Genomic DNA, 55,780 nt, shown 5'->3' on the forward strand with positions numbered 1-55,780 from the left:
GATAGATGCGCTTCAGCTGGCGCTCGGCTTCCGCCATCGCGCCCTTCGCATCCTTGGTGCCGGTGCAGTAATTGGCGAACATGTCGACGACGATGAAGTCGGCGATGGCCGTTGCCGCCTTTTCGCCGACCGTGCCGATGCCGGAGGCCGGCAGCGTGCGCTTGGAGGCCTGCGAGAACACCTCGTTCTTGGGATCGGCCTTCCAGATCGGCGCCGCCTCGTAGGCGTTCAGGGTCTGGGTCAGATAGCCCTGCGCGCCGTCCAGCCACTTCTCGTAGTTCTCCTTCTCCAGCATGAAGGCGACGAAGGCCTTCGCCGCGTTCGGATATTTGGTGAAGTTGAAGGCGAGAATCGGCAGCGCCAGTTGCAGCTCGGTCGGCTTGCCGACCGGCCCGACCGGCCAGAGCGCGTGATAGGTGTCCTGGGTGAGCTCCTTCTTGCTCGCATCGGTCTTGGCGGCGACGTAGATCGAGATGCCGTTGGCCGTGCAATAGAGCTCGCCGGCGAGGAACGCCTTGTTGTTGGAGGAATCGTTCCAGGACGCCGTGCCCGGGATGAAGTTGTCATACAGCGCCTTGCAGTACTCCAGCGCCTTCGCCGTCTCCGGCGAGTTGATGACGATCTTGTCGTTCTGGTCGACCGTGTAGGCGCCGTGGCCCCACAGCACCCAGTGCAGCCACGAATTGCCGTCGCCCGACGCATGCCCGAGCGCGAAGCCGGCCGGCGTGTTGTTGGCCTTCAGCGCCTTGCACATCTCGAGGAAGCCGGGGAAGTCCTTCGGGAACTCCTTGAAGCCGGCCTTGTCGAGCGCCGACTTGCGGTACGTCATGTAACCGCCGTTGGTCGCGACAGGGATGCCGAGCCAGTCGTTGCCCTGCATGCAGGTCTTGGCGGCCGCATCGGTCCAGCCGCCGTATTTCTTGCCGAGATAATCGGCAACGTCGTTCATCTTCAGCACTTTGGTCGGGAACAGCTGCGGCAGCGTGTGCAGGCCCCAGGCAAGGTCGAGCCCCGAGCCGGTATTGGCCGCAACCGAGGCCTTCGGCTGCACGTCCTCGAAGGATTCGCTGAACACGTTCATCTCGGTGCCGGTCGCAGCCTTGAACGCTGCCACCATCTGGTTGAACGCATCGTCTTCCGCAGGCACGAAGCGCTTCCAGCGCATCACGGTCAGCTTGGCGCCCGCCTCCGGCTTCCAGGGCGCGCTCTGCGCCCAGGCCTTGGCGAAGTCGAACAGCGCCGGCCCGGTGAGCATGCCGGTCGCAGCCAGTGCCGTTCCGCCTTGAAGCAGCGTCCGGCGGGTAAAGTCTTGCATGTCGTCCTCCCTGTGATGCTTTTTATTGTCTTAAGTAAAACTCACACTACGCGTTCAGGCGTTTTCCCGTCGCCTCGTCGAACAAGTGCACCAGTGACGGATCGGGCTTCAGCCGGATCTTGTCGCCCGGATTGAACTGGTGACGCTCGCGGAAGACCGCGACGACCTGCTCGCCGCCGATCTTGGCGAACACCTGCGTCTCCGAGCCGGTCGGCTCGACCACGATGATCTCCGCTTCGGCGCCGTCGTCGGCGATGGTGAAATGCTCGGGCCGCACGCCGTACACCGCAGGACGGCCGTCGGACGCCGCGGGCGCGGTCTTGAGCGGCAGCTTGACGCCGTTCGGCCCCTCGAAGGTCGCGACACCGTTGGCGCGCACATGCCCCTTCAGGAAGTTCATCGCGGGCGAGCCGATGAAGCCGGCGACGAACTGGTTGTCGGGCTTGTCGTACAGCTCGAGCGGCGTACCCATCTGCTCGACGATACCGTCATGCATGACGACGATCTTGTCGGCCATGGTCATGGCCTCGATCTGGTCGTGGGTGACGTAGACGGTCGTCGTCTTCAGCCGCTGGTGCAGCTCCTTGATCTCCGTGCGCATGGCGACGCGCAGCTTGGCGTCGAGGTTCGACAAGGGCTCGTCGAACAGGAAGACCTGCGGGTCGCGCACGATGGCGCGGCCCATCGCGACGCGCTGGCGCTGGCCGCCGGAGAGCTGGCGTGGGTAGCGATCGAGCAGCGGCGCCAGAGCGAGGATCTCGGCGGCGCGCTTGACGCGCTTGTTGATCTCGTCGGCGCTCGCATTCCGCAGCTTGAGCGAGAAGCCCATGTTGTCGGCAACGGTCATGTGCGGATAGAGCGCGTAGTTCTGGAACACCATCGCAATGTCCCGCTCCTTGGGCTGGACATTGTTGACGACGCGGTCGCCGATCGAGATCGTGCCGGAGGTGATGTTCTCGAGACCGGCGAGCATGCGCAGAAGCGTCGACTTGCCGCAGCCGGAGGGGCCGACCAGGACGACGAACTGTCCATCCTCGATCGGTACGGTCACGCCGTGCAGGACTTCAAAATTGCCGAACGATTTCCGCACGTCGCGGATGTGCACAGACGACATCTAGCTCCCTCCTCGATAGTCCACGACGCCCCTGGCGCCGCGACCGTCTTGTTTTTCAGACTTCGCCGAACGAAGCCCGACCGTAGCGGGCAACATTGTCGGCAGTTTGTGCGGTTTTGGCAATTTGTCTTTGGTTAGTCGCTGCTGGTAGCGCTGTCAACGTTCCTTTGTTTGCGGGACTGACTGTGTTAAGAGCAGCAAATGGGTCGAAAACGCACCAAGTCAGGCAAAATCCGGCTGGCGGAAGTCGCCGAGCTTGCCGGCGTCAGCCCGATTACGGCGTCCCGCTTCTTTCGTAATCCGGAAGCCCTCTCGGTCGCCAAGCGGACGCGGGTGGAGAGCGCGGCCAAGGAGCTCGGCTACGTCCCGAACCTTGCGGCACGCGCGCTGGCCTCGCAACGCACCGAGGTCATCGGTGTCTTGATCCCCTCTCTTACAAATAACGTGTTCTCGGACGTGCTGCGCGGCATCTACGATGCGTCCGAAGGCAGCCGCTACTCGATCCAGCTGTCCAACACGCGCTACAGCATTCTCCAGGAAGAGAAGCTGCTGCGCCTGTTTCTCGCGCAGAAGCCGGCCGGGCTGATCGTCACCGGAATCGACCAGACCGCCGAATCGCGCGCGATGCTGGAGGCCGCCGACTGCCCGATCGTGCAGATCATGGAGATCGGCCCCGATCCGGTCGACATGATGATCGGCTTTTCGCACTATGATGCGGCCCGCGCAGCGGTTGCGCACCTGTTCGACCAAGCCCGCCGCAAGATCGGCTTCATCGGTGCGCGCATGGATCCCAGGGTGCAGCGGCGGCTGGACGGATATGTCTCGGCCATGAAGGACGCCGCATTGTTCGAGCAGCGCCTCGTCGTCACCACTGCGACACCGACCTCGGTGACGCTCGGCTGCGCCCTGTTCGCCGATCTCCTGGCGCGGGAGCCCGACCTCGACGCGGTGTTCTGCGCCAATGACGACCTCGCGCTCGGCGTGCTGTTCGAATGCCGCCGCCGCGAGATCGCGGTCCCCGACCAGATCGCAATCGTCGGCTTCAACGACCTCGAATTCATGGCGTCCGCCGTCCCCACCCTCACGAGCGTGCGCACCAACCGCTACGAGATGGGCAACACGGCCGCCACCATGCTGATCGAGGCGATCGACGGACGCCGCCCAGCGCAGCCGGTGCTCGATCTCGGCTTCAAGGTGATCGAGCGGCAAAGCTCGTCGTCGCGTCATTCGGACAGCAGGCCGGCCGTATCCGGCGCGGCTGCGGCGAACAAAATGGTAGCGTTACCAAGCGCTCATGACTAGTATCGGATTTGTGAGGAAACGACCCGCCAGCGGGCCAGCGATCCATCATTCGCGCCGCTGGGCATCGCACAAGCCGAGACCCCGGGACGGACGCTGGTGCGTTTGCATTGCAGGAGAAACCAATGACAAAGAAACCAACCAATGGGCACGCGCCCGCCGGCAACGGCTCGCGACGCCATCTTCGCTCGCAGGAATGGTTCAACAACCCGCATAATCCGGGCATGACCGCGCTCTACATGGAGCGCTACCTCAATTACGGCCTCACGCGCGCCGAGCTGCAATCCGGCAAGCCGATCATCGGCATCGCCCAGACCGGCAACGACCTCTCGCCCTGCAACCGCCACCATATCGAGCTGGCCCATCGGGTCCGCGAGGGCATCCGCGAGGCCGGCGGCATTGCGATGGAATTCCCGACCCATCCGATCCAGGAGACCGGCAAGCGCCCGACCGCGGCGCTCGACCGCAACCTCGCCTATCTCGGCCTGGTCGAGATCCTCTACGGCTATCCGCTCGACGGCGTCGTGCTCACCACCGGCTGCGACAAGACCACGCCGGCCTGCATGATGGCGGCGGCGACCGTGAACCTGCCCGCGATCGTGCTGTCGGGCGGCCCGATGCTGAACGGCTGGCATGCCGGCGAGCGCACCGGCTCCGGCACCATCGTCTGGAAGTCGCGCGAGCGGCTCGCCGCGGGCGAGATCGACTATGAAGAGTTCATGGAGATCGTGGCCTCCTCCGCGCCCTCGGTCGGGCATTGCAACACCATGGGCACCGCCTCGACCATGAACGGGCTCGCCGAAGCGCTCGGCTTCTCGCTGCCGGGCTGCGCGGCGATCCCCGCCCCCTATCGCGAGCGCGGCCAGATCGCCTACGAGACGGGAAAACGCATCGTCGAGATGGTCTGGGAAGACCTCAAGCCTTCGGACATCCTGACCCGCAAGGCGTTCGAGAACTGCATCGTGATCAATTCGGCGATCGGCGGCTCGACCAACGCGCCGATCCACATCAATGCGCTGGCCCGCCACATCGGCGTCGAGCTCACGATCGAGGACTGGCAGAAGGTCGGCCACGACGTGCCGCTCCTGGTCAACATGCAGCCGGCCGGCTTCTATCTCGGCGAGGAATTCCACCGCGCCGGCGGCGTGCCGGCCGTGGTGCGCGAATTGATGAAGCACAAGCGCATCCATGAGGACGCCGTCACGGTCAACGGCCGCGGCATCGGCGAGAACTGCGCCAATGCGCCAAAGCCCGACAACGACGTGATCTGGGCCTACGACAAGCCGCTGGTGAAGGACGCCGGCTTCCTGGTGCTGAAGGGCAATCTGTTCGATTCCGCGATCATGAAGACCTCCGTGATCTCCAAGGAATTCCGCGACCGCTATCTCAACAACCCGAAGGACCTCAACGCCTTCGAGGGCCGCGCCATCGTGTTCGAAGGTCCGGAGGACTATCACGCGCGGATCGATGATCCCTCGCTCGACATCGACGAGCGCTGCGTGCTGTTCATCCGCGGCACCGGCCCGATCGGCTATCCCGGCGGCGCCGAAGTCGTGAACATGCAGCCGCCGGCGGCGCTGATCAAACGCGGCATCCTGTCCCTGCCCTGCATCGGCGACGGCCGCCAGTCCGGCACCTCGGGCTCGCCCTCGATCCTGAACGCCTCGCCGGAAGCCGCGGCCAATGGCGGCCTTGCGATCCTCAGGACCGGCGACAAGGTCCGCATCGACCTCAACAAGGGCAGCGCCAACATCCTGATCTCGGACGAGGAGCTGAAGAAGCGCCACGCCGAGCTGAAGGCCAGCGGCGGCTTCAAGCATCCGCCGAACCAGACGCCGTGGCAGGAGATCTATCGCAACACCGTCGGCCAGCAATCGACCGGCGCCTGCATGGAGCTCGCCACGCGCTACCAGAACGTCGCCGGCACATTTGGCGTGGCGCGGGATAATCACTGACGGCCACACGTCATTGCGAGCGAAGCGAAGCAATCCAGAGATTTGTCCACGGAGACAGCCTGGATTGCTTCGTCGCAAGTGCTCCTCGCAATGACGGCGGATCGATGACAATTAAAAAGGAGTGAACAACATGGCAGACCGCCTCAAGGGCAAACGCGCCGTCGTCACGGCTGCAGCCGCCGGCATCGGCCGCGCCTGCGCCGTCGCATTCGCGCGTGAAGGCGCCACCGTCATCGCCACCGACATCAACGAGGCCGGCATCGCTGGCCTGACCAAGGAAGGCATCGCCGAGGTCGCAAAGCTCGACGTCCGCAACACCGCCGACGTCAATGCCTTTGCCAAGCGTGTCGGCAAGATCGACATCCTGCTCAACGCGGCGGGCTTCGTGCACCACGGCACCATCCTGGAGTGCTCGGAAGAGGATTTCGATTTCTCGTTCGACCTCAACGTCAAGTCGATGCACCGGACCATCAAGGCGTTCCTGCCCGACATGATCGCGGGCGGCGGCGGCAGCATCGTCAACATCTCGTCCTGCGCGGCGCTGCGGCCGCCGGCGAACCGTTACGTCTACAGCTCGTCGAAGGCCGCGGTGTCGCTGCTGTCGCGTGCGGTGGCGCTCGACTTCATCACCAAGGGTATCCGCTGCAATTCGATCTGCCCCGGCACCGTCGAAACGCCCTCGATGCTCGACCGCGCCGCCGCGCAGGGACCGCAGGGCAAGGAGATGTTCATCTCCCGCCAGAAGATGGGCCGGCTCGGCACCGCCGAGGAGATCGCGTCCATGGCGGTCTATCTCGGCAGCGACGAGAGCGCCTTCACCACCGGCGTCGACCTCGTCGTCGACGGCGGCTACATGCTCTGACGCCAGAGGCCTGCGGCATGAACAAGATCGATCTCAACGGGCGCGTTGCCGTCGTCACCGGTGGCGCGCAGGGCTTTGGCCGCGCCATCACCGAGCGTTTCGTCGCCTCCGGCGCCAAGGTCGCGATCTGGGATTTCGATGCGGCGCTGGCTGAGAAGACCGCAAAGGAGATCGGCGACAACGCCCGCGTGTTCAAGGTCGACGTCACCGACACCGCGGCCGTCGAGCAGGCCCGCGATGCGACGCTCAAGGCCTTCGGCAAGATCGACATCCTCGTCAACAATGCCGGCATCGCCGGAATCAACAGGCCGGTCTGGGAGACCGACCTCGAGGAATGGCGCAAGGTTCTGCGCATCAACCTCGACGGCCCCTTCATCGTCTGCAAGGCGATCGTGCCCGCGATGCTCAAGCAGAAATACGGGCGCATCGTCAACATCGCCTCCATCGCCGGCAAGGAAGGCAATCCGAACGCGGCGCATTATTCGGCGTCCAAGGCCGGTCTGATCGCGCTGACGAAGTCGCTCGGCAAGGAGCTCGCGGCGCACGACATTCTCGTCAACGCGGTGACCCCGGCGGCGGCAAAGACCGCGATCTTCGACCAGATGACGCAGCAGCATATCGACTTCATGCTGTCGAAGATCCCGAAGGGGCGCTTCGTGCTGGTGGAAGAGCTGGCTGCGATGGTGAGCTGGCTGGCCTCGGAGGACTGCGCTTTCTCAACCGGGGCGGTGTTCGACATTTCGGGCGGGCGCGCAACCTATTGAGGATATCATGATCCGGGAAGGCGGTTGCCTGTGCGGCGCGGTGCGGTTCAAGGCGGAGGGCGAGCCGCTCAACGTTCGCGTCTGCCATTGCCGCACCTGTCAGAAGGCAATGGGATCGCCCTTCTTCGCCCGCGCGCAGTTCGATCAGCGCGCGCTGTCCGTCGAAGGCGATACGGAGCGCTACGCGTCCTCGGAGAACATCGACCGTGTGTTCTGCAAGCGCTGCGGTACCCGCCTGTTCGCCTGGCGACGCAACGGCACGCTCGCGGGCGTGTCCCTCTCCGTCTTCGACGATCGCAACGCCTTCGCGCCGACCGAGCACATCTGGATGTCGGAAAAGCCCGGCTGGCTGAAGCTCGATGACGGTCTAGTGCAATATCCGGGGACGATACCTGCGTAAGTCCGCACGGACGGCGTGGCGACCTCGGGCCGCCGATCATCAGCGGCGTGGCATTTCTGAATCGGCCACCCTATGTTGCGCTGAAGCGCTGCTGCACCGCCGGTTCGGCCGGGTCATCTGCAAGGCCGCAGGCTAACCGGGATCAACGAGCCGTGAACATTTCCCTTTATGACCTTTCCGTCTGGGTGCTGCCGCTGGTGCTCGCCATCACCTTTCATGAGGCTGCACACGCCTTTGTCGCGGACCGGCTCGGGGACAACACGGCCTCGCAGCTCGGCCGCGTCAGCTTCAACCCGCTCCGGCATATCGATCCGTTCGGAACCGTGATCCTGCCGGCGATGCTGCTGTTCGCACATTCGCCGTTCCTGTTCGGCTATGCCAAGCCGGTGCCGGTCAACTTCCGCAAGCTGAACAACCCCAGGCTCGACATGGTCTGGGTGGCGCTGGCGGGACCTGCCACCAACATCCTGCTGGCGCTTGCCGCCGCCTTGGCTTTTCATGCCCTGCCTCTGGTGCCGGCGAGCGCGGCGAAATGGGTGGCCGACAACCTCAAGAACGCTCTGATCATCAACGCGATCCTGGCGGTCTTCAACATGATGCCGATCCCGCCGCTGGATGGCGGGCGCGTCGCGGTCGGGCTGTTGCCCCGCCCGCTCGCCTTGCCCCTCGCCCGTCTCGAGCCGTTCGGTATGCTGATCCTGATCGGGCTGTTGATTTTGCTGCCCCTTGCAGGTTCCCAGTTCGGTCTAAATCTTGATGTTATTTCAGCAATACTGCGGACGTTGACCGGTTATGTGATTCAGGCTGTTCTCTTCCTGACCGGCAATGCGTAGTTGAAGTGCGACACCGAACACAGGCCGAAGGGCCAGAGGCCGACTTGGTCAAAGCTGCCGATATGCTGATCGCGCGACGCGCCGACACCCGCGCCCGCGCCGATTTCGCCACCTGGAAGATGATGGCCAAGCTCAACGGGGCGTCCGCATTGCCCCCGGAGGCCCAAGAATTCCTGGCGAGCTACCAGAACCTGCTGGCGCAGATGAGCGAGGACGAGGCCACCGAGGCCACCATCGGCGCGATCTACAAAGCCTATTATGCCGAGATGGGCGGCGCTGGAACTGCGCCCGACGTCCGCCCTCGCGCGGCTAAACCGGCAGCGGACAATGTTACCGCCTTCCGCCGCCCCGCACCGGCGCCGAAGAAGTCCGCCTCCGTCGGGGCGGCAGCATTCGCTGGACCCCAGAAACGACCGCTCCCGGTAGCCCTGATCTTCGCGTGCCTGGTCGTGGTCTATGTCGGGATCCGGCTCTATTGGCGCTGAGCGGTCTTCTTCTTTTTCGCCTCCGGCGGCGTGAAGATGATGTCGACGGTGCGTTCGAACCGGTCCTCGGTCAGGCCGGCAGGCGGTTGCGGGATCGGATCGGACTTGCGGACGATCGAGACCGCGGCCGCATCGTAGGCGGCGTCCCCGGACGATTCCACGACATCCACCGACAGCACGTTGCCCTTCCGGTTGATCGCGAAGCTCACCTTGACCTTCTGATTGTTGGGCTGTTTGCCCTCCGGATTGATCTTATGCAGCGACAGATGCGCGCTGATCTTGCGGTTCCAGTCGGCCGTCAGCTTCAGGATGTCCTTGCCGATGCCGATGACGGGCGCCAGCGCCTTCTCGGCCTCGCGCGCATCCTCCTCGAGCGTCTGCCGTGCCGTCGCAACCGATTTGGGCGAGGCTTCGGCGGCCGGCGTTTCGACCGCCTGAATCTTCGGATCGTCTTCCGTCGGCTTCTTCGCGTTGTTCTCGGTCACGACGCGGTCGGGATCCTCGACCTCCTGCGACTGATCCCTTGGAAGCTCCGTCTCCTTGGTCTCGGCCTTTTGCTCGGGCAGCGCCTGCTGCTCCTGCATCGCTTCGCTGTCCGGCCCGGGCGGCAGATCGGTTTCGGGCGCCTTCGGCGATGCCATCTCCACGGCGAACTCGGCACCGTTCGCACCCAGGCCGTCGCCATCGTCGTCGGCGCGCAAATGAGCCAGCGCGAGCGCAGCGCCCCCCAGATGAAGCGCGAGCGCCGCCACCGCCGCCAGGATCCAGAGCTTTCGGGATGGTCTGAGTTCGTCCGACATAGCGTGTCTTCTTAAGGCTGCGCCGCGCCGGCCGCAGGCGCGCCCGGAGCGCCTTCCAGCGCCACCAGCTTCACCCGCGTATAGCCGCCTGAGCGCAACAGCTCCATGACCCCCATCAGCTCCCCATACGGTACCGATTTGTCGGCACGCAGGAACACGTACTTGTCCTTGCTCATGTCGGACAGGCCGTCGAGCGTCCCGATCAACTCGGCCCGGTGCACCGGGTTCTCTCCGATCGCAAGCGTCAGATCGGGCTTGATGCTGAGATAGGTCGGCTTGTCCGGCTTCTTCTGCGGCGTCGCGCTCGACGTCGGCAGATCGATCGGCAGATCGACCGTGGAGAGCGGGGCTGCGACCATGAAGATGATCAGCAGCACCAGGATGACGTCGATGAACGGCGTGACGTTGATGTCATGCGTTTCCGAGAAGTCGTCGTCGTCATCGTTGTCTGCGAGCGAAACGGCCATGGTTCACTCCGCTGCGCGCGAATGCACGCTGCCGTGGCTGCGATCGAGATCGCGCGAGAGCAGCCGTCCTGCCGCCCCCGAGGCGCGGTTGACGAGCTCGAGATAGCCCTTCGTCACGCGCGAGAAGTGGTTGTAGATGATGACGGCGGGGATCGCCGCGACGAGGCCGATCGCGGTGGCGAGCAGCGCCTCGGCGATGCCGGGCGCGACGACGGCGAGGTTCGTGGTCTGCGACTTCGAGATGCCGATGAAGCTGTTCATGATGCCCCAGACCGTGCCGAACAGTCCGACGAAGGGCGACGTGGAGCCGATGGTCGCAAGCACGCCCATGCCGATCCGGATACGCCGCGCCTCGGCGCGCACGATCTCGGAAAAGCTGGAGGCCGCGCGCTCCTTGATGCCGGCATCGCTGGACAGGCCGGCCGACATCCGCGCTTCGCGCAGGGCGGCCGCCAGGAAGGACGACAGGATGCCCTCCTTGGCGCCGACCGCCATCTGCGCTTCGGCAAGGGAGCGCGTCTCCGCGATCTTCTTCAGGGCCGAGCGAAGCCTGGTGGAGGCGACCGACAGCTCGATCGACTTGGCGATGAAGACGGTCCAGGTCATCAGCGATGCGAAGGCGAGCCCGACCATCACCGCCTTCACGATGACGTCGGCCGACATGAACATGACCCAGGGCGACAATTCCTTCATGGCCGGCGCGATACCGGATGCCGCCTCGGGCTTTGCGGGCGCCGGAGCGGTCGCGGTCGAAGCCGCAGGTGCGGTTGCCGAAGGTGCCGCCGCCGGGGCCGGGCTGGCCACGGGCGGCTGGGCCGCCTGCTGCGTCGCCGCCGAGGGCGGGGTCTGTGTCTGGGCGGAAACAGGGGTCGCGAGCCAGGCGGCCGCCAGCATGACGGCTGCGGCAAGGCTTGCTTGGAAGGTCATGGTCTTCATACTTCAGCCCAGTAGCGAATGAGGTTGTGATAGATACCCGTCAATTTGACCGTTTCGGGATCGTCACGCCCGAGCCGTTCCACCAGCGCCTGTATCGCGGTGTCGAGGTCAAAGATCATGCTCCGGGCTTGATCGTCCCGTATCATGCTCTGAAGCCAGAAGAAAGACGCAACCCGCGTTTCGTGATCTCGATGTCGTTGGCCGGGGTGAACTTGGTCGAGATGAATCTGCCCCGGCGATCGTCGGTCACGTCGTCGCGGCCGGCGACGTTGGCGTCCTGGAACAAGCCGCCGGCGCGCTTGGTCTGGTTGGATTGCTGCGCTTGCGCGCCGCGCGACACCGATGCCAGCGCGATCATGCCTGCAACCGCCGAAGCCTTCTTGCCGGAAACGCCCGCGAATTTCTCATCCACCGGATCGAATGCTGCGACCGAACGCAACGACCTCGGTGCGAGCACCTGCTCCATTGCCAAACGCCCCATCTTGTTCGCTCATTCACTTCGACGAACGATGAGTGTTGGTATCGGCCGCAAAATTGCGGGTCAATGCGAGCGCCTTGCAAGACCCCTTGAATCAATCCAGATCAAAACAATTCTAAACCACAGTTTGAAACCGTTCTAAACTGCGATCGGACTCGTCGTAAAAAACAGCGCCGCCCGCCGCGCAATCGCAGCCTCCCTCACGGCATCAATCGCTGCTTGGAGGCTTCATCAGCGGAAACAATTCGTCGACGGTTTTCTGCGCGACGACGCGCGCGATCGGTGCCGTCCATGCCCCGCGATGTCGACGCCGTTCAGTCGGTGAGGAAGCGCAAGGGATCGCGCTGATCAGAATCTGACACGCGATCAGCTTGCGTTCAATTCGTCCATGCTGCGCGTCATTGGCGGCGCCGATATGGACGATGCCGAAATTGCCGACAACGAAACGGCGCCCGCGAAAATGCAGCACTGCACAGCGGCGCGCCAGAGCACTGCCCACACGGTGCAAAGCTTTCCAATTGTTTAGGATTATCAACGGATAGTGCTGTTTACACTGGAACTTGGCGTGTATTATACACCGCGTTGGAACCCTGCGATTGCCCTATCCATTCTTAGCTGAGGGCATACGAGCCGACACGAGACGACATGAAAAAGTCCCGGCCGATCCTCTGGCTTCTGATCATCGCGGCCGTGGCCTCCGCGGGTTACTATGGTTGGCAGAAGTTCGGAGCCGGGGCCGGAAGAACCCAGACCGCGCAGAAGGGTCCACCCCGCCCGCCCGCCGTCCCCGTAAGCGTTGCGCCGGTCCAGAAGATCGACTTTCCCGTCTACCTGACCGGTCTCGGCACGGTTCAGGGTTTCAACACCGTCCAGGTCCGCAGCCGGGTGGATGGTCAGATCGACAAGCTCACCTTCAGGGAAGGCCAGATCGTCCAGCAGGGCGAGCTTCTGGTCTCGATCGATCCCCGTCCCTACCAGGCCGCGCTCGACCAGGCCAAGGCCAAGAAGGCGCAGGACGAGGCGAGCCTCGCCAACGCCAATCTCGAACTTCAGCGCGCCACGAAGCTCGGCGAATTCGCGACCGCGCAGCGGGTCGACAGCCAGCGCTCGACCGTGGCCCAGCTCACCGCGCAGATCGCCGCCGACGAAGCCGCGATCGCCAACGCCCAGACCCAGCTCGACTACACCCAGGTCAAGGCGCCGATCACCGGCGTCGCCGGCCTGCGCCAGGTCGACGTCGGCAACATCGTCAACGCCTCGACGCAGACCGGCATCGTCACGATCTCGCAGGTCGAGCCGATCTCCGTGATCTTCACCGCGCCGGAAGACCAGCTTCCCTATATCAGCGAGGGCCAGAAGAGTGGCGCGCTCAAGGTGATTGCCTTCACCACCGACGGCAAGAAGACGTTGGCCGAGGGCAAGCTTGCGGTCATCAACAACCAGGTCGATACGAGCAGCGGGACGATCCGGCTCAAGGCCGTGTTCGAAAACAAGGACCACGCGCTGTGGCCGGGCCAATCGGTCTCGACGCGGCTTCTGGTGCGGACGCTGAAGGACGCGACCGTGGTTCCGGATGACGCGGTCCAGCACTCCACCAACGGCCTCTATGCCTACACCGTCAGTCAGGACAACAAGGCCGAGCTGCATAAGGTCAAGGTCAGTTATGCCATCGATGGACGTTCGGTCATCGAAGAAGGCTTGAGCCCCGGCCAGCAGGTGATCACCGGCGGCCAGTTCAAGGTGCAGCCCGGAAGCCTCGTCTCGACGGCGGTGGCGAGCTCGAACCCGGCCCAGAACAAGGTACGACAGGAATGACCGAGGGCGGGATTTCGGCACCTTTCATCCGTTATCCCATCGGCACCTCGCTGCTGATGGCCGGCATCCTCTTTGTCGGTCTCGTCGCCTATCCCCTGCTTCCGGTCGCACCGCTGCCGCAGGTCGACTTCCCGACCATCCAGATCACCGCCAATTTGCCGGGCGGCAGCCCCGAGACGATGGCCTCGTCCGTGGCCCAGCCGCTGGAGCGCCAGTTCGCCCAGATCCCCGGCATCGCCCAGATGACCTCGACGAGCTATCTCGGCACCGCCTCGATCACCATCCAGTTCGACCTCAACCGCAGCATCGACGGCGCCGCCAACGACGTGCAGGGCGCCATCAATGCCGCCAGCGGCCAGTTGCCGAAGAACCTGCCCTCGCCGCCGACCTACCGCAAGGTCAACCCGGCCGACGCGCCGATCCTGCTATTGTCGGCGACGTCGGAGACACTGCCTCTGACCAGCGTCAGCGACGCGGTCGATGCCCAGCTCGCCCAGCAGATCAGTCAGCTGTCGGGCGTGGCGCAGGTCTTCATCGGCGGCCAGCAGAAGCCCTCCATCCGCATCCAGGTCGATCCGGCCAAGCTGGTCGCCAAGGGCCTGTCGCTGGAGGACGTCCGCAGCCAGATCGCGATCACCACGGTCGACAGTCCCAAGGGCAATATCGACGGCGAGAAGCGCGCCTACACGATCTACGCCAACGACCAGCTCACGCAGGCGAAGGACTGGAACGACGTCATCATCGCCTATCGCAACGGCGGCCCGTTGCGCATCCGCGACATCGGCCAGGCGGTCAGCGCCGCCGAAGACGCCAAGCAGGCGGCCTGGGCGAACGGCAAGCGCGGCGTGTTCCTGGTGATCTTCAAGCAGCCCGGCGCCAACGTCATCGAGACCGTCGACAGGATCAAGGCGACCCTGCCTCGCCTCGTGGCGGCGATCCCGCCCGCGATCAAGATCGAGCTCATCAGCGACCGTACCACGACCATCCGCGCGGCGGTCGAGGACGTCCAGTTCACGCTGCTGCTGACCATCGCCCTCGTGGTCATGGTGATCTTCATCTTCCTGCGCAGCTTCTGGGCCACCGTCATTCCCGCCGTCACGGTTCCGCTGGCGCTGCTCGGCGCCTGCGCCCTGATGTGGGTCGCCGGCTATTCGCTCGACAATCTGTCGCTGATGGCGCTCACCATCGCGGTCGGATTCGTCGTCGACGATGCCATCGTGATGCTCGAGAATATCACGCGCTACATCGAGGAAGGCGAACAGCCGATGGCGGCGGCCTTCCGGGGCGCGAAGGAAATCGGCTTCACCATCGTGTCGATCAGCATCTCGCTGGTGGCGGTGCTGATCCCGCTGCTGTTGATGGGCGGCATCATCGGGCGCCTGTTCCGCGAATTCGCCGTCGTGCTGGCGATGACCATCTTCGTCTCGATGTTCGTGTCGCTGACCCTGACGCCGATGATGGCCTCGCGCTTCCTGCGTGCCCATGGCGAGGTGCAGCACGGCCGCTTCTATCAGTGGAGCGAGCGCGCCTTCGACGCGATGCTGCGCGGCTACGAATCCGTTCTGGATCACGCCCTGGCCTGGCGGCGCACCACGCTTGCGATCTTCTTCGTCACGCTCGGCCTGTCGATCTACCTGTTCGTCCTGATCCCGAAGGGCTTCTTCCCGCAGCAGGACGTCGGCCTGATCACCGCCACCTCGGAAGCCTCGCAGGACATCTCGTTCAAGGAGATGACCCGGCGCCAGGAACAGCTCGGCAAGATCATCCTGGCCGATCCGGACGTCGCCAGCGTCGCCATGTCGATCGGCGGCAGCGGCCGCGCCGGCAACAACGGCAACATCTTCATCACGCTGAAGCCTCGCGACCAGCGCGAGGCCTCGGCCCAGCAGATCATCGCGCGACTGCGTCCCCAGTTCGACAAGGTCGAGGGCGCCCGCCTCTATATGCAGGCGGCCCAGGACGTGCGGCTCGGCGGCCGGCCGACGCGCACGCAGTTCGAATTCACGCTGCAGGACGCCAATCTGGACGAGCTCAACGAATGGGCGCCCAAGATCCTCGCCAAGATGCAGACGCTGCCGGAGCTGCGTGACGTCGCGACCGATCAGCAGACGCAGGGCACCACCGTCCAGCTCAAGATCAACCGCGATACCGCCTCACGCTACGGCATCCAGCCGCAGCTGATCGACGACACGCTGTATGACGCCTTCGGACAGCGGCAGGTCACGCAATATTTCACCCAGCTCAACACCTACAAGGTGATCCTGGAGATCCTGCCGGAGATGCAGGGCAATCTCGACAGCCTCAACAAGCTTTATCTCAAATCGCCGCTGACCGGCGACCAGGTGCCGCTGTCGACGTTCGCGACCTGGACCACCGATCCGGTCCGCCCGCTCTCGATCAGCCATCAGGGCCAATTCCCGTCAATCACCATCAGCTTCAACCTCGCGCAAGGCGTCGCGCTCGGCCAGGCGACCGAGGCGGTGCAGAAGGCGATGGCCGATCTCGGCGCGCCGCCGACGCTCAATTCCAGCTTCCAGGGCACCGCGCAGGCGTTCCAGCAGTCGCTCGGCACCGTGCCGCTGCTGATCCTCGCCGCGCTCGTCGTGGTCTACCTGATCCTCGGCATCCTCTACGAGAGCTACATCCATCCGATCACGATTCTGTCGACGCTGCCCTCGGCCGGTGTCGGCGCGCTCGCGATCCTGATGGCGGCCGGCTTCGACTTCAGCCTGATCGCGTTGATCGGCATCATCCTGCTGATCGGCATCGTGAAGAAGAACGGCATCATGATGGTCGATTTTGCGATCGCCGCCGAACGCGACGAGCACAAGACGCCGGAGGAATCGATCCGCCAGGCCGCGCTGCTGCGCTTCCGCCCCATCATGATGACGACGATGGCCGCTCTGCTCGGCGGCGTGCCCCTGATGCTCGGCCACGGCACCGGCGCCGAGATCCGCCAGCCGCTCGGCTACGCCATGGTCGGCGGCCTGATCGTCAGCCAAGCGCTGACGCTGTTCACCACGCCCGTGGTCTATCTCTATCTCGACAAGCTCAACAACTGGTTCTCCACCTGGGGCCGTTCGGGTGACGACGAAGGCGACGAGGCGCCCGCGCCCGGCACTGTCAAGGAAGCCGCCGAGTAAGCTTGCGCCGCGGCCGCCGCGACGCTACAGCGAGACCCTCGATTAACGCCAAAATGGTCTCGTCATGCCCATGCAATCCAGACTTGCCGCCCTCGCCGCCGCTGCCCTGTTGCCCTTGGCCGCCGCGCACGCCCAGCAGAGCGCGAAGAAGAACGCAGCGCCTGCCCCGGCCGCGCAGCCCTCGCCCGCGCCGACGCAAACACAGGCCGACGGTGCTCCCGGGCAGCCCGGCTGGATCGTCCGTTGCACCAGCGCCAGCCGCGAGGCCCCGCTCGAATGCGCGATGGAGCAGAACGCGGTGCTGACCAAGACCGGCCAGACCGTCGTCCTGATCAACATCCGCATCGCGCCCGACACCCGCACGCCGATCGCGCTGTTGCAATTGCCGCTCGGCCTCAACCTTCCCGTCGGCGCCAAGCTCCAGGTCGACGAAGGCAAGACGTTCGACCTCCAGATCCAGACCTGCGAGAACCGCGGCTGCTACGCCTCGACCCCGATCGCGGCGGACCTGCTCGCCGCTTTGAGGTCGGGCAAGCAGTTGAAGGTCTCCTTCCAGAACATGGCCAAGGAGACGATCGCGATTCCGATGCCGCTCGGCGATTTCGCGGCCGCCTACGACAAGATCAAGTAGCACGCCTCTCGTCAGCCGATCACGTCGCTCGCCCGCAGCAGCGTGGTGAAGCCGCCGTAGATCATGCGCTTGCCGTCAAACGGCATGCCCTCCATCTTCAGGCGCGGGTCTGCCATCACCTTCTTGTTGACGGCATCGCGGGTCTCCCGGTCGCGGTAGACGATCCAGGAGAACACCACCACCTCGTCCTCCTTCGCCATCACTGCGCGCGGAAACGAGGTCAGCTCGCCATAGGGAACGTCGTCGCCGATGCATTCGACATAATCGAGCGCGCCGTGCTCCATCCAGAGCGCACAGGCGGTGGTCGCCAGCGTCTTGTAGGCATCGATCTTGTCCTTGGGCACGGCCAGAACGAAACCATCGACATAGGGCATCACGGATCTCCTTGGGTTGTATGGCCCAAGGACGATGGAGCGCGCCGCGATCCGACGTCGAGATGCGATTTCAGGATGAGGCAAACCGTCGCGAGCGGCAGCGCGGTCATGGCCCGAACGTCCCTGCCGACGGCCTGCAAAGAGTTGGACGCTGGGGAAAAGTGCCCGGAACTGGCTGGGGAACCTGGATTCGAACCAAGACAAACAGAGTCAGAGTCTGTTGTGCTACCGTTACACCATTCCCCAACGGAATAGTCGAACAAATTCAATTACTTGCTGACTTGCTCGACTGTCGCCGGCAGCGCGTTTGGCGCAAATCACGGCTCAGGCGTGGCAGGGTTCTACCCGCTCGTCCCCGGACTGGCAAGCGCTGCGGTGGATGGATCACGCCTACTCCAGCTTGATGTTCGCGGCCTCGATCACCTTCTTCCAGCGCGCCGTCTCGGCGGCGATGTAGGCCGCAAACGGCTCGGAATCCACGGCGACCGCGGTGGCGCCGAGCTCGGACAATTTCTGCACCGTCTCCGGCTGCTGCATGAAGGCGCGGATCTCGGCGGAGAGCTTCTCGACGATCGGCTTCGGCGTCCCGGCAGGAGCGAAGAAGCCGTGCCAGGCCACCGCCTCGAAGCCGGGCAGGAATTCGGCAACGGCCGGCGCCTGCGGGTCGAAGTCGGCGCGCTTGGGCGTTGCGGTCGCGAGCAGCGCGAGCTGGCCCGTCTTCACCTGCGGCAGCAGCAGCGGCACGTTGTCGAAGGCGAGGTCGATCTGTCCGCTCAGCAGGTCCGTCAGCATCTGGCTCGAGCCCTTGTAGGGCACGTGCACCATCTTGGTGCCGGTCATCTGCTGGAACAGCTCGCCGGCCAGATGCTGCGAGGTGCCGACACCGGCCGAGCCGAACGAGATCTTGTCCGGATTTGCCTTCAGATAGGCGATCAGCTCCGGCACGGTGCGCGCCTTGATCTTGTTGGGATTGACGACGAGCACGTTGGGCACGACGCTGATCTGCGCGACCGGCACCAGATCCCTGTCCGGCTGGTAGCTGAGCTTGGGTCCGTAGAGCGACGGGTTGATCGCAAGCGCGGACGTGCTGGCAACGCCGAGCGTGATGCCGTCCGGCGCCGATTTCGCCAGCCGCGTCACCCCGAGGATCGAGCCGGCACCGCCGACATTCTCGACCACGAAAGGCTTGCCGAACTTCGCCTGCAAATGGTTGGAGACCATGCGCGCGAAGATGTCCGCCGTGCCGCCGGCGGCGAAGGGAACGATCACCGTCACCTGCTTGGACGGATAAGCCTCCTGCGCCTTCGCCGGCGACATCGCCAGCACCATTGCCGACACAAGACCAAACCACATCGATCTCATCGAAGTTTCCTCTGCATCACTGTGTTGTTGATTGACTGCCGCGAGCGGCAGATGGGCTAGAACGCGGCCTCGTACATGTTCAGGATCGCATCCCGACCGAGGTCGCGCGGATTGTTGTCGAGCAGGCGGCGAATGGCATGCGCCTCGTCGGCCATCACGCCGAGATCGTTCCTGGGCACGCCGAGCGCGGAGAGCCGCATCTCGATGCCGAGATCCTTGCAGAAGGCGTAGGTGGCGTCGAATGCGATCTGCGGATCGGTGCGCTCCGGCAAGCCGAGCGCACCCAGCACCGCGACCGTCTTCGCCTCCACGGCGGGCATGTTGAAGGCCAGCGTGTGCGGGAAGATCATTGCGCAGGCCAATCCATGCGCCACATGGTGACGCGTGCCGAGCGGATAGGCCACCGCATGGCCGGCTGTCGTATTGACCGGTCCCAGGCAATAGCCGCCGTAGAGCGAGGCCAGCGCCAGGCCGGCACGCGCCTCGCGGTCGTCGCCGTCGGCCACCGCGCGCTTGAGATAACGTCCGACCAAGCGGGCGCCTTCGAGCGCGTAGAGATCGATCGCCGGATGCGCCTTGCGGCTGGTAAAGGCCTCGACGCAATGCGCCAGCGCGTCGACCCCGGTCGCCGCGGTGACCTCCTTCGGCACGGTCATCGTCAGGTCCGGATCGACGATGGCGATGTCGGCCAGCATGAAGCGGCTCTGCACCGCCTGCTTGTTCTGGCTGACGGGATCGGTGACGAGCGCGCGGGTGCCGGCCTCGCTGCCGGTGCCGGACGTCGTCGGGATCTGCATCAGCGCGACGCTGCGGCCGGCCACCTTTTCCGGCCCGACGATGTCGGCAAAGGGCACGTCACCCCTGCACATCACCGCAACCAGCTTGGCGAGGTCCATCGCGCTGCCGCCGCCGAAGCCGACCACGAGATCGGGCTTGACGTCCTTTGCCATCGCCACCGCCTTCTCGAGATTGGGCAGGTCCGGCTCGGGCTTGACCTCGCCGAACACATTGACGGCGCCTGGCAGCGCCAGCATGTCGACGCGACTCGCGTTGAACGGGTCGGAGATCACCAGCGGCCGCTGGGCGCCGATCCGCTCGGCAAAGCGCGCCGCGCCGACGATCGTGCCGTTGCCGAACTCGAGGATGGTGGGACGCTGGATTTCAATGGGCGTGAAGGCGTTGGTCATCGTGCGTTCGATCTCATGATTTGGATGCGGAGGCGCCGGCGGCCAGCCGTTCGGCATAGTCGATGGCCTCGATCAGGCTGTGCTCGTTGGCGATGCCCTTGCCGGCGATGTCGAAGGCGGTGCCGTGATCGACGGAGGTGCGGATGATCGGCAGGCCCAGCGTGATGTTGACGCCGGAGAGCTCCTGCCAGCGGCCGGTCGCGGGATCGACCTGGAAGCCGAGTAGCTTGACCGGAATGTGCCCCTGGTCGTGATACATCGCGACCGCTGCATCGTACTGGCCGGCGCGCAGCTTGACGAAGATGGTGTCCCCGGGCACGGGGCCGACGACGTCGAGACCATCCGCAACTGCCTTGGCGATCGTCGGCGCGGACACGTCGATATCCTGCCGGCCGAACAGGCCGCCCTCGCCGGCATGCGGATTGAGCGCGGCGATGGCGATCTTCGGCTTGGCGATGCCGAGCCGCAGCAAGGCATCGTTGGTGAGTTCGATCACCATGCGCAGCCGCTCCGGCGTCAGACGCTTCGGCACATCCTCCAGCGCCACGTGGGTCGAGACGTGGCTGACACGCATGTTGCCATGGGCGAGCAGCATCACCGAGCCGCGCACGCCGGTGAGATGCGCCAGCATCTCGGTATGGCCGGGGAAATGATAGCCGGCCTTGTTGAGCGCTTCCTTGTTGAGCGGCGCGGTGACGATCGCCGCGGTCCGCCCCGCCTGCGTCAGGCGCACGCCCTGCTCGATCGCCTTGTAGGCGAAGCGGCCGCCATCGGCGCTGAGCACGCCGGGCTGGATCGGGTCGCCCTCGGCGTCGGCTTGCAGGTAGCAGAGGTTGGGCCAGTCGCGGTCCTCCGCGGAGACCTGGGGGATCGCGATGTCGGTGCCGAGCGCGGCCTTGGCGCCATCGAGCGCCGCGCCGCTGCCGATGACCAGCAGGCGCAGATCTCCGCTCGCGATCCTGTCCCTCAGCCCCACACAGGCCTTGACGATGATCTCCGGCCCGATCCCCGCCGGATCGCCCATGGTGACGGCAAGATGACGAGAGGTCATGTCGGACTCTCCATTCTGAGCAGATGATTGTCCCGCAGCAGGTCGCGCCACAGCGCGCTCGGGCCGAATGCGCCTGATTTCGAGATGACATCGACACCGGCCCAGCGGCCGCCCTGCAGGATCGAGCGCGGCAACCCCGGCACGATACGTCCTGTCACCTGCAGCGCATGCGCGCCGAGGGCGACGCAGGCGGCCTTCAGGGTTTCTCCACCGGCCACGATCAGCGTGCCCGGCGGTTCGAGGGACGCGATCAGCCCGGTCATCTCGCGCACGATTCGCCGCGCCGCCTCGACGCGCGACAGCCCGTCGGCGAGAGAGAATTTGACCAGCGCCACGCCCTCGTCAGCCAGCTTGCGTCGAACGCCGGCACCGCCCGCGCCCTCGGTCAGCGCGATGGTGGCTTCGCCGCATGCCGCGAGCTGCGATGCGGTGGCCGCCTGGTCGGAGCCGAACAAGCCCAGCACCGGCAGCTTCAATTGGCTCGGTGCATCGGCACGATGGCTCCGGGCAAGCGCACCGGCGAGGCCGCCGCTACCACACCACAGCACGGGCCCCGGCATGCGCCGCGCCATCTCGACGACGCGATCGAGGTCGAGATCGCTCTCGGCATCGAACACCTGAACGCCGCCTTGCGAGAGCGTGTCGGGCGTGCCCTGTCGTGCCTCGATGCCGTCTTGCCTCAATTGATCCAGCAGATTGTCGCCGACCTTATGCCAATCGCCATGCACGGTGCGGGCGAATTGCTGGCCGCCGACGGTGCAGCGCCCCTGATAGTCGAACGCGGGCGCGACCACGCAGGAGGCCCAATACCCATTGCGCAGGCAGGCGCCCAGCTCGGCCGCCCAAGCGCCCCGCAGGAGGCTGTCGACTTTCTTGTAGGCGATCGTCCCGCCCTGAAGGTATGGCACCAGCCGCTCGACGATCTCGACGCTCTCGGCCTTCGAGCGCTCACGGGTGCCGCTATCGATGGCAAGGCTGCCGGAGTCCCGCGGCGCAAACGCTGCCGACCAGACGACGTCGAACGGTCCGCCCAGCCCGACGAACTCCGCCGCGGTGTCGAGCGCACCGGTGAGATCGTCGGCCAGCAGGCGGATGCTCGTCATGGTCATGCCGCTCCCGCGCCGAAGATCTTGCCCGGATTCATCAGGCCATTCGGATCGAACAGCCGCTTGATATCGCGCATCAGGTCGATGTCGAGCGGGTCGGTGACGCGGGCGAGCCGGCCGCGATTGGTGATGCCGATGCCGTGCTCGGCACTGATCGCCCCGCCCTGCGCCGCGGTCTCGTCGTCGACGATCTCGTTGATCTCGGCGACCAGAGCGGCCGTCGCGGCCGGGTCCTGGCAACGGGCGCGATCGATCAGTGCAACGACGTGGATGTTGCCGTCGCCGATATGGCCGTGCATCACCACGTTCGCATGGGGAACGGCGGCCTTGATCCGGGCCTCGACGTTGGCGACGAAGGCCGCCTGCCGCTCCAGCGGCACCACGCTGTCATGCGACACGACGTAGCCGCTGCGCTTGTTGCCTTCGGAGACGCTGTGCCTGACCGCCCAGATCGCCTTGGCCTGCGCGAGATTGGACGCGAGGATCACGTCTTCGGCGAGCTTCGCCTCCATCGCCTCCGCCAGCACCGTGGCGAGCGGCTCGTCGAGGTCGACGCCGGGAAGCGTGTCGGTCAGCTCGACGATCAGATACCACGGCGTCGTCAGCTCGAACGGGATCGTGACATGCGGCACCGTCGCTGCGATCGCCTCGATCTGCGACCGCGACATGATTTCGAGGCTGCCGAGCCGGTCGCCGACCGTGCCGCGCAGAAGCTGCATGATTTCGAGCGCCTGCTCCACGCCCTGCAATTTCAGCAGCGCCAGCGCCGAGCTGCGCGGCGGCGCGAACAGCTTCAGCACGGTTGCGGTGACGATGCCGAGCGTCCCCTCTGCCCCGATGAAAAGCTGCTTGAGCGCGTAGCCGGTGTTGTCCTTGCGCAATGCACGCAGGCCGTCGAAGACGCGTCCGTCGGGCAGCACGACCTCCAGCCCGAGCACGAGATCGCGTGTCGGACCGTAGCGGAGCACGGCCGTGCCGCCGGCATTGGTCGAGATGTTGCCGCCGATCTGGCAGGAGCCTTCGGCGCCCAGGCTCAAGGGGAAATACCGGTCGACGGCACGGGCCGCATTCTGCACCTCGGACAGGATGCAGCCGGCCTCCACCGTGATCGTGTTGGCGAGCGGACTGACGTTGCGCACCGCCCGCATCCGGTCGAGCCGGATCACGACATTGCCCGGACGATCGTCCGGCGTCGCGGCGCCGCACATGCCGGTGTTGCCGCCTTGCGGCACGATCGCAAGCTGCCGTGCCGCGCAAAACTTGACGGCCGCGGCGACCTCTGCGGTCGAGCCGGGCTTCACCACCGCGGCGGCGCGGCCGTGATAGCGCCCGCGCCAGTCCACCACGTAGGGCTCCTGGTCGGACCCGGGCGCGATGACGTGCTTGTCGCCGACGATCGCAGCAAGCCCGGCCACCACATCCTGCAAAGAGTCGGACATCGGATCGCCTCGCCTCTCGGGCCTGGCCTTAAGCGGCGGCTGCGAATGCAGCGGCCGTCGCCAGCAGCTCCTTCGCCTGGGCCGACGGCAAGGATTCCAGCGGCGGCCGCAGGCGCTGCCATCCGGCATGGCCGGTGCGCTCGGCCACCAGCGTCTTCAGCGACGCCATCTGCGGGAAGCGCGAGACCAGCTCGCGCGCTTTCACGATGCGCGCCTGCGCCGCCTGGAGCGCCGCGTCGTCGTCGCTGTCGCGAAAATGCTTGTAGACATAGGCCAGGTCGCGCGCGACCAGATTGGAGGTCGCTGTGATGCAGCCCGCGCCGCCCTTGCGCAGCAGCGGCAGCAGCAAGGGATCGGCTCCGACCAGGACCGAAAAGCCCGGGAAGCGTTCGACCATGGCGGTCATGTTGGCGAAGTCGCCCGAGGAATCCTTGATCCCCATGAACGTCGCCGGATAGGCCGCACGCAGCCGCTCGATCAGCGCATGCGAGATCGGCTGCGCCGACATCTGCGGGATGTGATAGAGCACGACCTTGAGCCTGGCATCGCCGATGCGCTGAACGATTTCGCTGTAGGAGGCGTAGATGCCGTCGTCGCTGACGCCCTTGTAGTAGAACGGCGGCAGCATCACGACGGTATCGACGCCGACCGAGAGCGCGTGCCGCGTCAGGGCGATGGTCTCGCTGAGTGCGGCAACACCGGTGCCCGGCAGAAGACGTTGCGGAGCGATGCCGGCGGCCACCACCGCCTCGAGCAGAGCCGTGCGTTCGGCGACGGAGAAGGAGTTCGCCTCCCCTGTCGTGCCCAGCAGCGCGATGCCGTCGCAGCCTTCATCCAGAAGATAGCGGCAATGCGCGACGAAGCGCGCGTGATCGGGGGCGAGCTCGGCATCGAGCGGCGTCAGCGCGGCGGAAAACACGCCATGAGGGTGCAGCGATGATGTCGACAAGCTTCCTCCGATCGTCAAATCAGCATTGTTCGGAATGCGAACATTTGTTATTACCTTGACCTGTCGTAAAATCAGCCGGCCGCCACGTCAAGGGCGATGGCTGCCATTGGCAAGGTATTCGAGCATGGCCAAGGCCGATAAGAAGGCCACCAAGCGCAAATCGGAATCGCTCCCGAAAAATCCAAAGAACCATGTTGCTTCCGTCGGGAAGGCCTTTGCCGTGCTCCGGAGCTTCAGCAGCGAGCATTTCGAGCTGACCCTGAGCGAGATTGCCGCAACTGCAGGTCTCGATCGCGGGACCACGTTTCGCCTGATCCAGACCCTGGTCGAGCTCGGCTATCTCCAGGCCGTTCCGCAGAGCCGACGGTTCCGCCTCGGGATTGCCTGTCTCGACCTCGGTTACACCGTGCTGTCACGCGGATCGTTGCGGCCGATGGCCGAGCCGCTGCTGCGCGACCTCGTGCCTGATGTTGGCGATGCGGCCTCGCTCGGCATCCTCGACGGCGGCGACGTCGTCTATCTCGCGCGGGTCGGCGCGGGCCTTGACCGCCACAAGATGGACCGCCGCCCCGGCACGCGCATTCCCGCATACAGCGCCGCGCTCGGCCACGTCATGCTGGCGCATCTGTCGCGGGACGAGCAGATCGCGCGGCTGGAAGCGCGCCCACGCGTCAAACTGTCGGAGCGGACGCTGACCGATCTCGATGCCCTGCTCTCCCGGCTCGACCAGGTGAAGAAGAAGGGCCACGCCGTGTCCGACGGCGAGAATGCCTATGGCTTGCGCACGCTGGCAACGCCGATCTTCGACGCGCAGGGACTGGTCATCGGAGGATTGAGCGTCACCGTCGATGCGATGCGCATGGAGATGGCCGCCTTCCGCGACCAGGCGCTGCCGAGGCTGATGCAGGTGACGGCTCAAGTGCAGGATCTCGCGATCAAGTCGGGATTGACGAGCTGAGCGCGCGCCTAGACCACGATGTGATCGAAATCGGCGGCGATCCGGGTGTTCGGAAAGATCCGCGCCGCCTCGGCCAGGATCTCGTCGTCCTCGTATCGTCCGGACAGATGGGTCAGCACGAGTTGGCGGACGTTGCCGGCGGCAGCGAGAGCGGCCGCTTCCGCCGCGGTCAGATGGCCGTAATCCCGCGCGGTTGCGGCGTCGCGCTCGAGGAAGGTCGCCTCGATCACCAGCAGGTCGGCGCCGGCGACGTGTTGCGGCAATCCCTCGGTGGTTTCGGTGTCGCCGATCACCACGAGCTTCTTGCCGCCGCTCGGCGGCCCCAGAACATCTTCCGGATCGACCATGCGATCGCCCTCGATCACGACCGCTCGACCTGCGGCCAACTCGCCGCGCAAGGGACCGTCGGGAACGCCCAACGCCGCGAGCCGATCCGGCTGAAGGTGGCGGCGTGAGGGGCTTTGGAAGGCGAATCCAAAACTGTCGGTATCGCGATGACGAACCGGAAAGCAGGCGATGGCGAAATCGCCGGCGTCGATGACCTGTCCTTCGGACAGCGCTGCGAACTCGACCGCGATCGGCGCCCTGCCCGCACCCCACAGGCCGGCGAGCATTCGGATGACGATGTCGAGCGTGCCCGGCCCGCCGTGAATGCTCATCACCTCGGCGCTCTGCCGCAGCCCCAATGTTGAAAACAGACCGGGGATGCCGAGCACATGATCGAGATGAGCATGCGTTAGCAGCACGCGGTCGAGCCGCCGAAAGCCCGAGCCGCTCCTCAAGAGCTGGCGCTGCGTGCCCTCGCCGCAATCGACCAGGACACGCTTGCCCGCGGCCTCCACGAGGAGAGCCGGATGATTACGTTCCGCGGAGGGAACGCTTGCCGAGGTGCCGAGGAATGTCAGGGCAAACATGGTCGTCGATGTCCAGCGACCGCCCTTCTCCGCGACGGCGCCTCAACGGCCAGCACGGGCGGTCTCACCGCCCCCAATGCCACGCGAGCAGCAGCGCGTACAGCCCCATCGAAGCGGCATAGAGCGCGGCAAGAAGTACGTAGCCTGCGATCCGGCGACTGATCGCCGCCTTCGGCGCAACCCACCAGTCCCGTCTGAGGTAAGTGCAGTCATGGCTTACGCCCCTTCGATGCCCGCGGCCCGGTCTTTTCGTGCGCGCACCGATGCAGGGTGCAGGTGTTGACGCGCCAAAGTGCCAGAACTGTATGTAGAAACCCTTAGAACGTTCCGCATCGATACGGTTTCCGGCGGACGACGCTCAGGTCTTCGCTGCAAGCGGGGCGCTCAAAACAAAAATCGCGAAAACAACCCCATGCACAGTAAAAATCATTGAAGAATTTCGCGCCGCCTGGTGCGAGCCCTGTCAGCAGGCACGCTTGACACGTCGGGCAAAACAGGCGCCGAATTGCGCGATCGCCGACTTTGGATTTACCCTCGCCCCGACGGCAATAACCGCCAGTAAGGCATCGAGTTCAGACGCACGCCCGAACGGCGATCAAGGCAAGAAGCCCTTGAGAGCGCCAAGAAACAGTTGCGGCGCTTGCAGCTGTGGCACGTGCGCGCATCCTGGAATGATCTTGAGTTCGGCGCGCGGCAATCCCGCGGCCAGCTCATGCGACATCGGCGGCGGCGTCGCCTCGTCCTGTTCGCCGACCATGACGAGCACCGGCACGCTCACGCCGGCGAGCTCGGCACGAAGATCAAGGCTTGCCAGCGCATCGCACGCGGCGCGAAACACATCGGGGTCTGTCCGCAGAAAGGCTTCCCGACGCCCGCGCATCAGGTCGAAGTGCTGGGCCTGAAAGTCGGGTGCGAACAGGCGCCGCATCGCGACGTCACTGATTGCCTCCAGCCCCTTCTCTCGCGATATCTTCGCCATGTTGCGGAACGCCTCGCGGCCCGGCTCGGAGAAAACCGCGCCGCAATCAGCCAAAATGAGCTGGCTGGCAATTCCCGGATGACGGATCGCCATCTGCAGGGCGACGAAGCCGCCATAGCCATTGCCGAGCACGATCGACGGCGCGCCGCCCGCGGCATCCCGCACAGCCTCTGCCATCCGGTCCGCGACAGCAGCAAGCCCGCCCGCGACCGGGCGCGAACGGCCGAACCCGGGCAACTCCGGCACGATGGTCTGAAACGATCCCGCAAGCTCCGGCACGATCGCATCGAAGCTGGCCCGATCCGATAGCAGCGAATGGAAAAGAAAGAGCGGCGGCCCCTCGCCCGCCTGCGCGGCGTTGACGGTCTCATTGGCAAGAAGCCTGTCCATGTCCGGCCTGTCCCAAACTGCATCGATCGGATCACGCTCTCTCGCGTGCCCTGGAAGCTCCGATTGATAAATCAATTGACAGGGAATTCAAGCATTCGGCACTTGACGTGAAATATCACGAGTAGGATATTAGCCAACAGGAGACACCAATTTCCATGCTTTTGCGCGAGAATATCTACGACCTTCTTCGAGCTGATATTTTAGCATGTCGCTTTGCGCCGGGCGATGAAATGCGAGAGCAGGATCTGGCGGAACGCTATTCGGTGAGCCGGCAACCGGTCCGGGACGCGCTTTTGCGGCTCCAGCGCGAGCACCTCGTCACGGTCCAGCCCCGTCAGGGCTATCGGGTCACGCCGATCTCGCTCTCGGACGCCCGCGACCTCCTGCGCTTCCGCCTCGCGCTGGAGCCGGCCTGCGTCACCGAGGCGATCGAGAGCGCTCCGGACAGCGTCTTGAAGTCGCTCGACGAATTTCGCCGCTTCTCGGGCAGCCACGAAGAGTTCATCACCTACAACCGCGGCTTTCACACCGCGCTGGCTCATGCCTCCGGCAATCGCCGCATGGCGACCGCGCTGTGCGACCTGATCGGCCAGGCTGACCGGCTGGTTCGCGTCAGCGTCTCCAACCTGAAAGGGCACGACCCGGCCAAGCTCGTCGCCGAGCACGTCGCCCTGATCGACGCCATGCAGAGCCGCGAAACGCGAACCGCGGCGCGCATCATCAAGGCCCACATCGGGGCCACCGAAAAACGTGTGCTGCCGGCCCTCAAGCGCAACGCCGTCATCGTCGAAGAGAGGTCATCATGAACGTGCCATCCAAACCCGCGTCGATCGACGTCGAAACCCACGGCAACTTCATCGATGGGCGTGAAGTCGAGGCCGGAGGCGGCGCGATGCTGGACGTCCGCAATCCCGCCACCGGCGACGTGATCGCCCGCATTCCCAATTCGACCGCCGAAGACATCGACCGCGCAATGAAGAGCGCGCGTGCAGCCTTCGAAGGCAAGGCCTGGGGCGGCATGGACACGCGCGCGCGTGCCAGGCTGGTCAACAGGCTGGCCGATGCCTTCGAAGCCAATCTCGACAGCCTGCATCGGCTGGAAACCCTCAACAATGGCCGCCCAATCAACGAGACCCGCGCCCAGCTCTCCCGACTGCCCGATTTCTTCCGCTACTTCGCGGGCCTCGCGCTGTCGCGCCGCGATTCCGTGATCCCCGTCGAAGGCGCCTATCTGAACTACACGCTCCGCACCCCCATCGGCATCATCGCCAATTGCACGCCGTTCAATCACCCCCTGATGATCCTGTGCAAGTCGCTCGCCGTTGTGCTGGCGACCGGATGCGTGACCGTGGTCAAGCCGTCCGAATACACGCCGCTGACGACCCTGAAGCTGGCGCAGATCTTCACGGATGCGGGCCTGCCGCCCGGCGTCTTCAATATCGTGCTGGGCCTCGGCCCGAGCGCCGGCAAGATGCTGGCCGAGCATGGCGACATCAACAAGCTGGTCCTGACCGGCGGCACCGAGGCGGGCCGCATCGCCGGCAGCGCAGCCGCAAAAGTGTTTGCGCATCAGACCATGGAGCTTGGCGGCAAGACCCCCGTGATGGTGTTCGACGATTTCGACGTCGACAGCGCCGTCAACTATGCCGCCTTCGGCGCCTTCATCGGCGCCGGGCAGACCTGCGTCTGCGCCTCGCGCCATCTCGTCCAGGCCTCGATCTACGACGAGTTCGTCGAGAAGCTGCAGGCCAAGACCCGCACGATCCGCGTCGGCGATCCCTTCGATCCCAGCACCCAAATGGGCCCCGTGATCTCGGCCAAGCAGCGCGACCGCGTTCTCGCCTATGCGGGCTATGGTCACGCCGACGGTGCGCGTCTCCTCACCGGCGGTGTCGCCGCGAAGGTACCGGGCCACGACAACGGCTATTTCGTCGAGCCGACGGTGTTCGCCGACGTCAAATCCGACATGCGCATCTTCCAGGAGGAAGTGTTCGGTCCCTTCACCTCGGTGACGCCGTTCAAGGACGAGGCCGATGCGCTTCGGCTCGCCAACGACTCGCCGTTTGGCCTCGCCGCAGCCATCCGCACCCGCGACGTCGCCCGTGCTCACCGTGTCGCCGCCGCGGTCAAGGCCGGCATCGTCTGGATCAACGATCATCACCGGCTCGATCCAGCCTCGCCCTGGGGCGGCGTCGACGATTCCGGCATCGGCCGGGAATGCGGCACCGAAAGCTTCGACGACCACTTCAACACCAAGAGCGTGATGGTCGCGACGCACGAGCAGCCGTTCGACTGGTATCGCGACACGGCCAATCAGAAGCGGCTGAACTAGCAGGACTGCACCCGGCCGACCGCCCATAGAAGGCGGGCCGCATCAACCAGAATGACAGTCAAGGGAGAGCGTCAATGTCGACATCGGTGAACGCAGGCAGCCGTCTCGATCGGCTTCCGATCGGTCCATTCCACCGCCGCATCATGCTGCTGATCGGCATCGGAATGTTCTTCGACGGTTTCGACATCTACATTGCCGGGACGGTGCTCAGCGTCACGCTGAAATCAGGCTTTTCGACGCTCGCTCAGAACGCGGCCTTCATCTCCGCGACGTTCGTCGGCATGATGCTGGGATCGTTCGGCACCGGCTTCCTCGGCGACCGCCATGGGCGCCGCTTCACCTATCAGTTCAATTTGCTCCTTTTCGGCATCGCTTCCCTTGCCGCGGCATTCGCGCCGAACATGGACTTCCTGATCGCCTGCCGCTTCGTGATGGGCGTCGGGCTCGGCGCGGAGAACGTCGTCGGCTATTCGACGATGACGGAGTTCGTGCCCGCCCGCACCCGCGGCAAATGGCTCGGCCTCACCGCCGTATGCGTCGTGACGGGCTTGCCAGCGGCACTTTTGATCGCATCCGTGCTCGTTCCGCAATTCGGCTGGCGCTCGATGTTCGTGCTCGGCGGCATCGGCGCGCTCGTCGTCTGGTACATGCGCAAGTCGCTGCCGGAATCCCCGCGCTGGCTCGAAGCCGTGGGACGCACCGCCGAGGCGGAAGCGTTGATGCAGGCGATCGAGAAGGAGGCGGCGCAAGGACAGCCCCTGCCTGCTCCAGCGCCCACGACACCCGCTCCGGTCGCGCCCGATCTCGGCACGTTGTTCACTGCGCCCTTGCTGTCGCGGATGATCGTCGGCGCCATCTGCCTGATCACGATCAACACCCTGCTCTATGGCTTCGTGACCTGGTTGCCCGTGTTCTTCGTCAAGCAGGGCCTGTCGGTCGCGACATCGTTCGGCTATTCGCTGCTGATGGCGCTCGGCGCGCCAATCGGCGCGGCCATCGGCGCATTGACCGCCGACCGCTGGGGCCGCAAGCCAACGATCATCGGCGCGTCGCTGATCTCGGTGGCGCTGGGCATGCTCTATCCCATGATCTCGGATCCGATCCTGCTGCCGGCCGTAGGCTTCGCGCTGACGGTGCCGATCTACGTCCTGGTCGCGCTCCTGTTCGGCATCTACATTCCAGAGCTGTTTCCGACCGAGGTCCGGCTGCGTGCGTCAGGCATCGTCAATACGATGGGGCGCGGCGCCACGATCGTCACGCCGTTCCTGGTCGTGTCGCTGTTCGAGTCGCGCGGCGTTGCGGGCGTCATGGCCCTGATGATCGGCTTGCTCGTGGTGCAGATCGTCACGGTCTGGGTACTCGGCATCGAGCCTCGACATCGCAGCCTCGAAGAGCTCAAGGCGGAGGAAACGGCCGCGCCGGTCCTCAAGGAGGCGTCCTGAACCGGACCTCGGCTAATCGCAGTCGTTCCTATCCGAGGCCGGAGCTCCGATGGTCTCCACAGCGTCATGCGCGGGCGCGTCCCGGCCACCCACGCCTTGTCGTGCAGCAATGAGAACGTGGATGCCCGGAACAAGCCCAAGCCCGGGCATCACGACGAGATGCGATAGATGCGGCGCGTGGCGCGGATGCGGCGCTCGACCGCGGCGAGCGGCTGCCGTTGCTCGGCATTCCCGTGACCTTGAAGAAGCCGTTCAACGTCGCCGGCCTGCCGACGACATGGGGCTTTCCCCATTTCAGGGATTTTCAGCCGCCGGAGGACGCCGTCATTGTCTCGCGGTTGAAGGCGGCGGGCGCCGTCATCATCGGTAAGACCAACATCCTGATCGGGCTGCGGGATTTCCACGGGACGACGAACAATCCTTGGGACCTCGGCCGCTCGCCCGGCGGCTCCTCGGGCGGATGCGGAGCTGCATTCGCCGCCGGCTTTGGGCCACTCTCGATCGGCTCGGATATCGGCGGTTCGATCCGGGTGCCCTCGCGACCAGGCGGTCGAGCAGGGCAGGGTCCTACAGCCAGCCGCCATCGAAGCGCACACGCGCGGCGACCGGGCTGCCTGCAACGGGCAGCTCAGTCATCGCCAAACTTATTCCTCTCCGATCTCTCGGACCGCTTCAAATGGCTCAAAACTCATTCAGCAAAGCATACTCAATCAGATGACTTGGCACGCCGAGCGACCCCGTGCGCTGGCGCAGCCCATCAAGATCCCCGTAGTAGCTGACTTTCCAGCGAACACGATTGACGTCGATCCTCGCGATCACCTCCTCGAAGTACGGATGATCGACCTCCGACACCGAATGTCCCATGACAACAATCCGATCGACATCCGACAGCCCGGCAAAGAAGACCGCGTTTTTCTCGATGACTTTAGCGGTAGGCTTGAACGTGTCCCTGAAGTAGTCGTCGACAATTCCCTGCCCTTCGACGACACGCATATCCGCATCCTCCGGGTCTCGCTCGAAACGGTAGGGATCCGGATTTGGATCGGGTTGCCATCCATGGCCCAGCACCAACGTTTCCGTTGGGTTCGCGGCCGCTCCGTGGATATGCAACACATTGCTGTCGGGAACACCGTACAGGCGTTGTAGCGACGGCGTATAATTGAAGTTCAAGAAGATCGCTGAAGGATCAACCGGAACGCGCTGTCCGCTGAATTCAAAGGCGAATGGAACAGGAAGCTGGCGTATCCATTCGGCGAACCGCAACCGCAGCGTCGTCGAGATTGCCTCGACCGCCTGTTGAATCTCGTACTGGTAATCGTGGTGGTATGCATCGCTCCAATCGTCGGCCCCATATCCAACCAGAAAGTTGGATGCGTCCTCAATCAGTGAATCGCTGTCGAAGGAGGCCAACCGGTCCTCGAACTCGGCCCAAAATTGCGCATCCATTGCAAAGTATTTGTCGACCACCTCGTAAGTCTTGGCATCCGACCGCCGCACATACTCTCCGAACGCCTTATAGGATGACGGAATTCCGTGGTAGAGATCGAAGCCGTTTCCGATGATGTAAAGAGTTTTCCCCATCCCAGACCTTCAGTGTTTTCAGGTTCGCCAAAGCATTCGCTCATCTGCCCTGCTCTTCAATCGCTCCCTTCCATATCCGGCTCTGCGATCAACTCCTCGGCCAATTCCGAAAGCCAGGGCGACACATCATCTATCTGAACCGCGTTGGCATGGGCCGCGTAATAATCGCCGACCGTTCGGAAGCGCTCTCCGAACCGATCCGCAAACATCGTCTGCAGCTTTGCATTTCTGCTCAATACACTCGACATGGCCCGACCACCTCGCAAGAACCTGATCGCATGCTCCGTTCCGAGCAAATAGAGGTGCTTACGCTTCTCCGTCGGATGCTCCGCAAGCAGCAGATAGTCCTTGAAAACCGAATTCTGGCGGATCGTCTCAGCCCCGCCTCTCCACCGGATGAATTTGAACTCGGCAACGCGAACATTCGTCTCCAAGTCGAAATCGCGGCCCGTATTTCCCGCACCGAGCGACACAGCTTCAACGCGCTCGTCCGGCTCGAGAATATGTGGCAGGCACATGAGGATGCCGAGCGCATGGATTGTGACATTGATCTGGCCGGCAAGCCGCTTCATGCCGGCCGCCGCCGCGAGCACATCACGTCCAGCCCCAGCATTTGCAAGGAAGCCCGTGCAATCTTCTGCCGACACGCCTCGCACCGCGCGTTCGATGCGCGACAATGTCTGCGTCAGATCCGGGCCGGTAAATCGGGCGAGCAGTTTCACGATCTCAACGGGATCTGCGGTCAATCTGCTCTCCCCAGCTCAGCGCGCATCCACTCCGTCAACTCTTCGTCCAATGCTGCGTCGACATAGACGTCGCAACGGGCTGCGATCCCCGCCTTTACATCGATCACCACATGAAGCCCAACCAGATACCCGTAAGGTCCAGCTTGTTCCGTCATTCCCTGGAGCTTCCAGATGTCCCCTTCAAAGTCCTTATTTGTCGACTTCTTGACCTCGACGACGAGCAAATTTTCACGCTTCCCGACCCGATGCACAATCAGGTCGGGGACGATAGCGTCCTTCCCAATTAACTCATCATCGGTCAGGCCATAGCGAAGGCGTTTGATCACATCCTCGCGTCGATTCCATTCCAGATCGATCGACCAGCCGGCATACTCCCCATGGAGGAGATCCCGAGTTCGAGCGACAAGCGCGCGCTCGGCAGGATCGGCATAAGCAAGATCCTCATCCTGCAGAAGTGCACGCACCGCAGTCGCGAATACTGAAAGTATTTCTTGCAAATCACTCCTCATGACATTCATTTACCATGAAATACCTCAATGAAAATCGGGACATCGACGTGAAAACCAAATTCGGCGGCAAGAAAACAAGACCCCAACACTCTTTGCCTTGCCTATATGCCTGCCGATGGCATCGGGCTCCCGCGAATAACCCCAGCCGTATCATCTTTTCCGGAGCTGCTTTCCGTGACCGAACAGCAATCGCGCTCATCGCAATGGCTTGCCTGGATGAATGACTACGTCGACGCTGCCAGACGCTTCATTTCAGAAGATCCAGTCGACGTCGCCTCAGACGAGGAACGGGAGCTGATAGCGCTCAAAATGGCGCTGTACGCCCGAGCGCTGACGCTATTCGAAGGTGCCCTGCTCCTGCTCGAAAACGACAGACAGCTTGATTTTCGCATCCATTCCCGCAGCGTCATCGAGGCCACGATGTATCTCATCGCTCTCGACCGAAACCCCGATTTCGTCGCGCGAATGAAGGATGACGACTTCAAGAGCAAGCAATCACGCGCCGCTCTCCACCTCAACGCGAAGACGTTCAGCGGCACCGACGACGTCAGGCAGCAGCTTGAGGAGTTTGTCGCTCGAGGCCTCCAGGGTGCAAAGGCAATCCAACTCGGTACGCTCCTGGAGGGCAGCGACTTCGATCGGCTTTATCGCAGCTATCGCGATATATGCGGGGATGCGGCTCACGTGAGTGTCACCGCCCTGAACCGGCACTATATCGAGCACCCCAACATTGGCTTAGCGACATTGACCATCCATCCGGAGCTCGATGACGACGATTTTAAAGTCACGATGACAGAGCTCGGCATCTCGATGACAATCGCGACTCTGCTCATCATGAAGGTCAAAGCAAAAACTGACGTTTGGGACGAATTTCAGACGCTACTCCAACGTTACCGGGCGTTGGCGAGTGATGGGCACGACACCGTCCCCCCATCGAAGCAGGATGAAAACGACTAGGAAATTTCGAATTCAATATCTGGGGAGAGTTTAGGTGGGAAATTTCATTGCAGCAGTTCACGGCGTTTGACAGGTTCTGGTTGGCCGCATCGCCACGATGGATGGGAACGGTACGATTCCCATGGCGCTGTCTGCATCGAAGCCGACCGTATTGCCGCCGCGACACAACGAGCTCAAGGATTTCAGAATCCTCGTGATCGACACGCATCCGCCGATGCCGACGGGTGATGATGTGCGTTCGGCGATTGGCCGAGCGGCTCGAACGAACGGGCGCACGGGTCGCGCGCGCGAGCACGTCACTGACTGACCTCGCCGACTCCGCGCGGCTCTACATGAAGCTGTTGAATGCAGCGCGAAGTCCGCGCCTGACACCGGCCGCCTCGCCGAGGCGCAAGGCATTGCGGCAGCGCTCGCGCCCGACGACCACAGCCTGCAGGCCGAACTCGCGCGCGGCTGGGGCATGCTCCATCGCGAGTGGCTGGCGACCGATGCCGCGCGCCTGCAATTGCAGCTACGCTGGCAGCAGTTCTTCCGCGAGTTTGACGCCGTGATCTATCCGGTCGCCGCCGTACCGGCCTTTCCGCATGACCAGTCCGAACTATTCGACGCGCGGCAACTCGACATCGACGGAACGCTCCCCCTTACGCCGACGCGTGCTTCATCTGGGCCGATCCCGCCCTCGACCTGCAGGCTGCCTGCGACCGCCCTTCCGATCGAGCTTACGTCTGCCGGCCTGCCGGTCGGCGTCCAGATCATCGGGCCGTACCTGGAAGATCGCACGACGATTGCGCTGGCCGGGTTGATCGAGCGCGAGTTCGACGGCTTCGTGCCGCCACCGTCGCTGCCGAGGTGAATCAGGTTCTGTCGGCCGATTGCGCTTCCACCGCCTGCACCGCGACGCTCGCGACCTGCCGCAGCGCTTCGCGGTCCGCGCCTGAAGACGCCATCACGCCCATGCCGACGGACACCGCGGAGACATAACGCGCAAGCGCGGCGGGATCGGCGCTTTCCTTGAGATCACCTTCGGCCTTGGCGCGAACGAAGCGGTCGCGGAGTTGCTCCTCGTTCTGGCCGCGGCGGGCGGCGAGCTCGAAGGGGACGTTCTCGGAGCCGGTGCCGCAGGCGATGCCGCCTTGCACAAGCAGGCAACCGGGCGGATTGGCAGGGTCGGTCTGCTTGTCGGCGATGCCCATTAGCATCCGCTCGGCGACGGCGCGGGCGGTCGGTGCCGCGACCACCTCGTCCATCCAGGCGCCGCGCAATTTGGTGTAGCGATCGAGCGCAGCCTTCAGCAGGCCTTCCTTGTTGCCGAAGCAGGCATAGAGACTCGGAGGATTGATGCCCATGGCCTCGGTGAGCTGGGCGATGGTGGCGCCCTCATAGCCATGGCGCCAAAACACTTCCATCGCCTGATCCAACGCCGTTTCGGCGTCGAATTCGCGGGGGCGTCCCATGCGCATGTGCCTGTCTCCTCGGAATTGGCGGACCGTATCAGCCTAACGCCAGCCCTATCTATTTGTTCTGGCTTTCTTTTCTTGTGTCTTCCAATTGTCGCGGTATCGACGTACATTTTTTTCTTAGTGATTGGTACATAAGTATCTTGCGCTGCGGTATCCAGCTCCACATCTGTAGTGAACACTACATATCTGGAGCGCGCAAATGCACCCCTCCCAAGAAACGTCTTCCGCCGGCCGTTTTCGCCGTCTTCTCGGCGGCGTCGCCGTCGTGGGCGCCCTCGCCCTCGCAGGCTCGATCGCGACCGGCCACTATTTCCACGCCGCCCAGGCGACGGCAACGGCCGCGGCAGCTGAACAGGCCGTCTCCGTCACCGTCGCGCTGATCGAACCGAAGCAGACCGTGCTGTGGGACGATTTCTCCGGCCGGCTCGAAGCCATCCACCGCGTCGAGCTACGCCCGCGCGTTGCGGGCGCGATCCTCTCCGCCAACTTCACCGAAGGCGCGCTGGTGAAGGCCGGCGACGTCCTGTTCAAGATCGACCCGGCGCCCTACGCGGCCGAGGTCGACAAGGCCAATGCCCAGCTCGAGGCGGCAAAAGCACGCGTGGTGTTCACCAACAGCGAGGTCGAACGCGGCGCGCAGCTGGTCGGCAACGCCGTGGTAACGCGGCGCGATTTCGACCAGCGCGAGAACGCCAACCGCGAAGCGATCGCCAACGTGAAGGCGGCCGAGGCGACGCTCCAGACCGCAAGGCTCAATCTCGACTACACCGAGGTGCGCGCGCCCGTGGACGGCCGCGTCGGCAAGATCGAGGTCACCGTCGGCAATCTCGTCGCCGCCGGCACCGCCTCCCCGGTGCTGACCTCGCTGGTCTCGGTCAATCCGATCTACGCCTCGTTCGATGCGGATGAAGAGGTCGTGCTGCGCGCGCTGAACTCGATCGCGGATGCCTCCGGCCAGCGCGGCAAGCTCGACCAGATCCCCGTGGAGATGACGACTTCCGGCGGCCTCTCGGCGAAGGGCCACATCCAGCTCATCGACAACCAGGTCAACGGCCAGAGCGGCACCATCCGGGTCCGGGCGGTGTTCCGGAACGAGGATGGCCGTCTCATTCCCGGCCAGTTCGCCCGCGTGCGCATGGGGCAGCCGAAGCAGCAGTCGCTGGTGATGATCGACGAGCGCGCGATCGGCACCGACCAGGACAAGAAGTTCGTGATGGCGGTCGGCGACGACAGCCGGGCGGTGTACCGGCCGGTCACGCTCGGCGGCGCCGTGGATGGGTTGCGCGTCGTGACCGAGGGCCTGAAGCCCGGCGACCGCATCGTCGTCAACGGCCTGCAGCGCGTGCGACCGGGTGCGCTGCTCAAGACGGAGGTGGCGGCAATGGGTGCGCGTGGGCAGCAGGCCTCCAATCACAGCAATCAGGACGTGGTGCAACGCTAACGTCATCCCGGGGCGCGCGTAGCGCGAACCCGGGATCCAGCAGTTACGAGACTCCGATCGCTTCACCTCCAGATTCCGGGTTCGCGCTTCGCGCGCCCCGGAATGACGACGGAGCTGTGTGGAGACGACCAAGATATTGCCCAGGGGCAAGGCCATGAATCTCTCAAAGTTCTTCATCGATCGTCCGATTTTCGCCGGCGTGCTGTCGGTCCTGATCTTCCTTGCCGGCCTGATCTCGCTGTTCGCGATGCCGATCTCGGAATACCCCGATGTCGTGCCGCCCTCCGTCGTCGTGCGCGCGACCTATCCCGGCGCCAATCCCAAGGTGATTGCGGAAACGGTGGCAACGCCGATCGAGGAGCAGATCAACGGCGTCGAGAACATGCTGTATATGTCGAGCCAGGCGACCACCGACGGCGCGATGACGCTGACGGTGACGTTCCGGCTCGGGACCGACCCCGACAAGGCGACGCAGCTGGTGCAGAACCGCGTGCAGCAGGCCGAGCCGCGCCTGCCCGCCGTGGTCCGCCAGCTCGGCATCATCACCAAGAAGTCCTCGCCCGACCTCACGATGGTCGTGCATCTGTTGTCGCCGAACGGCCGCTACGACATGACGTATTTGCGCAATTACGCGGTGCTCAACGTCAAGGACCGGCTGGCGCGGATCGACGGCGTGGGCGACGTGCAGCTCTATGGTGCCGGCGACTATTCGATGCGAGTCTGGGTCGATCCGCAGAAGGCCGCCGAGCACGGCCTGACCGCGAGCGACATCGTGCGCGCGATCCAGGCGCAGAATGTCGAGGCCGCCGCCGGCGTGGTCGGCTCCTCCCCGAACGTCAAGGGCATCGACCTGCAACTGTCCGTCAACGCAGAAGGCCGGCTCGCCAACGAGGAGCAGTTCGGCGACATCGTGGTCAAGACCGGCACGCGCGGCGAAATCGTGCGCCTGCGCGACCTCGCGCGCATCGAGCTCGGCGCCTCCGAATACGGCCTGCGCTCGCTACTGGACAACAAGCAGGCGGTGGCGATCCCGATCTTCCAGGCACCCGGCTCCAACGCGCTGCAGATCTCCGACAACGTCCGCGCGACCATGGCCGAGATCAAGAAGAACATGCCGGAGGGCGTGTCCTATCAGATCGTCTACGACCCCACCCAGTTCGTACGCTCCTCGATCGAGGCGGTGATCCATACGCTGCTGGAAGCGATCGCGCTGGTGGTGCTGGTCGTGATCCTGTTCCTGCAGACCTGGCGCGCCTCGATCATCCCGCTGCTGGCGGTGCCGGTGTCGATCGTCGGCACCTTTGCCGTGATGCACGTGTTCGGGTTCTCCATCAACGCGCTCAGCCTGTTCGGCCTCGTGCTCGCGATCGGCATCGTCGTCGACGACGCCATCGTCGTGGTCGAGAACGTCGAGCGCAACATCGAGGCCGGGCTGTCGCCGCGCGATGCCACCTATCAGGCGATGCGCGAGGTGTCGGGGCCCATCATCGCCATCGCGATGGTGCTGATCGCGGTGTTCGTGCCGCTCGCCTTCATCTCCGGCCTCACCGGGCAGTTCTACAAGCAATTCGCGCTGACGATCGCGATCTCGACGGTGATCTCCGCCGTCAACTCCCTGACGCTGTCGCCGGCGCTGTCGGCGCTGCTGCTCAAGGGGCACAACGAGCCGAAGGACCGGCTGACGCGGATCATGGAAAAGAGCCTCGGCTGGTTCTTCCGTGGCTTCAACAAGGCCTTCACACGCTCCTCGGAGAACTACGGCGCCTCCGTCACCAAGGTGATCTCGGGCAAGGCTGCCGTGATGGGCCTGTATGTGCTGCTGGTCGGCCTCACCGCCCTGTTGTTCCAGCAGGTGCCGAGCGGCTTCGTGCCCGGTCAGGACAAGCAGTACCTGGTCGGCTTCGCCCGCCTGCCCGACGGCGCGACCCTCGACCGCACCGAAGAGGTGATCCGCAAGATGAGCGACATCGCGCTGACCCAGCCCGGTGTCGAAAGCTCGGTGGCCTTCCCCGGCCTGTCGATCTCCGGCTTCACCAACTCGTCCAATGCCGGCATCGTGTTCTCGACGCTGAAGCCATTCGACGAGCGCAAGGATCCCTCGCTGAGCGGGAATGCCATTGCGGCCGAGCTGAACAAGAAATATGCCGGCATCCAGGAAGCCTTCATCGCCATGTTCCCGCCGCCGCCGGTCAACGGTCTCGGCACCATCGGCGGCTTCAAGCTGCAGATCGAGGACCGCGCCGGTCTCGGCTATGACGCGCTGAACGAGGCGACCAAAGCGTTCATGGCGGCGATGCAGAAGGCGCCCGAGATCGCCGGCGTGTTCTCGAGCTTCCAGGTCAACGTGCCCCAGCTGTTCGCCGACATCGACCGCACCAAGGCGCTGCAGCTTGGCGTGCCCGTCACCGAGGTCTTCAACACGCTCCAGATCTACCTCGGCTCCTACTACGTCAACGACTTCAACAAGTTCGGCCGCACCTATTCCGTCCGCGTGCAGGCCGACGCGCCGTTCCGCGCGCGTGCCGACGACATCAGGCAGTTGAAGGTGCGCTCGTCCTCGGGCGACATGGTGCCGTTGTCGGCGCTGCTCAAGATCCGCCAGAGCGCGGGGCCGGAGCGCGCGATCCGCTACAACGGATTCCTGTCATCCGACATCAACGCGGCGGCCGCGCCCGGCTTCTCCTCAGGCCAGGCCCAGGAGGCGGCGACGCGGATCGCGGCCGAGGTGCTGCCGCCCGGCTTTGCCTTCGAATGGACCGACCTGACCTATCAGGAGTTCATCGCCGGCAATTCCGGCATCTGGGTGTTCCCGCTGGCGATCCTGTTGGTGTTCCTGGTGCTGGCCGCGCTCTATGAGAGCCTGACCCTGCCGCTCTCGATCATCATGATCGTGCCGATGGGCCTCCTGGCAGCGATGTTCGGCGTCTGGATCTCCAAGGGCGACAACAACGTCTTCACCCAGATCGGCTTGATCGTGCTGGTCGGCCTCTCCGCCAAGAACGCGATCCTGATCGTCGAATTCGCGCGGGAGCTCGAATTCGCAGGCCGCACGCCGATCCGGGCCGCGATCGAGGCGAGCCGCTTGCGGCTTCGTCCGATCCTGATGACGTCGATGGCGTTCATCATGGGCGTGCTGCCGCTGGTGCTCTCGACCGGCGCAGGCTCGGAGATGCGGCGCGCCATGGGCGTCGCCGTGTTCTCCGGCATGATCGGCGTCACCGTGTTCGGCCTGTTCCTGACGCCGGTGTTCTATGTGCTGCTGCGGACCGTCACCGGCATGAAGCCGCTGACGCATCACGGCAGCGACATCAGCGCGGCGCCGGCCCAGCCTGTGAGCCACTAAAGCATGATGGGATGAGGCCTGGGTGCCGCGATGAGGGAGCTGCACTCCCTCTCCCGCTTGCGGGAGAGGGCTGGGGAGAGGGTGTCTCCCCAATGGGACAATCCCCAAGAGGAGAAAGCCCTCTCCCGGCGCGCGGGACGATGCTTCGCATCGCCCGGACGCGCCGACCTCTCCCGCAAGCGGGAGAGGTGAACGACCCTGCTGCAATCGGTTCAACCTAAAGCCATTCCGCTCCAAACCTGGGCGATTCCCGCGAGCCGCAACAACGAGCACGGTCTTGCGAAAGACCGTCTCGTTGACGCGGGGGAACGCGATCACGCCGAGCGCGGAGCCGCCGAACAACGCCGGCAGGCCGATGGCGAGGTCGACGAAGACCTCGCCGGCATCGGCAAGCTATTTCCGGTTCTCCTCGCAGAACTTCAACGCGGCCAGCGCTTCGCCGGCGCGCGGTATCTGCATCTCGATGCTGTCGTCGTCATCGTCTTCGAAGTCGAGCGTGAGGCGCTTGGCCTTCGACAGGCGGTCCATCATCGACTGGTCGTATTCGAAGATGCCGCGCACGGTGGTCCTGTCCATGACCTCCCACTTCGCCTTCTTCATGATGTCCGCATCGTCAGTGCCGATATCGGCCCGAAGGATCTCGCCGACCGTCTCCCACTCCCAGCCGTCGTAGATCATCACGATCACGATCGTCTTCTCGGAATAGGTGATCACGATGACGTAGTCGCGGTTCTCGTCGTCCTTGTCCTTGTAGCCCCGGCTTGCATTGCAGTGCGTATCCTGCGTCCGCTTTTCGATGGTCCAGTCACCGACCCTGGATTTTTGTGCCAGCGCCGGCCCTGCCCCCAGGACGCCTGCGGCCAGCAAAACGGCGAGAAGGAATCGGTTCATGTCAGCCTCCAGCGCGCATCCCGAGCGAGATGACCATCTCCGCGGGAGAGCCGCAAGGGTCCGTGCCGGCCGGAAGACGTGCCTTCATCCTGATCCGGCCCCGGGATTTGGTGCGGCCGCAGCGCACAAACCCGCCTTCCGGGTTCCCCGCGAAACCCCATTCCCGACGCGACGAAACACCCCTGAAACAGATCGCCGGTTAAGTGGTTGTCAAAACAAGTACAGGGACGGCCACCATGCAATTCCTTCTTGACCTGATCTACGAATATTCCTGCTGTCAGAACCTCGTCGCCCAGCCGCCACGGGAGGACGAGCTATGATCGAGCTGATCTCCGCCCTTCTTGCCCTTTGCAGCGTCGGCGTTTTCGCAGCGCATGCGGTGGATGCCTACCGCACCACGCACTCCTGATCGGTTCGCTCTTCCGGCACTAAAGCGCGATGCAATTAAGATGAATCGTCATCGCGCTTTAGGTTGTTGTTAAGCATGATCACTTCGGAAAACCGCTGCGCACTTTTCCGGATCATGCTTCAGAACGGTCGCCGGTAGAAATGCTCCGAGTGCGTTGCCGCTGGAAAGCGGTTGGCGAGCGCCAACGCTCCCCTCTCGTCCGTTTCGAGCGCGATCTTCTGCGCCAGCATCACGTCGCCCGGGACGAGAAAGCCTGACGGGACGAAGCACCAGCCCATCGTCGCATGCCCGGCCTCGTCGATCTCGTGGACATTGGCGGCGGTGCCGTAGTGGATGCGGTATGTCCTTCCGGTATCACAGCCGACGACGTCGAAATACCGGTGCTCTTCGAACTGCGCGCGCTGCGCCGGCGACAGCCATTCAGCCAGAAGCCGGCGGCCACGAGCATCCGGCGTGTTCTCGCCGAAGAACCGCCGATAGAGTTCACGCAGCGCATGCAAACGCGCACGCGCCGGCGCGCGGAGCCAAACTGCCGCGATCATGTGCAGCTCAGATCAACCGCCGACCAGGCGGGGATAGAACAGCGTTTCCTGCGCGGTCGGATCGAACGATTTGATGCGGGTGACCTCGCCAGGTCCGGTTCGCAGGGCGGCGGTGAAGCCGGCCCCGGTCAGCTCCCGAAAGCGCCGTTCGGCTCGCGCCAGCGCTTCGGCATTGCCAGGATCAAACTCGTGGCGCGTATCGCCCGTCTGGTCCATCACGATCTGGGTTGCCATGTTGAGTCTCCTCATGCCCACCCCTGAAGCTGATCAAAGCAAACGTCGTGCCGTCGGTTCCTGTTGGCAACAATTTTCTCGTGCCGGCGCATCACGCCTTGCTGAACTGGTCAGCGCGAGGCGGCCGCCGCTCCGCCCTCGTCGATCTGCCGGCCCATCAAAGCGATCGCCTTTTGATAGACGCCGGCGGCATTCCAGGCCTCGATAGCGGCGAAATTCGGCTCGCCCGGCTGGTACCCGGCTCCCGCGCGCCAGCCATGAGCCTTCAGGAAATTCGCCGTCGAATTCAGCGCGTTGGCGGCCACCTCGAGATTGCCGGTGCCGTAGGCCAGGATGCTTTTGGGCATGAACTGGGTCTGACCGACCTCCCCGTGCATGGAGCCGCGGGTCGCCCCCGACAGCGTGCCGCGGTCGATCAGCTTCAGCGCGGCGTAGAGCTGGTCGGTGAAGAATTCGGGACGGCGGCAGTCATAGGCAAGGGTTGCGATCGACGACAGCATGTTCTGGTTGCCGCGCTGGCTGCCGAAACCGGTCTCCATGCCCCAGATCGCGATCAAGGGTCCGGGCGGGACGCCATAGCGCTGCTGGATGGAGGCGAACAAGGCAGCCTGTGACTGCTTAAGCTGCCGCCCCTTGGCGACGATGGTGGTGGCGCCGCGCTTGGCGAGAAACTGGTCGAGCGTCAGTGAAAAGCTGCGCTGGCCGCGGTCGGCCGCGATGGTGGCACTGGCGTAGTTGGCCTGCATCAGGGCCGCGAGCGCGGTCTGGCCGATGCCCTTGCCTTGCGCCTCCGCGCTGAACTCGCGCTTCCAGGCCTCGAACCCGCCGGGTCCGTTGCCGCAAGTGGCAGCCTCGGCGGCGGGCGCCAGGCACCCAAACAGCGCCATCGCGCCAAAAAACGCTCCCGCAACAGCCCTGCCCCTGATCATGCCCAGCATCTCCCGTCCTGTACCGATCGGCAATCTTACCCCCTCGAAGGCGCCGACTCCATGGCGCGATCATAGGTCAATTCCAGCCCCGCCAGATTGCCTTCCCTGCGCCATTTGTCGAGCAGCCGCAGGAACGCCACCGGCCCGCGCCAATATTGGCTGTTTCTTGCCGCGATCGGATCGAACACGCCTTCATTGTTGTAGTAGCCGGGCGTGCATTCGGCGAGATAGGTCTGCCGGCCGATCGCGGCCTTGACGACCTCGTCGACCCAGGCATTCTCGGCGGCAAGTGTCGGCTCGAGCGTTCTGGCGCCGCGCTTGCGTGTCTGGTCGATGACATAGGCGATGTGCTGCGACTGCTCGTCGATGATGTGCGGGAAGTTGGCGCTCTGGCCGGCCTGCACGGTGACGATCAGGAAGCAATTCGGGAAGCCGCGGCTGTAGAAGCCATGCATCGTCTTGACGCCGCCCTGCCAGCGTTTGGACAGGCTCATGCCGCCGCGGCCATAGACCTCAAAGCCCATGCGCCGGGCGTAATCGGTGCCGACCTCGAAACCGCTGGCGTAGATCAGGCAGTCGAGCTCATAGGCCTTGCCGCCAGCCATGACCGCATTCTCGGTGATGCGATCGACGCCCCGCCCTTTGGTGTCGACGAGATGAACGTTGGGACGATTGAAAGTGTCGAGATATTCGTCGTGAAAGCATGGCCGCTTGCAGAACGCCTTGTACCAGGGCTTGAGCGCCTCCGCCGTCGCCTTGTCCTTGACGACCGCGTCGACCCGGGCGCGGATCTCCTCCATCTTGCGGTAGTCGGCCTGCTCGATGACCTTCAGCGCCTCTTCCATCGAGGTGACCGGTTGCGGCTGCCGACGCGGCGCGAGCAGGATCTCGCCGAGCAGACCGGTCCAGCCGTCCTGCACCAGATCCCGCTCGAACGGCTCGCCTGAGATCACGGCGGTGAAATTGTCCATGCGCTCGCGCTGCCAACCCGCCTTCAGGCTCTCCGCCCAGCCCGGATCCGTCGGCCGGTCGTCGCGCACGCCGATCGCGGACGGCGTGCGCTGGAACACATAGAGCTCCTTCGCCGAACGGCCGAGATGTGGCACGCATTGCACGGCGGTGGCACCGGTGCCGATGATGCCGACGCGCTTGTCGGCAAGTCCGGTCAGACCACCATCGGCGTTGCCGCCGGTGTAGCCGTAGTCCCAACGGCTGGTATGAAAGCTGTGGCCTTCGAAGCTCTCGATGCCGGGAATGCCGGGCAGCTTCGGCCGGCTGAGCGGGCCTCCGGCGAGAATGACGAAGCGTGCGCGGACCTGGTCGCCCCGATCGGTCTCGACCAGCCAACGCGCCTCCTCCTCCTGCCACACCATGCGGGAGATGACGGTCTGAAACAGCGCGCGCTCGTAGAGACCGAAATGACGGCCGATGCGGCGGGAATGCTCGTAGATCTCCGGCGCCCGGGCGTATTTGCGCACCGGCATGTAGCCGGTCTCTTCCAGCAGCGGCAGGTAGATGTAGCTCTCGGTATCGCAGGCGGCTCCAGGATAACGATTCCAGTACCAGGTGCCGCCGAAATCGGCCGCCTTTTCCACGATGCGGAAATCATCGATGCCGGCCTCGCGCAAGCGCGCGCCACATAGAAGCCCGCCGAAGCCGCCGCCGACGACAAGCACCTCGGTCTCTTCACGGACAGGTGCGCGCGCAAAGCCGGGATCGGCCCAGGGGTCGTCGAGGTAGCGACTGAGGCCCCGACCACCTCGACATATTGAGCCTTGCCTTCGGCACGCAAACGGCGATCGCGCTCCTCGCGATAGCGCGCACGAAGGGCCGCGATGTCGACGGTAGGTTCGCCGGCTGCACCGGTCTTGTGTCTTTCCGCTGACATGCATGTCCTCCACTCAGGGTGCTGCTTCGTCGGCAGCTCGCCTCACGTTAGCCCCGAAGAAGTGAGGCATGCAATCACGTCCAACTTTTTTGCGTGAACGCCGCGCGACGTTCCGCTAACCTCGCGCGCAAATCACAAGCGTGCGCCACGCAACGACGTGGCTTCCGGAGGAGACCATGCAGGGATTGATGATGGACATGCCGCTTCTGATCAGCGGCTTGATCCAGTATGCCGCCGACTATCACGGCGAGGCCGAGGTCGTCGCACGCGAAATCGAGGGCGACATTCATCGCTACACCTATGCGGATGCCCACCCGCGCATCAAGCGCATGGCGCTGGCGTTGAAGCGGCTCGGCATGACGCAAGGCGACCGCGCTGGCACGCTGGCCTGGAACACCCATCGGCATTTCGAGATGTTCTACGCCGCACCGGGCATGGGCTACGTGTTGCACACCGTCAACCCGCGGCTGTTTCCCGAGCAGCTCGTCTACATCATCAACCACGCCGAAGACCGCCTGCTGTTCATCGACCGCGCCACGCTGCCGATCGTCGAAGCGATCGCGCCGCAGCTCAAGACGGTCGAGGCTTACGTCGTGATGTCCTCGCGCGAGCGGATGCCCGAGACGAAGCTCGCAAGCGTGCATTGCTACGAGGAGCTTCTGGAGACGGAGAACGACGCAGGCTTCACCTGGCCGGAGTTCGACGAGAAGTCCGCTTCGACCATCTGTTACACCTCGGGCACGACCGGTAATCCCAAGGGCGTGATCTATTCGCACCGCGCCGCCATCCTGCAGACCATGACCTGCTGCAATTTCGATTTCCTGCCGGGTCATGTCGAAGGCGTGCGCGAAGTGATGATGCCGATGGCGCCGCTGTTCCACGGCAACGGCTGGAATATGCCGTTCACCGCGCCCTATACCGGCTCGAAGCTGGTGCTACCCGGCCGCAATTACGAGCCCGACAAGCTCTACGAGCTGCTCGAAGGCGAGAAGGTGACGCTGTCGGCCGGCGTGCCGAGCTTCTGGCTGATCCTGCTCGATTGGCTCGGTCGCACCGGCAACAGGTTCTCCACCCTGCGCGCGACGTTGTCGTCGGGCTCGGCCCCGCCGCGCGCGATGGTCGAGAAGCTGAAGCGCGAGTACGGCATCGACTATATCCAGGCCTGGGGCATGACCGAGGCCCTGGGCTGCTCGATGCCGGGTCTGCGGCCCGGCTCGGAGCACCTCAGCGAGAAGGAGAAATTCGACCGCCGCCAGGTGTCGGGCCGCGCCTGTTTCGGCACCTCTCTTCGTATCGTCGACGACGCCGGAAACGAGCTGCCGCGCGACGGCAAGACCGTCGGTCATCTGCGCGCCCGCGGCCCCTGGGTCGCCTCCGGCTATATGAAGCTGGACGAAGGTCTCGACCGCGACGGCTGGCTGATCACCGGCGACATGGCGGTGATCGACCACCAAGGCCACGTCACGCTGACCGACCGCTCCAAGGACGTGATCAAATCCGGCGGCGAATGGATCTCCTCGATCCAGCTCGAGGACGTCGCGCTGTCGCATCCCGATGTGCTGCAGGCTGCGGTGGTCGCGATCCATCATGACAAATGGCAGGAGCGCCCCCTGCTGCTCGTTGTCCGCAAGAAAGGCGCGACCGTCGACGGCAAGACGCTGCTCGACCATATGCGCCCGAAGATCGCGAGCTGGTGGATGCCGGACGCGGTCGAATTCCTCGACGAGTTTCCGATGACGGGGACCGGAAAGGTGCTGAAGTCGGCGCTGCGCGAGAAATTCAAGGAATATCGCGTCGCATAGGCCGGCGCGCGCGAAAGAATGCCGTCCACCGATCAAGGGAAACGAAAGATGCTCTACCCGATGTCGCCCAAAGTCGTCGAGCTCAAGCGCAAGCTCGAGAGTTTCATGGACCGGCACATCTATCCGAACGAGGAGCGCTTCTATCGCGAGGCCGAGGAACTCGGGCCGTGGAAGGTCTATCCGGTCGTCGAGGAGTTGAAGCCGCTGGCGCGCGCAGAGGGCCTCTGGAATCTGTTCCTGCCGGAATCCAGCCATGGCGCGGGCCTCACCAATCTCGACTATGCCCCGCTCTGCGAGGTGATGGGCCGCTCGCATCTTGCGCCCGAGGTGTTCAACTGCTCGGCGCCCGACACCGGCAACATGGAGGTGCTGGAGCGCTATGGCACCGAGAAGGACAAGGAGCGCTGGCTGAAGCCGTTACTCGCGGGCGAGATCCGCTCCTGCTTCGCCATGACCGAACCTGCTGTCGCATCATCGGACGCGACCAACATCGAAAGCTCGATCGTCCGCGACGGCGACCATTACGTCATCAACGGGCGCAAATGGTACACGACCAACGCAACCGATCCCCGCTGCAAGATCTGCATCTTCATGGGCAAGACCGATCCGGACAATCCGGACCGGCACAAGCAGCAGTCCATGATTCTGGTGCCGATGGACACGCCCGGCATCGAGGTGAAGCGCCCCCTGCCCGTGTTCGGCTTCTACGGCGTGCCCGATCGGGCCTCCGAGGTCGTCTTCACCAATGTGCGGGTGCCCCGGGAGAACATGCTGCTCGGCGAGGGTCGCGGCTTCGAGATCGCGCAGGGCCGCCTCGGTCCCGGCCGCATCCACCACTGCATGCGGCTGATTGGCCTCGCCGAGCGCACCCTGGAGAAGATGTGCCGCCGCGTCCGCAGCCGCGTCGCCTTTGGCAAGCCGGTCTCCGAGCAGACCGTGACGCAGGAGCGCATCGCGGAAGCCCGCATCATGATCGAGCAGGCCCGGCTGCTGACGCTCAACGCCGCCTCTGCCATGGACACGGTCGGCAACAAGGTGGCGAAGGCCGAAATCGCGATGATCAAGGTCGCCGTGCCCAACATGGCCTGCCAGATCATCGACTGGGCGATCCAGGCCCATGGCGGCGGCGGCACCTCGAACGATTTCGGCTTGACCCAGGCCTACGCCACCGCGCGGCTGCTGCGTCTCGCCGACGGACCTGACGAGGTGCACAGGAACCAGATCGCGCGGCTCGAGCTGAAGAAATATTCGAACGCTTAGAACTTTTGCGTTTCGATCTCGCTGCGCATTACTGTGCCCTCTCCCCTTATGGGAGAGGGCATCTCCGCTGGTTGAAACACATTCACTCCGGTGAGGGGTCTGTTTCCGCAGATAGAGACCCCTCATCCGGCGCTTCGCGCCACCTTCTCCCACAAGGGGAGAAGTAAGAAGCACCGTCTTCTCGCTGAACGCGCGCCTCAGCGTTCGCTTTAGTCCACATACACATCCGGATCGGCGCTCGAGCTCGGCTTCTTGAAAGCGTTGCGCAAGGCGGACGACATCGGGACGTTGTAGTTGAGGCCGTTCGGCGGCGTCGGCGATTGCAGCCACTTCTTGTAGAGCACCTCGATCTCCGGGCTTGCGTAGAGCTCTGCGGTGGCACGATCGGCCAGCGCCTTGAACGGCGCGTCCTCCCGTCGCAGCATGATGCCGTAAGGCTCCGGCTTCGAAAACGCCTCCTCGCTGATCATGTAGAGCTGCGGCTCCTTGGAGCGCGCGATCGCAACTGCCAGCTGCACGTCATCGAGTGCGTAGGCCTGTGCGCGGTCGGTTTCCAGCAACAGGAAGGCCTCGGCCTGGTCCTTCGCTGGCATCACGTTGAGGCCGAGATTGCGCTCGGTATTGACCTTGGCGAGCTGCGTCAGGTTGACCGAGCCGGCCACGGCCGTGACCGCCTTGCCCTTGAGATCGTCGATGGTGTTGATCTTCGCGGCCTTCTTGGCCGCGAACCGCGTCGCGCTGAGGAAGTGCGTGTTGGTGAAGGCGACCTGCTTCTGGCGATCGGCGTTGTTCGTGGTCGCCGAGCAGTGCAGATCGAGCGTGCCGTTGACCATCAACGGGATCCGGTTCGACGAGGTCACGGCGAGCGTGTCGACGGCGATGTCGGGCATGCCCAGCTGCTTCTTCACGGCATCGACGATCTTGAGGCAGATGTCCATGGCAAAGCCGACCGGCTTCTGGTTGCCGTCCAGATAGCTGAACGGGACCGAGGCCTCCTGATAGCCCAGCGTGATCTTCCTGGTCTCCTTGATCTTCTGGAGCGTGCCCGAGAGATCTTCGGCGGACGCTGCGCCCGCAAGACTTGCCAGGGCCAGGAAAAGAACGGGTAGACGCATCAGCTGCTCCTCAATGGGGTCGTCGACCTTGTCGCGACGGGATTGCAGAGGTGATAACCGACACATGCAGCATCCGCCAGACGGGACCGCGACTACCAGCTATCGCGCTTTTCAATACTGGGCGAACGGGAGCCGCTTCACTGGCACGTCAGCTGCTGTTCGAACCAGCCCCCCAACTGCTCCGCCAGGGGTGGCCACATCTGCTGAAAGTTCGCGAGCTTACCGACATTGGCGCGGTACATGTCCCGCAACTCGCGCTCGATGGCCGGCAGATCGACACCCGTGCAACCCCCTTCCCTCACGATGGTCTTGCCGGCGACGACGACCTCCTTCACCAGAGACGCATTACCCCTTGCGAACAGCAGCGCCATCGGATCGACCGGCATGATCCGGTCGCGGTCCAGCCGATCGAGATCGATCACCACGTAGTCGGCCGGGTTGCCGGCGACGAGCTCGCCATTTCCAGGAGCCCCCGTCGCGCGGCGTCCGTTGCGGATGGCGAGCGAGAACAGCTCGGCCGGCATCCATGTTGCCTTGAAGCCAAGGCCGCCATGAGCCATCTGCACCAGCCGCATCTCGCGCAGGATGTCGTCATCCTCGTCCAGCGCCAGCCCGTCGACGCCAACGGCGATGGCACAGCCGCATTTGTGCGCCGCGGCGATCGGAGCGAGGCCCGAGCGCAGATGCATGTTCGAGCTGAAATTGGTGACGATGCGGGCGCCAGAGGCCGCGATCATCTCCAGCTCATCCGGGCGCGCGTGGATGCAGTGCGCGAGCGTGAGCCGCTCCGAGAGGAAGCCGATATCGCGCAGCCAGCGGACCATGTCCGGAAAATTCCGGTCGGCCCAGGCGCGCTGGTACGCGGTCTCCAGCAGATGCATGTGGATGCGGCGGTCGGTCCGCGCCGAATTCTCGGCCACCGCCTCCAGCAGCGGCTTCGAGCACCATTGCACGCCGGCAGGCCCGAGCTGCACGTCCACCATCGGGCCGGCCATCGCGGCGGCAATGGCGCCGGTCAGCTCGATATACGCTTTGGGCGACATTGGCGCGCGGACGAACAGATCGTCGATGGTCTTGCGGTCGTCGCGCGACAGTCCCGAGAGCACCGGCTCGGCATCGCCATAGACGATCGGATTCTGGTCGCGCACGGCCATCGCAAACGCGATGCGGATACCGACGTCGGACGCAGCCTTCGCGATGGCCTTGGCCTCGTCCACCAGGGGCATTGTCCCGCTTGGGCGCGTGTAGTGCACCATCATGGCCGCGCAGCCGGCCTTGGCCGAACGCGCCAGCGCCGAGGCCGCGGTCAGATAGGGATCGACGGGCGTGCCGAGCACGGTCCGCAGAATCCAGCTCTCCAGGGGCATGCCGACCGCGCCGAAGGACGACGCCGTGGCGCGGGCATGATCATGCGCATTGACGAAGGCCGGGATGACCAGGGAGCGAGATGCTGGCCCCGCACCATCCGCAATCTGGGTGATGACACCGCCCTCGTGCCGCAGCACGACATTGTCGGCGACGGCGCGATCAGGGCCACGGAACAGGCTGGTTGCCGAAATCTCCGTGGCCATAATCAACCTCCCAATCAGTTGGCGGTATACACCAGCTCCCGCTCCGCGCGCGGCGGCAGAAATTCGCGCGAGAACACTTCCGCAGGCGTCGGGGCGCGGGCGAGCTGGTAGCCCTCGACTACGATGCCAATGGCGCGCGTCATGCGGTCGTCCTTGATGTCGCCGATGCCGATCTCCTTCATCTCCGGCGAGACGATCAGCTTCTCGAAGGAATATTGCAGCCGCCGCTTCTCGACATCCGCGTTGATGAGGTTGTCGTAGTTCACCGCCGCCTTCATGCCGGCATTCTGGTCCTTTGCAATCGCGATCGCGCCCTTGTTGATGGCGCGCACCAGGCCCGCGACGGCCTTCGGGTTCGAGGCGATCAGCTTGCGGGAGACCATCACGCCGTTGGAGTAGAGGTCGAGGCCGTACTCACCGAACGAGAACCATTTGAAATCCTTGTCCGGATCCTGGCGGTTCAGCACCAGGTTGAAATAGCTGGTGATGTTGAAGACGAGCGCAGCGTCGATATCGCCCTTGATCAGCATCGGCTCCTGCAGGTTCGGCGCCATGTTGGAGATCTTGATCTTCTCGCCGTCGAGCCCGTTCTTGCGCGTGAACACGGGCAGGAGGCGCGTTGTCGGCGTGCCCTGCGCGCCGCCGAGCGTGCGGCCCTCGAAATCCTTGATGGTGTTGATGCCGCTGGTCTTCTTGGCGACGATCGCGAACGGCGGCTGATTCCACATCATGTAGACCATGACGGGCGCCTCCTGCGGCTTGGTCGCGGCGTTCTGGATGATGGCGTTGACGTCGCCGAAGCCGGCGTCATAGGCGCCGGACATGATGCGCGTGACGGTGGCCCCGGAACCCTCGCCCTGGTCGATGACGACGTTGAGGCCCTCCTCTTTGAAGAAGCCGTTGTCCTTGGCGTAAAAGAACGCGGCATCGCTGCCTTGGGTCTTCCAGCCCAGCGTGAACTTGATCGTGGTCTCCTGGGCGATCGCGGCCCCCGTGCACAGGGCCAATCCCAGCAGCGCGGCAGTCATTTTTCTCAACATCGAGACCTCCTCAAGCTTCATTGCATGACGGTTGGAAAATTCAGGTGGCGATCACGTCGTTCTTGCGCGTCGCCCAGCCGGTGACCCGCCCTTCGATCAGCGAGAACACGACGTAGAGCGCAACGCCGAGACCGGCGAGTACGAACAGGCCGGCGAAGACCAGTGGCACGTTGAAATTGGAGGACGCGGTCATCATGACGTTGCCGATGCCACGGTTGGAAGCGACCGTCTCCGACAGTACGGCGCCGACGAACGCATAGGAGATCGCGACCTTCAGCGAGGCGAAGAAGAAGGGCATGGTCCTGGGCAGGCCGACGTTCCAGAGGATGTCGAGCTTGCTGGCGCCGAGCGCCTTCAACACGTCTTCGAGCTCGGGCTCGGTGGTCGCAAGGCCCGTGGCGATATTCACGACGATCGGGAAGAAGCAGATCGACAGCGCGGTCAGCACCGCCGGCACCGTGCCCGAGCCGAACCACAGCACGAAGATGGGCACCACCGCGACCTTCGGGATCGAGGAGAAGCCGATCAGCAGCGGATAGCAGGTGTCGTAGGCTGTCTTCGAGACACCGATGATCGCGCCGAGTGCAACCCCGAGCGCTACCCCAAGGACGAAGCCGAACATGGTGGTGGCCAGCGTCTGCACGATGTGCGGCCACAGCACCGGAAAGCGCTCGACCAGGGTCACGAACACCTGCGACGGCCGCGGCAGCACGAGATCCGACATGCCGGTCATCAGGCAGAACAGCTCCCACGCGACGAAGAACAGCACGATCAATCCGGCCGACCACGCCTTCTGCCTGACATCGATCCCGAACATCAGCCTGCTCCCTGCTGGGCCGCGCTACGCGCATCCTCGATGAAGGCGCGCAGCTTCTGGTTCAGCGCGACGAAATCCGGCTCGAAGGTCATGGCGACGGTGCGCGGCCGCGCGAAGTCGACGCGGCTGTCGTCGAGGATGCGGCCGGGCCGTGCGCTCATCACGCAGATGCGGCTGGCGAGGAAGCCTGCCTCGCGCAGATCGTGCGTTACCAGCAGCACCGTCGGCTTGTGCGTCATCCAGAGCGTCTGGAGGATTGCCCACAGCTCCTCGCGGGTGAACTGGTCGAGCGCGCCGAAGGGCTCGTCCAGCAGCAGCATGCGCGGCTCATGGATCAGCGCGCGGCAGAGATTGGCACGCTGGAGCATCCCGCCGGAGAGCTGCCAGGGATAGCGGTTGCCGAAGCCCTTGAGGCCGACCTGCTCCAGCAATGCGTTGGCCTTGTCGCGAAACTCGGTCTTGCGCAGCCTGCGGAAGCTTGAGCGGAACGGCTCGACGATCTTCAGCGGCAGCATGATGTTCCGCTCGATCGTCATCCACGGCAGCATGGTCGGGTTCTGGAAGGCCATGCCCACCCGCATCGCCCGGGCCGCCACCTCGCGGCCGCCGACGATGACGACGCCGCCGGTCGGCTGCACCAGGCCGCTGACGAGGCGCAAAATGGTCGATTTTCCGCAGCCGGACGGGCCGACCAGTGCGACAAACTCGCCGTCGGCGATCTTCAGCGTGGTCTTCGACAGAGCCGGCACGGCGCGGTCGCCGCGCCCGAAGGTCACGGAAGCCTCGGACAGCTCGATGGCGGTCGCAGCAGCGCCCTCCGGAATGGGCCGGCCGCTAAACTGGGCGTGGGGTTGCATGCGCATCACAGGCAAAGTGTATGCAAGCGAGGTGCCAAGCGACCTGCTGCGCAAAATCAACGACTTGATCAGCAGACGCTCCAACGGGCCGGATTCGATTTAGGCAGGCCGGTCGTCAAACTGCATGCAATTGGAGCGCTTGATTGGCACCACGCTGTGCTAAAGAAAACGCTCGACCCCTCCCTCGAGGATTCGCCGATGGCGGCGCGCTCGCCCACCAAGACTTCTGAACCATCGGACAAGGTCAGCGTGATCTGTCGCGCACTCCGGCGCGCGATCATCGAGCAGGCGCTTGAGCCCGGCGCCAAGCTGCCGGAGGATTCACTTGGCGAGCGCTTTGGCGTCAGCCGCACCATCGCCCGCCACGCGCTGGGGCAGCTCGCCGCCGAGGGCTTGGTCGAGCTCCGCCGCAACCGGATCGCCGTGGTGGCGACGCCAAGCTGGCAGGAGGCGCGCGACGCCTTCGACATCCGCATCGAGCTCGAGCGCCTCGTGGTCCGCCAACTCGCCGGCAAGCTGACCAAGGCGCAGATCGCCGAGCTGAACGCCCATGTCGACGCCGAGGAACGTGCCCGCGGCGGTTCGGACGCCGTATCGATTCGCCTGGC

Annotated in this window: 52 protein-coding genes, 1 tRNA gene and 3 pseudogenes (2 of these 56 running past the window's edge); 23 read left to right on the forward strand and 33 right to left on the reverse strand. The window is 64.4% G+C overall.

Annotation, left to right across the window (positions count from 1 at the left end; genetic code table 11):
* Positions 1–1,315, reverse strand: partial view of an ABC transporter substrate-binding protein gene (locus D6B98_RS32745; protein WP_126261151.1) — the 5' portion only. It extends 5 nt beyond the left edge of the window; only the first 1,315 of its 1,320 coding nucleotides appear in the window; its start codon is at positions 1,313–1,315; the stop codon falls past the left edge of the window.
* A gap of 46 nt (positions 1,316–1,361) precedes the next feature.
* A complete protein-coding gene (locus D6B98_RS32750) occupies positions 1,362–2,429 on the reverse strand; it encodes an ABC transporter ATP-binding protein (protein ID WP_126261152.1) in 1,068 nt (355 codons plus the stop codon).
* A gap of 201 nt (positions 2,430–2,630) precedes the next feature.
* Here D6B98_RS32750 and gntR point away from each other — a divergent pair, with 201 nt between their 5' ends.
* The 7 genes from gntR to D6B98_RS32785 all read left to right on the forward strand — a co-directional run bounded on the left by gntR (position 2,631) and on the right by D6B98_RS32785 (position 9,027).
* Positions 2,631–3,731 (forward strand): HTH-type transcriptional regulator GntR, encoded by a 1,101-nt coding sequence (gene gntR, locus D6B98_RS32755; protein ID WP_126261153.1) that lies wholly within the window; start codon positions 2,631–2,633, stop codon positions 3,729–3,731.
* Between the two features lie 122 nt (positions 3,732–3,853).
* The gene (locus D6B98_RS32760) at positions 3,854–5,683 is read left to right on the forward strand and encodes an IlvD/Edd family dehydratase (RefSeq protein WP_126261154.1); all 1,830 of its coding nucleotides are present in this window, start codon (positions 3,854–3,856) and stop codon (positions 5,681–5,683) included.
* A 130-nt stretch (positions 5,684–5,813) separates the two neighbouring features.
* The gene (locus D6B98_RS32765) at positions 5,814–6,545 is read left to right on the forward strand and encodes an SDR family oxidoreductase (RefSeq protein ID WP_126261155.1); all 732 of its coding nucleotides are present in this window, start codon (positions 5,814–5,816) and stop codon (positions 6,543–6,545) included.
* Positions 6,546–6,562: 17 nt separating this feature from the next.
* A complete protein-coding gene (locus D6B98_RS32770; protein WP_126261156.1) occupies positions 6,563–7,309 on the forward strand; it encodes an SDR family NAD(P)-dependent oxidoreductase in 747 nt (248 codons plus the stop codon).
* A gap of 7 nt (positions 7,310–7,316) precedes the next feature.
* The gene (locus D6B98_RS32775; RefSeq protein ID WP_126261157.1) at positions 7,317–7,709 is read left to right on the forward strand and encodes a GFA family protein; all 393 of its coding nucleotides are present in this window, start codon (positions 7,317–7,319) and stop codon (positions 7,707–7,709) included.
* Between the two features lie 152 nt (positions 7,710–7,861).
* On the forward strand, positions 7,862–8,542 hold the full coding sequence (locus D6B98_RS32780) for a site-2 protease family protein (protein WP_126261235.1): 681 nt from the start codon (positions 7,862–7,864) through the stop codon (positions 8,540–8,542).
* A 62-nt stretch (positions 8,543–8,604) separates the two neighbouring features.
* Positions 8,605–9,027 (forward strand): hypothetical protein, encoded by a 423-nt coding sequence (locus tag D6B98_RS32785; RefSeq protein ID WP_126261236.1) that lies wholly within the window; start codon positions 8,605–8,607, stop codon positions 9,025–9,027.
* Here D6B98_RS32785 and D6B98_RS32790 read toward each other — a convergent pair.
* From D6B98_RS32790 to D6B98_RS40220, 6 genes and pseudogenes are all read right to left on the reverse strand, one after another.
* A complete protein-coding gene (locus D6B98_RS32790) occupies positions 9,015–9,827 on the reverse strand; it encodes an energy transducer TonB family protein (protein ID WP_126261158.1) in 813 nt (270 codons plus the stop codon). The genes D6B98_RS32785 and D6B98_RS32790 overlap by 13 nt on opposite strands.
* A gap of 11 nt (positions 9,828–9,838) precedes the next feature.
* Positions 9,839–10,294 carry a TonB system transport protein ExbD gene (gene exbD / locus D6B98_RS32795; RefSeq protein ID WP_100231845.1) on the reverse strand — a complete coding sequence of 152 codons (456 nt, stop codon included), beginning with the start codon at positions 10,292–10,294 and terminating at the stop codon, positions 9,839–9,841.
* A 3-nt stretch (positions 10,295–10,297) separates the two neighbouring features.
* Positions 10,298–11,230, reverse strand: coding sequence for a tonB-system energizer ExbB (gene exbB / locus D6B98_RS32800; RefSeq protein ID WP_126261159.1), 933 nt, complete (start codon positions 11,228–11,230; stop codon positions 10,298–10,300).
* Positions 11,227–11,406, reverse strand: a pseudogene (locus tag D6B98_RS32805) (PKHD-type hydroxylase); the annotation flags it as partial. The gene exbB and the pseudogene D6B98_RS32805, both read right to left, overlap by 4 nt.
* On the reverse strand, positions 11,373–11,696 hold the full coding sequence (locus D6B98_RS32810) for a hypothetical protein (RefSeq protein WP_126261160.1): 324 nt from the start codon (positions 11,694–11,696) through the stop codon (positions 11,373–11,375). The gene D6B98_RS32810 and the pseudogene D6B98_RS32805, both read right to left, overlap by 34 nt.
* Positions 11,697–11,916: 220 nt before the next feature.
* Complete coding sequence (locus tag D6B98_RS40220; protein ID WP_164719021.1) at positions 11,917–12,177, reverse strand: hypothetical protein; 261 nt, start codon at positions 12,175–12,177, stop codon at positions 11,917–11,919.
* Positions 12,178–12,353: 176 nt separating this feature from the next.
* Here D6B98_RS40220 and D6B98_RS32815 point away from each other — a divergent pair, with 176 nt between their 5' ends.
* The 3 genes from D6B98_RS32815 (at position 12,354) to D6B98_RS32825 (ending at position 17,297) form a co-directional block, all read left to right on the forward strand.
* Positions 12,354–13,523: an efflux RND transporter periplasmic adaptor subunit gene (locus D6B98_RS32815; RefSeq protein WP_164719025.1), complete on the forward strand. Its 1,170-nt coding sequence runs from the start codon at positions 12,354–12,356 to the stop codon at positions 13,521–13,523.
* Positions 13,520–16,666, forward strand: coding sequence for a multidrug efflux RND transporter permease subunit (locus D6B98_RS32820; protein ID WP_126261162.1), 3,147 nt, complete (start codon positions 13,520–13,522; stop codon positions 16,664–16,666). The genes D6B98_RS32815 and D6B98_RS32820 overlap by 4 nt, the downstream gene beginning before the upstream one ends.
* A gap of 64 nt (positions 16,667–16,730) precedes the next feature.
* On the forward strand, positions 16,731–17,297 hold the full coding sequence (locus D6B98_RS32825; protein WP_164719026.1) for an invasion associated locus B family protein: 567 nt from the start codon (positions 16,731–16,733) through the stop codon (positions 17,295–17,297).
* Between the two features lie 11 nt (positions 17,298–17,308).
* Here D6B98_RS32825 and D6B98_RS32830 read toward each other — a convergent pair whose 3' ends face one another.
* The 8 genes from D6B98_RS32830 to D6B98_RS32865 all read right to left on the reverse strand — a co-directional run bounded on the left by D6B98_RS32830 (position 17,309) and on the right by D6B98_RS32865 (position 24,765).
* Complete coding sequence (locus tag D6B98_RS32830) at positions 17,309–17,671, reverse strand: DUF1428 domain-containing protein (RefSeq protein WP_164719027.1); 363 nt, start codon at positions 17,669–17,671, stop codon at positions 17,309–17,311.
* 172 nt (positions 17,672–17,843) lie between these two features.
* Positions 17,844–17,917 (reverse strand) — tRNA-Gln (locus tag D6B98_RS32835).
* Between the two features lie 144 nt (positions 17,918–18,061).
* A complete protein-coding gene (locus D6B98_RS32840) occupies positions 18,062–19,033 on the reverse strand; it encodes a Bug family tripartite tricarboxylate transporter substrate binding protein (protein ID WP_126261164.1) in 972 nt (323 codons plus the stop codon).
* A 56-nt stretch (positions 19,034–19,089) separates the two neighbouring features.
* Positions 19,090–20,220 (reverse strand): iron-containing alcohol dehydrogenase, encoded by a 1,131-nt coding sequence (locus D6B98_RS32845; RefSeq protein ID WP_245481509.1) that lies wholly within the window; start codon positions 20,218–20,220, stop codon positions 19,090–19,092.
* Between the two features lie 13 nt (positions 20,221–20,233).
* A complete protein-coding gene (gene pdxA, locus D6B98_RS32850) occupies positions 20,234–21,271 on the reverse strand; it encodes a 4-hydroxythreonine-4-phosphate dehydrogenase PdxA (RefSeq protein ID WP_126261166.1) in 1,038 nt (345 codons plus the stop codon).
* Complete coding sequence (locus tag D6B98_RS32855; RefSeq protein WP_126261238.1) at positions 21,268–22,374, reverse strand: four-carbon acid sugar kinase family protein; 1,107 nt, start codon at positions 22,372–22,374, stop codon at positions 21,268–21,270. The genes pdxA and D6B98_RS32855 overlap by 4 nt, the downstream gene beginning before the upstream one ends.
* A 2-nt stretch (positions 22,375–22,376) precedes the next feature.
* Positions 22,377–23,816, reverse strand: coding sequence for an FAD-binding oxidoreductase (locus D6B98_RS32860; protein ID WP_126261167.1), 1,440 nt, complete (start codon positions 23,814–23,816; stop codon positions 22,377–22,379).
* Positions 23,817–23,844: 28 nt separating this feature from the next.
* Complete coding sequence (locus tag D6B98_RS32865; protein WP_164719028.1) at positions 23,845–24,765, reverse strand: dihydrodipicolinate synthase family protein; 921 nt, start codon at positions 24,763–24,765, stop codon at positions 23,845–23,847.
* A gap of 124 nt (positions 24,766–24,889) precedes the next feature.
* On the opposite strand from D6B98_RS32865, the gene D6B98_RS32870 reads away from it, so the two are divergent.
* On the forward strand, positions 24,890–25,723 hold the full coding sequence (locus D6B98_RS32870) for an IclR family transcriptional regulator (protein WP_126261168.1): 834 nt from the start codon (positions 24,890–24,892) through the stop codon (positions 25,721–25,723).
* A gap of 8 nt (positions 25,724–25,731) precedes the next feature.
* On the opposite strand, the gene rnz is transcribed toward D6B98_RS32870, so the two are convergent.
* Positions 25,732–26,637: a ribonuclease Z gene (gene rnz / locus D6B98_RS32875; RefSeq protein ID WP_126261169.1), complete on the reverse strand. Its 906-nt coding sequence runs from the start codon at positions 26,635–26,637 to the stop codon at positions 25,732–25,734.
* A gap of 595 nt (positions 26,638–27,232) precedes the next feature.
* Positions 27,233–28,006, reverse strand: coding sequence for an alpha/beta fold hydrolase (locus D6B98_RS32885; RefSeq protein ID WP_126261170.1), 774 nt, complete (start codon positions 28,004–28,006; stop codon positions 27,233–27,235).
* A gap of 155 nt (positions 28,007–28,161) precedes the next feature.
* Between D6B98_RS32885 and D6B98_RS32890 the strand changes: the two genes are divergently transcribed.
* From D6B98_RS32890 to D6B98_RS32905, 4 genes and pseudogenes are all read left to right on the forward strand, one after another.
* Positions 28,162–28,812, forward strand: a complete 651-nt coding sequence (locus tag D6B98_RS32890; RefSeq protein WP_126261171.1) for a GntR family transcriptional regulator — start codon at positions 28,162–28,164, stop codon at positions 28,810–28,812.
* Positions 28,809–30,338 (forward strand): aldehyde dehydrogenase, encoded by a 1,530-nt coding sequence (locus D6B98_RS32895; protein WP_126261172.1) that lies wholly within the window; start codon positions 28,809–28,811, stop codon positions 30,336–30,338. The genes D6B98_RS32890 and D6B98_RS32895 overlap by 4 nt, the downstream gene beginning before the upstream one ends.
* A 74-nt stretch (positions 30,339–30,412) precedes the next feature.
* The gene (locus D6B98_RS32900; protein WP_126261173.1) at positions 30,413–31,780 is read left to right on the forward strand and encodes an MFS transporter; all 1,368 of its coding nucleotides are present in this window, start codon (positions 30,413–30,415) and stop codon (positions 31,778–31,780) included.
* 161 nt (positions 31,781–31,941) lie between these two features.
* Positions 31,942–32,352, forward strand: a pseudogene (locus D6B98_RS32905) (amidase family protein); the annotation flags it as partial.
* A gap of 109 nt (positions 32,353–32,461) precedes the next feature.
* On the opposite strand, the gene D6B98_RS32910 reads toward D6B98_RS32905, so the two are convergent.
* Genes D6B98_RS32910 through D6B98_RS32920 form a run of 3 tightly spaced genes read right to left on the reverse strand, consistent with a single transcriptional unit; the run spans position 32,462 to position 34,616 of the window.
* Entirely contained in the window at positions 32,462–33,361 is a 900-nt protein-coding gene (locus D6B98_RS32910; protein WP_126261174.1) for a bacteriophage abortive infection AbiH family protein, read from the reverse strand.
* Positions 33,362–33,417: 56 nt separating this feature from the next.
* On the reverse strand, positions 33,418–34,107 hold the full coding sequence (locus D6B98_RS32915; RefSeq protein WP_126261175.1) for a hypothetical protein: 690 nt from the start codon (positions 34,105–34,107) through the stop codon (positions 33,418–33,420).
* Positions 34,104–34,616, reverse strand: coding sequence for a hypothetical protein (locus D6B98_RS32920; RefSeq protein ID WP_245481510.1), 513 nt, complete (start codon positions 34,614–34,616; stop codon positions 34,104–34,106). The genes D6B98_RS32915 and D6B98_RS32920 overlap by 4 nt, the downstream gene beginning before the upstream one ends.
* Before the next feature lie 174 nt (positions 34,617–34,790).
* On the opposite strand from D6B98_RS32920, the gene D6B98_RS32925 reads away from it, so the two are divergent.
* The gene (locus tag D6B98_RS32925) at positions 34,791–35,573 is read left to right on the forward strand and encodes a DUF5677 domain-containing protein (RefSeq protein ID WP_126261177.1); all 783 of its coding nucleotides are present in this window, start codon (positions 34,791–34,793) and stop codon (positions 35,571–35,573) included.
* Positions 35,574–35,694: 121 nt separating this feature from the next.
* Positions 35,695–35,880 (forward strand): hypothetical protein, encoded by a 186-nt coding sequence (locus D6B98_RS32930; protein ID WP_126261178.1) that lies wholly within the window; start codon positions 35,695–35,697, stop codon positions 35,878–35,880.
* 21 nt (positions 35,881–35,901) lie between these two features.
* On the opposite strand, the gene D6B98_RS40225 is transcribed toward D6B98_RS32930, so the two are convergent.
* Positions 35,902–36,042 (reverse strand): hypothetical protein, encoded by a 141-nt coding sequence (locus D6B98_RS40225; protein WP_164719029.1) that lies wholly within the window; start codon positions 36,040–36,042, stop codon positions 35,902–35,904.
* Between D6B98_RS40225 and D6B98_RS32935 the strand changes: the two genes are divergently transcribed.
* Positions 36,034–36,426, forward strand: a complete 393-nt coding sequence (locus D6B98_RS32935) for an amidase family protein (RefSeq protein ID WP_126261179.1) — start codon at positions 36,034–36,036, stop codon at positions 36,424–36,426. The two genes, D6B98_RS40225 and D6B98_RS32935, sit on opposite strands and share 9 nt — an antisense overlap.
* Before the next feature lies 1 nt (position 36,427).
* Here D6B98_RS32935 and D6B98_RS32940 read toward each other — a convergent pair whose 3' ends face one another.
* Entirely contained in the window at positions 36,428–37,033 is a 606-nt protein-coding gene (locus D6B98_RS32940; RefSeq protein WP_126261180.1) for a TetR/AcrR family transcriptional regulator, read from the reverse strand.
* 199 nt (positions 37,034–37,232) lie between these two features.
* Here D6B98_RS32940 and D6B98_RS32945 point away from each other — a divergent pair, with 199 nt between their 5' ends.
* Positions 37,233–38,474, forward strand: a complete 1,242-nt coding sequence (locus D6B98_RS32945) for an efflux RND transporter periplasmic adaptor subunit (RefSeq protein ID WP_126261181.1) — start codon at positions 37,233–37,235, stop codon at positions 38,472–38,474.
* A 154-nt stretch (positions 38,475–38,628) separates the two neighbouring features.
* A complete protein-coding gene (locus D6B98_RS32950; protein WP_126261182.1) occupies positions 38,629–41,817 on the forward strand; it encodes an efflux RND transporter permease subunit in 3,189 nt (1,062 codons plus the stop codon).
* 393 nt (positions 41,818–42,210) lie between these two features.
* On the opposite strand, the gene D6B98_RS32960 is transcribed toward D6B98_RS32950, so the two are convergent.
* From D6B98_RS32960 to D6B98_RS32980, 5 genes and pseudogenes are all read right to left on the reverse strand, one after another.
* On the reverse strand, positions 42,211–42,708 hold the full coding sequence (locus D6B98_RS32960; RefSeq protein ID WP_126261183.1) for an invasion associated locus B family protein: 498 nt from the start codon (positions 42,706–42,708) through the stop codon (positions 42,211–42,213).
* 528 nt (positions 42,709–43,236) lie between these two features.
* A complete protein-coding gene (locus D6B98_RS32965) occupies positions 43,237–43,659 on the reverse strand; it encodes a hypothetical protein (RefSeq protein ID WP_126261184.1) in 423 nt (140 codons plus the stop codon).
* Between the two features lie 12 nt (positions 43,660–43,671).
* A complete protein-coding gene (locus tag D6B98_RS32970) occupies positions 43,672–43,893 on the reverse strand; it encodes a hypothetical protein (protein ID WP_028135731.1) in 222 nt (73 codons plus the stop codon).
* Positions 43,894–44,003: 110 nt separating this feature from the next.
* Positions 44,004–44,822, reverse strand: coding sequence for a lytic murein transglycosylase (locus tag D6B98_RS32975; protein WP_126261185.1), 819 nt, complete (start codon positions 44,820–44,822; stop codon positions 44,004–44,006).
* Positions 44,823–44,857: 35 nt separating this feature from the next.
* Positions 44,858–46,710: pseudogene (locus D6B98_RS32980) on the reverse strand (flavin-containing monooxygenase).
* A gap of 176 nt (positions 46,711–46,886) precedes the next feature.
* Between D6B98_RS32980 and D6B98_RS32985 the strand changes: the two are divergent.
* Together D6B98_RS32985 and D6B98_RS32990 are read left to right on the forward strand one after the other, a co-directional pair.
* Complete coding sequence (locus D6B98_RS32985; RefSeq protein ID WP_126261186.1) at positions 46,887–48,512, forward strand: long-chain fatty acid--CoA ligase; 1,626 nt, start codon at positions 46,887–46,889, stop codon at positions 48,510–48,512.
* A 48-nt stretch (positions 48,513–48,560) separates the two neighbouring features.
* A complete protein-coding gene (locus D6B98_RS32990) occupies positions 48,561–49,772 on the forward strand; it encodes an acyl-CoA dehydrogenase family protein (RefSeq protein WP_126261187.1) in 1,212 nt (403 codons plus the stop codon).
* A gap of 209 nt (positions 49,773–49,981) precedes the next feature.
* Here the strand turns inward: D6B98_RS32990 and D6B98_RS32995 are convergent, their stop codons facing one another.
* From D6B98_RS32995 to D6B98_RS33015, 5 genes are all read right to left on the reverse strand, one after another.
* The gene (locus D6B98_RS32995) at positions 49,982–50,887 is read right to left on the reverse strand and encodes an amino acid ABC transporter substrate-binding protein (RefSeq protein WP_126261188.1); all 906 of its coding nucleotides are present in this window, start codon (positions 50,885–50,887) and stop codon (positions 49,982–49,984) included.
* A gap of 137 nt (positions 50,888–51,024) precedes the next feature.
* On the reverse strand, positions 51,025–52,458 hold the full coding sequence (locus D6B98_RS33000) for an amidohydrolase family protein (RefSeq protein ID WP_126261189.1): 1,434 nt from the start codon (positions 52,456–52,458) through the stop codon (positions 51,025–51,027).
* Positions 52,459–52,472: 14 nt separating this feature from the next.
* On the reverse strand, positions 52,473–53,498 hold the full coding sequence (locus D6B98_RS33005) for an ABC transporter substrate-binding protein (protein WP_126261190.1): 1,026 nt from the start codon (positions 53,496–53,498) through the stop codon (positions 52,473–52,475).
* Positions 53,499–53,538: 40 nt separating this feature from the next.
* Positions 53,539–54,315 (reverse strand): ABC transporter permease, encoded by a 777-nt coding sequence (locus D6B98_RS33010; RefSeq protein WP_126261191.1) that lies wholly within the window; start codon positions 54,313–54,315, stop codon positions 53,539–53,541.
* A complete protein-coding gene (locus D6B98_RS33015) occupies positions 54,315–55,178 on the reverse strand; it encodes an ABC transporter ATP-binding protein (RefSeq protein WP_126261192.1) in 864 nt (287 codons plus the stop codon). The genes D6B98_RS33010 and D6B98_RS33015 overlap by 1 nt, the downstream gene beginning before the upstream one ends.
* Positions 55,179–55,370: 192 nt before the next feature.
* Between D6B98_RS33015 and D6B98_RS33020 the strand changes: the two genes are divergently transcribed.
* On the forward strand, positions 55,371–55,780 hold the 5' portion of the coding sequence (locus D6B98_RS33020; RefSeq protein ID WP_126261193.1) for a GntR family transcriptional regulator. Its footprint extends 349 nt past the window's final position; only the first 410 of its 759 coding nucleotides appear in the window; it begins with the start codon at positions 55,371–55,373; its stop codon lies off the right edge, out of view.

Source organism: Bradyrhizobium sp. LVM 105 (assembly GCF_003957705.1).
In the GTDB taxonomy this organism is placed as follows: Bacteria; Pseudomonadota; Alphaproteobacteria; order Rhizobiales; family Xanthobacteraceae; genus Bradyrhizobium; species Bradyrhizobium frederickii.

Excerpts from the sequence above, each read along its gene's own strand:
- D6B98_RS33000 (WP_126261189.1), bottom strand. The coding sequence starts at position 52,458 with ATGGCCACGGAGATTTCGGCAACCAGCCTGTTCCGTGGCCCTGATCGC.
- D6B98_RS32910 (WP_126261174.1), bottom strand. The coding sequence starts at position 33,361 with ATGGGGAAAACTCTTTACATCATCGGAAACGGCTTCGATCTCTACCAC.
- D6B98_RS32770 (WP_126261156.1), top strand. The coding sequence starts at position 6,563 with ATGAACAAGATCGATCTCAACGGGCGCGTTGCCGTCGTCACCGGTGGC.
- D6B98_RS32825 (WP_164719026.1), top strand. The coding sequence starts at position 16,731 with ATGCCCATGCAATCCAGACTTGCCGCCCTCGCCGCCGCTGCCCTGTTG.
- D6B98_RS32840 (WP_126261164.1), bottom strand. The coding sequence starts at position 19,033 with ATGAGATCGATGTGGTTTGGTCTTGTGTCGGCAATGGTGCTGGCGATG.
- D6B98_RS33010 (WP_126261191.1), bottom strand. The coding sequence starts at position 54,315 with ATGTTCGGGATCGATGTCAGGCAGAAGGCGTGGTCGGCCGGATTGATC.
- D6B98_RS32885 (WP_126261170.1), bottom strand. The coding sequence starts at position 28,006 with ATGGACAGGCTTCTTGCCAATGAGACCGTCAACGCCGCGCAGGCGGGC.
- D6B98_RS32940 (WP_126261180.1), bottom strand. The coding sequence starts at position 37,033 with ATGCGCATGGGACGCCCCCGCGAATTCGACGCCGAAACGGCGTTGGAT.
- exbD (WP_100231845.1), bottom strand. The coding sequence starts at position 10,294 with ATGGCCGTTTCGCTCGCAGACAACGATGACGACGACGACTTCTCGGAA.
- D6B98_RS32785 (WP_126261236.1), top strand. The coding sequence starts at position 8,605 with ATGCTGATCGCGCGACGCGCCGACACCCGCGCCCGCGCCGATTTCGCC.
- D6B98_RS32895 (WP_126261172.1), top strand. The coding sequence starts at position 28,809 with ATGAACGTGCCATCCAAACCCGCGTCGATCGACGTCGAAACCCACGGC.
- D6B98_RS32970 (WP_028135731.1), bottom strand. The coding sequence starts at position 43,893 with ATGGCAACCCAGATCGTGATGGACCAGACGGGCGATACGCGCCACGAG.
- D6B98_RS32990 (WP_126261187.1), top strand. The coding sequence starts at position 48,561 with ATGCTCTACCCGATGTCGCCCAAAGTCGTCGAGCTCAAGCGCAAGCTC.
- D6B98_RS32985 (WP_126261186.1), top strand. The coding sequence starts at position 46,887 with ATGCAGGGATTGATGATGGACATGCCGCTTCTGATCAGCGGCTTGATC.
- D6B98_RS32935 (WP_126261179.1), top strand. The coding sequence starts at position 36,034 with ATGCTCCATCGCGAGTGGCTGGCGACCGATGCCGCGCGCCTGCAATTG.
- D6B98_RS32975 (WP_126261185.1), bottom strand. The coding sequence starts at position 44,822 with ATGATCAGGGGCAGGGCTGTTGCGGGAGCGTTTTTTGGCGCGATGGCG.
- D6B98_RS32900 (WP_126261173.1), top strand. The coding sequence starts at position 30,413 with ATGTCGACATCGGTGAACGCAGGCAGCCGTCTCGATCGGCTTCCGATC.
- D6B98_RS32820 (WP_126261162.1), top strand. The coding sequence starts at position 13,520 with ATGACCGAGGGCGGGATTTCGGCACCTTTCATCCGTTATCCCATCGGC.
- D6B98_RS32855 (WP_126261238.1), bottom strand. The coding sequence starts at position 22,374 with ATGACGAGCATCCGCCTGCTGGCCGACGATCTCACCGGTGCGCTCGAC.
- D6B98_RS32815 (WP_164719025.1), top strand. The coding sequence starts at position 12,354 with ATGAAAAAGTCCCGGCCGATCCTCTGGCTTCTGATCATCGCGGCCGTG.
- D6B98_RS32930 (WP_126261178.1), top strand. The coding sequence starts at position 35,695 with ATGGCGCTGTCTGCATCGAAGCCGACCGTATTGCCGCCGCGACACAAC.
- D6B98_RS32760 (WP_126261154.1), top strand. The coding sequence starts at position 3,854 with ATGACAAAGAAACCAACCAATGGGCACGCGCCCGCCGGCAACGGCTCG.
- rnz (WP_126261169.1), bottom strand. The coding sequence starts at position 26,637 with ATGTTTGCCCTGACATTCCTCGGCACCTCGGCAAGCGTTCCCTCCGCG.
- D6B98_RS32775 (WP_126261157.1), top strand. The coding sequence starts at position 7,317 with ATGATCCGGGAAGGCGGTTGCCTGTGCGGCGCGGTGCGGTTCAAGGCG.
- D6B98_RS32870 (WP_126261168.1), top strand. The coding sequence starts at position 24,890 with ATGGCCAAGGCCGATAAGAAGGCCACCAAGCGCAAATCGGAATCGCTC.
- D6B98_RS32860 (WP_126261167.1), bottom strand. The coding sequence starts at position 23,816 with ATGTCCGACTCTTTGCAGGATGTGGTGGCCGGGCTTGCTGCGATCGTC.
- D6B98_RS32810 (WP_126261160.1), bottom strand. The coding sequence starts at position 11,696 with ATGGAGCAGGTGCTCGCACCGAGGTCGTTGCGTTCGGTCGCAGCATTC.
- D6B98_RS32790 (WP_126261158.1), bottom strand. The coding sequence starts at position 9,827 with ATGTCGGACGAACTCAGACCATCCCGAAAGCTCTGGATCCTGGCGGCG.
- D6B98_RS32945 (WP_126261181.1), top strand. The coding sequence starts at position 37,233 with ATGCACCCCTCCCAAGAAACGTCTTCCGCCGGCCGTTTTCGCCGTCTT.
- D6B98_RS32950 (WP_126261182.1), top strand. The coding sequence starts at position 38,629 with ATGAATCTCTCAAAGTTCTTCATCGATCGTCCGATTTTCGCCGGCGTG.
- D6B98_RS32995 (WP_126261188.1), bottom strand. The coding sequence starts at position 50,887 with ATGCGTCTACCCGTTCTTTTCCTGGCCCTGGCAAGTCTTGCGGGCGCA.
- D6B98_RS32965 (WP_126261184.1), bottom strand. The coding sequence starts at position 43,659 with ATGATCGCGGCAGTTTGGCTCCGCGCGCCGGCGCGTGCGCGTTTGCAT.
- D6B98_RS32890 (WP_126261171.1), top strand. The coding sequence starts at position 28,162 with ATGCTTTTGCGCGAGAATATCTACGACCTTCTTCGAGCTGATATTTTA.
- D6B98_RS32750 (WP_126261152.1), bottom strand. The coding sequence starts at position 2,429 with ATGTCGTCTGTGCACATCCGCGACGTGCGGAAATCGTTCGGCAATTTT.
- D6B98_RS32845 (WP_245481509.1), bottom strand. The coding sequence starts at position 20,220 with ATGACCAACGCCTTCACGCCCATTGAAATCCAGCGTCCCACCATCCTC.
- D6B98_RS40225 (WP_164719029.1), bottom strand. The coding sequence starts at position 36,042 with ATGGAGCATGCCCCAGCCGCGCGCGAGTTCGGCCTGCAGGCTGTGGTC.
- D6B98_RS32765 (WP_126261155.1), top strand. The coding sequence starts at position 5,814 with ATGGCAGACCGCCTCAAGGGCAAACGCGCCGTCGTCACGGCTGCAGCC.
- D6B98_RS32920 (WP_245481510.1), bottom strand. The coding sequence starts at position 34,616 with ATGAGGAGTGATTTGCAAGAAATACTTTCAGTATTCGCGACTGCGGTG.
- D6B98_RS33005 (WP_126261190.1), bottom strand. The coding sequence starts at position 53,498 with ATGTTGAGAAAAATGACTGCCGCGCTGCTGGGATTGGCCCTGTGCACG.
- exbB (WP_126261159.1), bottom strand. The coding sequence starts at position 11,230 with ATGAAGACCATGACCTTCCAAGCAAGCCTTGCCGCAGCCGTCATGCTG.
- gntR (WP_126261153.1), top strand. The coding sequence starts at position 2,631 with ATGGGTCGAAAACGCACCAAGTCAGGCAAAATCCGGCTGGCGGAAGTC.
- D6B98_RS32960 (WP_126261183.1), bottom strand. The coding sequence starts at position 42,708 with ATGAACCGATTCCTTCTCGCCGTTTTGCTGGCCGCAGGCGTCCTGGGG.
- D6B98_RS33015 (WP_126261192.1), bottom strand. The coding sequence starts at position 55,178 with ATGCGCATGCAACCCCACGCCCAGTTTAGCGGCCGGCCCATTCCGGAG.
- pdxA (WP_126261166.1), bottom strand. The coding sequence starts at position 21,271 with ATGACCTCTCGTCATCTTGCCGTCACCATGGGCGATCCGGCGGGGATC.
- D6B98_RS32830 (WP_164719027.1), bottom strand. The coding sequence starts at position 17,671 with ATGCCCTATGTCGATGGTTTCGTTCTGGCCGTGCCCAAGGACAAGATC.